General features: G+C 51.8%; 57 protein-coding genes, 1 pseudogene and 1 riboswitch (2 of these 59 running past the window's edge). Of the genes and pseudogenes, 28 read left to right on the top strand and 30 right to left on the bottom strand.

Annotated features, from left to right (window positions below):
* Together RAC90_RS17655 and RAC90_RS17650 are read right to left on the bottom strand one after the other, a co-directional pair.
* A protein-coding gene (locus tag RAC90_RS17655; RefSeq protein ID WP_133745708.1) for a manganese/iron ABC transporter ATP-binding protein crosses the window boundary here: on the bottom strand, window positions 1–718 show its 5' portion. Its footprint begins 101 nt before the window's first position; 718 of the gene's 819 nt are visible here — the first part of the coding sequence; its start codon is at window positions 716–718; the stop codon falls past the left edge of the window.
* A complete protein-coding gene (locus RAC90_RS17650; RefSeq protein WP_269750711.1) occupies window positions 715–1572 on the bottom strand; it encodes a metal ABC transporter substrate-binding protein in 858 nt (285 codons plus the stop codon). Before RAC90_RS17650 ends, RAC90_RS17655 begins: the two co-directional genes overlap by 4 nt.
* Before the next feature lie 352 nt (window positions 1573–1924).
* Here RAC90_RS17650 and RAC90_RS17645 point away from each other — a divergent pair, with 352 nt between their 5' ends.
* The 4 genes from RAC90_RS17645 (at window position 1925) to RAC90_RS17630 (ending at window position 3555) form a co-directional block, all read left to right on the top strand.
* Window positions 1925–2233 carry a hypothetical protein gene (locus tag RAC90_RS17645; protein ID WP_240156271.1) on the top strand — a complete coding sequence of 103 codons (309 nt, stop codon included), beginning with the start codon at window positions 1925–1927 and terminating at the stop codon, window positions 2231–2233.
* Between the two features lie 227 nt (window positions 2234–2460).
* Complete coding sequence (ycgZ, locus tag RAC90_RS17640; protein ID WP_033742343.1) at window positions 2461–2706, top strand: regulatory protein YcgZ; 246 nt, start codon at window positions 2461–2463, stop codon at window positions 2704–2706.
* Between the two features lie 164 nt (window positions 2707–2870).
* Window positions 2871–3158, top strand: coding sequence for a hypothetical protein (locus RAC90_RS17635; protein ID WP_033742341.1), 288 nt, complete (start codon window positions 2871–2873; stop codon window positions 3156–3158).
* 142 nt (window positions 3159–3300) lie between these two features.
* Window positions 3301–3555: a biofilm/acid-resistance regulator YmgB/AriR gene (locus RAC90_RS17630; protein WP_033742340.1), complete on the top strand. Its 255-nt coding sequence runs from the start codon at window positions 3301–3303 to the stop codon at window positions 3553–3555.
* 77 nt (window positions 3556–3632) lie between these two features.
* Here RAC90_RS17630 and RAC90_RS17625 read toward each other — a convergent pair whose 3' ends face one another.
* Together RAC90_RS17625 and RAC90_RS17620 are read right to left on the bottom strand one after the other, a co-directional pair.
* Entirely contained in the window at window positions 3633–3827 is a 195-nt protein-coding gene (locus RAC90_RS17625) for a hypothetical protein (protein WP_072193608.1), read from the bottom strand.
* A gap of 327 nt (window positions 3828–4154) precedes the next feature.
* Window positions 4155–4880 (bottom strand): YoaK family protein, encoded by a 726-nt coding sequence (locus RAC90_RS17620; RefSeq protein WP_054687858.1) that lies wholly within the window; start codon window positions 4878–4880, stop codon window positions 4155–4157.
* A gap of 320 nt (window positions 4881–5200) precedes the next feature.
* On the opposite strand from RAC90_RS17620, the gene RAC90_RS17615 reads away from it, so the two are divergent.
* Complete coding sequence (locus RAC90_RS17615; RefSeq protein WP_375124583.1) at window positions 5201–5536, top strand: hypothetical protein; 336 nt, start codon at window positions 5201–5203, stop codon at window positions 5534–5536.
* Window positions 5537–5558: 22 nt separating this feature from the next.
* Window positions 5559–5930, top strand: a complete 372-nt coding sequence (locus RAC90_RS17610; RefSeq protein WP_054634059.1) for a RidA family protein — start codon at window positions 5559–5561, stop codon at window positions 5928–5930.
* Window positions 5931–8405: 2475 nt separating this feature from the next.
* On the opposite strand, the gene RAC90_RS17605 is transcribed toward RAC90_RS17610, so the two are convergent.
* The 3 genes from RAC90_RS17605 to RAC90_RS17595 all read right to left on the bottom strand — a co-directional run bounded on the left by RAC90_RS17605 (window position 8406) and on the right by RAC90_RS17595 (window position 13356).
* A complete protein-coding gene (locus RAC90_RS17605) occupies window positions 8406–9377 on the bottom strand; it encodes a ParB family protein (RefSeq protein ID WP_058702499.1) in 972 nt (323 codons plus the stop codon).
* Between the two features lie 7 nt (window positions 9378–9384).
* Window positions 9385–10584 (bottom strand): AAA family ATPase, encoded by a 1200-nt coding sequence (locus RAC90_RS17600; RefSeq protein ID WP_039339560.1) that lies wholly within the window; start codon window positions 10582–10584, stop codon window positions 9385–9387.
* A 1842-nt stretch (window positions 10585–12426) separates the two neighbouring features.
* Window positions 12427–13356, bottom strand: a complete 930-nt coding sequence (locus RAC90_RS17595; RefSeq protein WP_375124582.1) for a RepB family plasmid replication initiator protein — start codon at window positions 13354–13356, stop codon at window positions 12427–12429.
* Between the two features lie 459 nt (window positions 13357–13815).
* On the opposite strand from RAC90_RS17595, the gene RAC90_RS17590 reads away from it, so the two are divergent.
* Window positions 13816–15186, top strand: a complete 1371-nt coding sequence (locus tag RAC90_RS17590) for an aldehyde dehydrogenase family protein (protein ID WP_058708870.1) — start codon at window positions 13816–13818, stop codon at window positions 15184–15186.
* A gap of 125 nt (window positions 15187–15311) precedes the next feature.
* Here the strand turns inward: RAC90_RS17590 and zigA are convergent, their stop codons facing one another.
* On the bottom strand, window positions 15312–16544 hold the full coding sequence (zigA, locus tag RAC90_RS17585) for a zinc metallochaperone GTPase ZigA (protein WP_058702497.1): 1233 nt from the start codon (window positions 16542–16544) through the stop codon (window positions 15312–15314).
* 220 nt (window positions 16545–16764) lie between these two features.
* Here zigA and RAC90_RS17580 point away from each other — a divergent pair, with 220 nt between their 5' ends.
* Genes RAC90_RS17580 through RAC90_RS17565 form a run of 4 tightly spaced genes read left to right on the top strand, consistent with a single transcriptional unit; the run spans window position 16765 to window position 21411 of the window.
* The gene (locus RAC90_RS17580) at window positions 16765–18291 is read left to right on the top strand and encodes an ABC transporter substrate-binding protein (protein ID WP_058708869.1); all 1527 of its coding nucleotides are present in this window, start codon (window positions 16765–16767) and stop codon (window positions 18289–18291) included.
* Complete coding sequence (locus RAC90_RS17575) at window positions 18291–19226, top strand: ABC transporter permease (RefSeq protein ID WP_058708868.1); 936 nt, start codon at window positions 18291–18293, stop codon at window positions 19224–19226. The genes RAC90_RS17580 and RAC90_RS17575 overlap by 1 nt, the downstream gene beginning before the upstream one ends.
* On the top strand, window positions 19223–20014 hold the full coding sequence (locus RAC90_RS17570; protein ID WP_058702494.1) for an ABC transporter permease: 792 nt from the start codon (window positions 19223–19225) through the stop codon (window positions 20012–20014). Before RAC90_RS17575 ends, RAC90_RS17570 begins: the two co-directional genes overlap by 4 nt.
* The gene (locus RAC90_RS17565; protein ID WP_058708867.1) at window positions 19999–21411 is read left to right on the top strand and encodes an ABC transporter ATP-binding protein; all 1413 of its coding nucleotides are present in this window, start codon (window positions 19999–20001) and stop codon (window positions 21409–21411) included. The genes RAC90_RS17570 and RAC90_RS17565 overlap by 16 nt, the downstream gene beginning before the upstream one ends.
* 12 nt (window positions 21412–21423) lie before the next feature.
* Here RAC90_RS17565 and RAC90_RS17560 read toward each other — a convergent pair whose 3' ends face one another.
* Window positions 21424–21972, bottom strand: coding sequence for a helix-turn-helix domain-containing protein (locus RAC90_RS17560; RefSeq protein ID WP_006122031.1), 549 nt, complete (start codon window positions 21970–21972; stop codon window positions 21424–21426).
* Between the two features lie 96 nt (window positions 21973–22068).
* Between RAC90_RS17560 and RAC90_RS17555 the strand changes: the two genes are divergently transcribed.
* The 6 genes from RAC90_RS17555 to RAC90_RS17530 all read left to right on the top strand — a co-directional run bounded on the left by RAC90_RS17555 (window position 22069) and on the right by RAC90_RS17530 (window position 26252).
* On the top strand, window positions 22069–22740 hold the full coding sequence (locus RAC90_RS17555) for an AzlC family ABC transporter permease (protein WP_193750325.1): 672 nt from the start codon (window positions 22069–22071) through the stop codon (window positions 22738–22740).
* Window positions 22737–23057 carry an AzlD domain-containing protein gene (locus RAC90_RS17550; protein WP_058702491.1) on the top strand — a complete coding sequence of 107 codons (321 nt, stop codon included), beginning with the start codon at window positions 22737–22739 and terminating at the stop codon, window positions 23055–23057. The genes RAC90_RS17555 and RAC90_RS17550 overlap by 4 nt, the downstream gene beginning before the upstream one ends.
* Window positions 23058–23134: 77 nt before the next feature.
* A riboswitch (TPP riboswitch) is annotated at window positions 23135–23254 on the top strand.
* A 138-nt stretch (window positions 23255–23392) separates the two neighbouring features.
* A complete protein-coding gene (locus RAC90_RS17545; RefSeq protein ID WP_375124581.1) occupies window positions 23393–24337 on the top strand; it encodes an FAD-dependent oxidoreductase in 945 nt (314 codons plus the stop codon).
* Window positions 24322–24519 (top strand): sulfur carrier protein ThiS, encoded by a 198-nt coding sequence (thiS, locus tag RAC90_RS17540; protein ID WP_006122036.1) that lies wholly within the window; start codon window positions 24322–24324, stop codon window positions 24517–24519. Before RAC90_RS17545 ends, thiS begins: the two co-directional genes overlap by 16 nt.
* Before the next feature lie 2 nt (window positions 24520–24521).
* Window positions 24522–25280, top strand: a complete 759-nt coding sequence (locus tag RAC90_RS17535; RefSeq protein ID WP_058702488.1) for a thiazole synthase — start codon at window positions 24522–24524, stop codon at window positions 25278–25280.
* Window positions 25281–25289: 9 nt separating this feature from the next.
* Complete coding sequence (locus RAC90_RS17530; RefSeq protein ID WP_375124580.1) at window positions 25290–26252, top strand: ThiF family adenylyltransferase; 963 nt, start codon at window positions 25290–25292, stop codon at window positions 26250–26252.
* A gap of 46 nt (window positions 26253–26298) precedes the next feature.
* Here the strand turns inward: RAC90_RS17530 and RAC90_RS17525 are convergent, their stop codons facing one another.
* From RAC90_RS17525 to RAC90_RS17515, 3 genes are read right to left on the bottom strand one after another with little or no spacing between them, the layout of a single operon-like run.
* Window positions 26299–26739, bottom strand: a complete 441-nt coding sequence (locus RAC90_RS17525) for a GNAT family N-acetyltransferase (protein ID WP_375124579.1) — start codon at window positions 26737–26739, stop codon at window positions 26299–26301.
* Between the two features lie 59 nt (window positions 26740–26798).
* Window positions 26799–27401, bottom strand: a complete 603-nt coding sequence (locus RAC90_RS17520) for a LysE family translocator (RefSeq protein WP_058702485.1) — start codon at window positions 27399–27401, stop codon at window positions 26799–26801.
* Window positions 27402–27453: 52 nt separating this feature from the next.
* Window positions 27454–27828, bottom strand: coding sequence for a VOC family protein (locus RAC90_RS17515; protein WP_006122041.1), 375 nt, complete (start codon window positions 27826–27828; stop codon window positions 27454–27456).
* A gap of 65 nt (window positions 27829–27893) precedes the next feature.
* Between RAC90_RS17515 and RAC90_RS17510 the strand changes: the two are divergent.
* Window positions 27894–28288 (top strand): annotated as a pseudogene (locus RAC90_RS17510) (YybH family protein).
* Window positions 28289–28305: 17 nt separating this feature from the next.
* Here RAC90_RS17510 and RAC90_RS17505 read toward each other — a convergent pair.
* A complete protein-coding gene (locus tag RAC90_RS17505; RefSeq protein WP_006122042.1) occupies window positions 28306–28719 on the bottom strand; it encodes an ASCH domain-containing protein in 414 nt (137 codons plus the stop codon).
* Between the two features lie 59 nt (window positions 28720–28778).
* A complete protein-coding gene (locus RAC90_RS17500; protein ID WP_033742311.1) occupies window positions 28779–29330 on the bottom strand; it encodes a thioredoxin domain-containing protein in 552 nt (183 codons plus the stop codon).
* Between the two features lie 343 nt (window positions 29331–29673).
* Between RAC90_RS17500 and RAC90_RS17495 the strand changes: the two genes are divergently transcribed.
* The 3 genes from RAC90_RS17495 to RAC90_RS17485 all read left to right on the top strand — a co-directional run bounded on the left by RAC90_RS17495 (window position 29674) and on the right by RAC90_RS17485 (window position 31927).
* Entirely contained in the window at window positions 29674–30258 is a 585-nt protein-coding gene (locus RAC90_RS17495) for a flavin reductase family protein (RefSeq protein ID WP_058702484.1), read from the top strand.
* Window positions 30259–30270: 12 nt separating this feature from the next.
* A complete protein-coding gene (locus RAC90_RS17490) occupies window positions 30271–31287 on the top strand; it encodes an NAD(P)-dependent alcohol dehydrogenase (RefSeq protein ID WP_006122045.1) in 1017 nt (338 codons plus the stop codon).
* 112 nt (window positions 31288–31399) lie between these two features.
* Window positions 31400–31927 carry a sterol desaturase family protein gene (locus RAC90_RS17485; RefSeq protein ID WP_033742309.1) on the top strand — a complete coding sequence of 176 codons (528 nt, stop codon included), beginning with the start codon at window positions 31400–31402 and terminating at the stop codon, window positions 31925–31927.
* Here the strand turns inward: RAC90_RS17485 and crtB are convergent.
* From crtB to RAC90_RS17455, 6 genes are all read right to left on the bottom strand, one after another.
* On the bottom strand, window positions 31866–32795 hold the full coding sequence (gene crtB, locus RAC90_RS17480) for a 15-cis-phytoene synthase CrtB (protein ID WP_039339600.1): 930 nt from the start codon (window positions 32793–32795) through the stop codon (window positions 31866–31868). The two genes, RAC90_RS17485 and crtB, sit on opposite strands and share 62 nt — an antisense overlap.
* The gene (locus tag RAC90_RS17475) at window positions 32792–34270 is read right to left on the bottom strand and encodes a phytoene desaturase (protein ID WP_006122048.1); all 1479 of its coding nucleotides are present in this window, start codon (window positions 34268–34270) and stop codon (window positions 32792–32794) included. The genes crtB and RAC90_RS17475 overlap by 4 nt, the downstream gene beginning before the upstream one ends.
* Before the next feature lie 11 nt (window positions 34271–34281).
* A complete protein-coding gene (gene crtY / locus RAC90_RS17470) occupies window positions 34282–35430 on the bottom strand; it encodes a lycopene beta-cyclase CrtY (protein WP_058702483.1) in 1149 nt (382 codons plus the stop codon).
* Entirely contained in the window at window positions 35414–36709 is a 1296-nt protein-coding gene (locus RAC90_RS17465; protein WP_058702482.1) for a glycosyltransferase, read from the bottom strand. Before RAC90_RS17465 ends, crtY begins: the two co-directional genes overlap by 17 nt.
* Before the next feature lie 9 nt (window positions 36710–36718).
* Window positions 36719–37630 (bottom strand): polyprenyl synthetase family protein, encoded by a 912-nt coding sequence (locus tag RAC90_RS17460; RefSeq protein ID WP_033742307.1) that lies wholly within the window; start codon window positions 37628–37630, stop codon window positions 36719–36721.
* 245 nt (window positions 37631–37875) lie between these two features.
* Window positions 37876–38406: a YtfJ family protein gene (locus tag RAC90_RS17455; RefSeq protein ID WP_058702481.1), complete on the bottom strand. Its 531-nt coding sequence runs from the start codon at window positions 38404–38406 to the stop codon at window positions 37876–37878.
* Window positions 38407–38574: 168 nt separating this feature from the next.
* On the opposite strand from RAC90_RS17455, the gene RAC90_RS17450 reads away from it, so the two are divergent.
* Window positions 38575–38817, top strand: coding sequence for a hypothetical protein (locus tag RAC90_RS17450; protein ID WP_058702583.1), 243 nt, complete (start codon window positions 38575–38577; stop codon window positions 38815–38817).
* Between the two features lie 35 nt (window positions 38818–38852).
* On the opposite strand, the gene RAC90_RS17445 is transcribed toward RAC90_RS17450, so the two are convergent.
* On the bottom strand, window positions 38853–40580 hold the full coding sequence (locus tag RAC90_RS17445) for a DUF2534 family protein (protein WP_058702480.1): 1728 nt from the start codon (window positions 40578–40580) through the stop codon (window positions 38853–38855).
* A gap of 67 nt (window positions 40581–40647) precedes the next feature.
* Complete coding sequence (locus tag RAC90_RS17440) at window positions 40648–41073, bottom strand: DUF2946 domain-containing protein (RefSeq protein WP_375124595.1); 426 nt, start codon at window positions 41071–41073, stop codon at window positions 40648–40650.
* A 206-nt stretch (window positions 41074–41279) separates the two neighbouring features.
* On the opposite strand from RAC90_RS17440, the gene RAC90_RS17435 reads away from it, so the two are divergent.
* A complete protein-coding gene (locus RAC90_RS17435) occupies window positions 41280–42221 on the top strand; it encodes a D-2-hydroxyacid dehydrogenase (RefSeq protein WP_058702479.1) in 942 nt (313 codons plus the stop codon).
* 1 nt (window position 42222) lies between these two features.
* Here RAC90_RS17435 and glsB read toward each other — a convergent pair whose 3' ends face one another.
* Window positions 42223–43143 (bottom strand): glutaminase B, encoded by a 921-nt coding sequence (gene glsB, locus RAC90_RS17430; RefSeq protein WP_006122057.1) that lies wholly within the window; start codon window positions 43141–43143, stop codon window positions 42223–42225.
* A 22-nt stretch (window positions 43144–43165) separates the two neighbouring features.
* Here glsB and RAC90_RS17425 point away from each other — a divergent pair, with 22 nt between their 5' ends.
* Entirely contained in the window at window positions 43166–43315 is a 150-nt protein-coding gene (locus RAC90_RS17425; RefSeq protein ID WP_155489655.1) for a hypothetical protein, read from the top strand.
* 83 nt (window positions 43316–43398) lie between these two features.
* A complete protein-coding gene (gene clcA / locus RAC90_RS17420; RefSeq protein WP_033742298.1) occupies window positions 43399–44793 on the top strand; it encodes a H(+)/Cl(-) exchange transporter ClcA in 1395 nt (464 codons plus the stop codon).
* Between the two features lie 172 nt (window positions 44794–44965).
* Here clcA and RAC90_RS17415 read toward each other — a convergent pair whose 3' ends face one another.
* Window positions 44966–45139 carry a GhoT/OrtT family toxin gene (locus RAC90_RS17415; RefSeq protein WP_006122059.1) on the bottom strand — a complete coding sequence of 58 codons (174 nt, stop codon included), beginning with the start codon at window positions 45137–45139 and terminating at the stop codon, window positions 44966–44968.
* Window positions 45140–45481: 342 nt separating this feature from the next.
* Here RAC90_RS17415 and RAC90_RS17410 point away from each other — a divergent pair, with 342 nt between their 5' ends.
* Complete coding sequence (locus RAC90_RS17410) at window positions 45482–46018, top strand: YbhB/YbcL family Raf kinase inhibitor-like protein (protein WP_054687876.1); 537 nt, start codon at window positions 45482–45484, stop codon at window positions 46016–46018.
* Between the two features lie 58 nt (window positions 46019–46076).
* On the opposite strand, the gene proP is transcribed toward RAC90_RS17410, so the two are convergent.
* The 4 genes from proP to RAC90_RS17390 all read right to left on the bottom strand — a co-directional run bounded on the left by proP (window position 46077) and on the right by RAC90_RS17390 (window position 51278).
* Entirely contained in the window at window positions 46077–47552 is a 1476-nt protein-coding gene (proP, locus tag RAC90_RS17405) for a glycine betaine/L-proline transporter ProP (RefSeq protein ID WP_054687877.1), read from the bottom strand.
* Between the two features lie 332 nt (window positions 47553–47884).
* Window positions 47885–49087: an MFS transporter gene (locus RAC90_RS17400; RefSeq protein ID WP_039339306.1), complete on the bottom strand. Its 1203-nt coding sequence runs from the start codon at window positions 49085–49087 to the stop codon at window positions 47885–47887.
* A gap of 218 nt (window positions 49088–49305) precedes the next feature.
* Window positions 49306–50130, bottom strand: a complete 825-nt coding sequence (locus tag RAC90_RS17395) for a CDP-diacylglycerol diphosphatase (RefSeq protein WP_058702475.1) — start codon at window positions 50128–50130, stop codon at window positions 49306–49308.
* 245 nt (window positions 50131–50375) lie between these two features.
* Window positions 50376–51278 (bottom strand): LysR family transcriptional regulator, encoded by a 903-nt coding sequence (locus tag RAC90_RS17390; protein WP_006122064.1) that lies wholly within the window; start codon window positions 51276–51278, stop codon window positions 50376–50378.
* A 99-nt stretch (window positions 51279–51377) separates the two neighbouring features.
* Here RAC90_RS17390 and RAC90_RS17385 point away from each other — a divergent pair, with 99 nt between their 5' ends.
* Both RAC90_RS17385 and RAC90_RS17380 read left to right on the top strand, forming a co-directional pair.
* Window positions 51378–52445 (top strand): SDR family oxidoreductase, encoded by a 1068-nt coding sequence (locus RAC90_RS17385; RefSeq protein ID WP_058702474.1) that lies wholly within the window; start codon window positions 51378–51380, stop codon window positions 52443–52445.
* Window positions 52446–52534: 89 nt separating this feature from the next.
* On the top strand, window positions 52535–53188 hold the full coding sequence (locus RAC90_RS17380; protein WP_006122066.1) for an SDR family oxidoreductase: 654 nt from the start codon (window positions 52535–52537) through the stop codon (window positions 53186–53188).
* Window positions 53189–53232: 44 nt separating this feature from the next.
* On the opposite strand, the gene fumA is transcribed toward RAC90_RS17380, so the two are convergent.
* Window positions 53233–54879 carry a class I fumarate hydratase FumA gene (gene fumA, locus RAC90_RS17375; protein ID WP_058702473.1) on the bottom strand — a complete coding sequence of 549 codons (1647 nt, stop codon included), beginning with the start codon at window positions 54877–54879 and terminating at the stop codon, window positions 53233–53235.
* A gap of 157 nt (window positions 54880–55036) precedes the next feature.
* On the bottom strand, window positions 55037–56355 hold the 3' portion of the coding sequence (locus RAC90_RS17370) for a DASS family sodium-coupled anion symporter (RefSeq protein ID WP_039339314.1). 193 nt of this gene lie beyond the right edge of the window; only the last 1319 of its 1512 coding nucleotides appear in the window; the start codon falls outside the window, past its right edge; the stop codon is at window positions 55037–55039.

The following is a 56355-nucleotide window of genomic DNA, read 5'->3' as shown; positions in this document are numbered from 1 at the left end:
GTACACCGCTAAATGCCCGTTCGAGATTTGCCTGTGTAAAGGTGGTGCGCGTCGGCCCGCTGGCCAGAACGGTACCTTTGACCATCACGGTGTAGTCGCAAAACGCCACCACCGAACTGAGGTTGTGCGTTGAGACCAGCAGGGTTTTCCCTTCATCGCGCAGTTCACGCAACAGACTAATGATTTTGGCTTCGGTTTTTACATCGACGCCTGTAAAAGGTTCGTCCAGTAAAATTACCTCTCCCTGCTGAGCAATGGCCCGGGCGAGAAAGACACGTTTTTTCTGACCGCCTGAGAGCTCGCCGATTTGCCGCTCCCGGTATTCGAGCATATCTACCCGTCCGAGCGCAGCCATGACTTTGTCACGATCCTGTTGTCTGGGCCTGCGCATCAGACCCATGTGACCATAACGCCCCATCATGACAACATCCTCAACCCGGACAGGAAAAGACCAGTCGACCTCTTCTGCCTGCGGCACATAAGCCACCAGACTACGGCGTAAGGCCTGTCGCGTTGTCATACCGAGGATACTGACCGTACCTGCACGGACAGGAACGAACCCCATCAGCGCTTTAAAAAGCGTTGATTTCCCCGAGCCATTGACGCCAAGCAATGCGGCAATGGAACCGGCTGGCACGCAAAAACTGGCCTTGTCGAGGGCAATATGGCCATTGCGGTAGATTACCGAGAGGTCAGAAACATCAATTGTCGGCGTCATTGTTTTTTCATCCCATCATTAATGCCTTTCACTAATGTCTGAGTGGTGACCTTAAGTAAGTCCAGATACGTTGGTACGGGTCCACTGGCGGTACTGAGAGAATCGACATACAGAACGCCGCCATAGTGCGCCTGTGTTTCACGTGCTACCTGACGAGCCGGTTTATCCGATACGGTGCTTTCACTGAAAATAACGGGAATGGCATGTTTCTTCATCTGGTCAATAACCTGGCGTACCTGTTGAGGCGTCCCCTGCTGATCGGCATTGACAGGCCAGAGATAACGTTCCTTAAGCCCCAAATCGCGCGCAAGGTAGGAAAATGCCCCCTCGCTGGTCACGAGCCAGCGTTTGTTCTCAGGGATGTCGGCGATTTGTTTTCGGAAAGGCTCAAGCGATGCGATGATTTTCTGCTTATAGGCAGCGGCGTTCTGTGCATAGATCTGGGCATTGGTCGGATCATATTTACTCAGCGCGTCACGAATATTGTCGACATAGATAAGTGCATTATCGGGCGACATCCACGCATGAGGATTGGGTTTGCCATTGTAAGGCCCCTCCCCTATCCCCATGGGCTCGATTCCGGCAGAAACGACAACGTCAGGTACGCCTTTCAGGTGCTGATAAAAGCGCTGGAACCATAGCTCAAGATTCAGGCCGTTAGCCATCACCAGTTGCGCCCCCTGAGCCCGCTTTATGTCTCCGGGCGTCGGCTGATAATCATGAATTTCGGCTCCGGGCTTAGTGATGGATGTTACTTCAGCCGCCTCCCCCGCCACATTTTTTGCCATATCGGCAATGACGGTAAATGTCGTTACAACTTTAAATTTTTCAGCGGCATGGCTATTTGTTGTCATTGCAACACCGAGCATGACACTCAGCGCGGTTATCCAATACCTTTTAAACCTGTTCATCGTACTGTCCTCAGCTTAATGCGCAAATATAGCTCGTGCTAACTTGTATAGCACAAGCTATAAATCAGGGACAGAAACACTTTGTGAAGTTTTTTAATGAAATGAATGGAAGTTTCATTTTTTCTGACAGGAGGTATGTAATTCATTATTTTAAAGAGTAAAAAATAGATCCACCCCTCTCCAGCTAATGCAGATTTTCTGTCTAAACAGGTGCAGTGAGTTCGTGTAAGCGTACAAACAGCGCTGTACGGTAAGGCGGATTGTATTCTTTGCTAAAATTACAAATGTGGAACACATGCCAAAGGAGGTTATTTTGCTACTTTCACAACAGTATCTGACTAACACTATCATTGGCGAGGCCGCTCTGAACCTGATAGCAATTAATCAGGACGTAAGTGTTGAGTCCCTGGTGGATGAGCTCAGGGTAATGAAAGAATCTGAAGTTGATGAAAAACGACTTCTACAACTGGCCGATGCAACAAAGTGGCTAATGGGATTCAGAAAAATCGGTGCACGGTCGTCTGCCGGCACAGGCTGGTCTGCACGCAAGCACCCTTTTTCAGCGTCTTCTGACAATGACTATGATGATATTTTCTTTAAATAGTAATAAGCTTGTTTTTCATCCCTGTTGGTGGGAAACAAGCTTAACCGCACGCCATAATTGTTAAAAAAGTTTAAACGCCAACCTCTATAACCCTCTGTTTTACCTCAATTAGCACTTTTTGCACAAAAATATTCCTTCAAGATCATCAAAATTCTGTACAAGTTTTTAAAACATGTATAACTTTCGCTTAGCGGCGAAGTATATTTTAACCACTTGAGGATATGAGCATGCGTCAGAACGGACATGCACCGGATAATACCAGCGACATTGCCCGTTATTTTAACCAGGCCAGCCAGCCCTCTCAGCAGGAAACATTGGGCGAAATTGTTGTGGAACTCCTGCGCGCTGGTCAAACGCTCTCTCGTAAAGCTATCTGCAGTAAACTTCTCCATCGTCTTGATGGGTGCGCTTCATCAGAACAACAGCAGCATTATCAGGCCCTGATTGGTTTGCTGTTTAGCCGTGAAGGCTGATAAATTTTGCATTAATCGTTAATTCGTTTTTAAAGTAAATTCTGATCGGACAGTACTGCGTTTAGTCACAGGGAGTGTACTGTCCACAGCTGACGCGGGAAGGTTAGCTGTCCCCGTCATCGTGACCGGACTATGGCCACACATTCGTAATCAGAGAAGCCAGTATGTACAGAAGTGAAGAAGAAAAAATAACGGATGTGATGATAGGTGAGGCCGTGCTGACCTTACTCAAGTCCGAAAGTCCGATTTCCAGCAATGCATTAATTGCCCAGCTTGAGGTGATGGCGGGCGAAACGGAAGATGCAACACGACTGCGTGCGATTAAAGTTGCCATCGTTGAAGTGCAAAAAGGAATGGCTTCTGCAAACAGTCGTCGAAGAGTGGATCTTTCAGAACGTGATAAGCACCGTTTAAACAATGATGGTCCGCCTGAAGGTTCTAAAAAGCACTGAGCTTAATGTTTGTGGCTGGTCATCAGGCAATGATGCGGTGTGATTGCAGACAGGTAAGTTACCTGATTAACCCTGATAAATAATAATACTGTCGGCTGACTTCCTGCTATTCAACTGACAATTTTCTTAGAGAATTGAGACTATGCAACAGAGCACATCAGATTTAGCCATCATCGAATTTTTCCGCAGTGAGGGCGATCACCTCGCCAAAGAAACTGAATTGCTTGGTCGGGTGATCAGAAACATTGTCAGCGATAAGAAGCGGGTGACGAATAAAGCTATTATTCTGTACTTAATTGCTGAACTGGAGTGCACTGACGATGCATCTCAGATTGAACTGTTACGCAACACACTGGAGATTGTCGTAGGCCGTACTCCGGACGACGCAGGCATTTAATGTTCATGCCAGGAAATGAAATCATTAGCATTTCCTGGCTCCCCCTACCCTGCAACACCTTGATATAGCCATAAACATTAATGCATTTTACGCGCAAAAAAATGGATGGCGCGCTTGCAAAGAAGTTTAACTCTCTTATCACCGCTGTCCTGACTCATACGAAATAGTGCATCTGTAATTTGATGAAACTGCACGGGCTCGCCCATCTTTAAAAGCTCACTGACTACTTCTCCAATCAACGCACGAATATCGTTGTCTTCATGGTTATTCACATAACCTCCAACTGGTGTATATATATACAGACTAACATTTTTATAATGTTAAAAACAAAGAAGATTACCGAAATATAATGTAAGCGAAGCGGTAGTATTGCGTTATGATCTTGATTTCATTCCGGGTTATATCTTTTTGAATTAATATACCTGGCAAAATTTCCTTCCCCGAATAAGTTGACAAAATACGACATTAAGTAAATTTATATTTCATGACACGGCAGAATAAGAAGAAAATTTAATGATGCCTACGTTAGTGCTGAGGGGGTAGCTTTCGGGTGATATCAAAGACAGGGCAGCTTAATCGCTGCCCAATGAAATAAGATGTTAAAACTTCCTTGCATTATTTAAGGCGATGAGGATTGCACATGTTGCCAGGATGATCAGAAAAATACCTAATGCAATCATCGCATTGAATGCATAAGCTTTAAAAAGAATTAACCCGACAATACAGCCCGACAAAAATGAAAAAACGGTAGTCAGATGCGTGTGTAACTGCTTTTGAGCAAAACGTCTGTCGCAGGGTTCGGCACGAGAAACAAACGATGACACGTACGTTCCGAGTGCAATACCGGCATCTGTAAGCGTCCCTGTGATATGGGTTGATCTGACACGGCCGTTCGAGAGTTGGGTTGACGTCGCATTATGCACTCCCATCAGGAATGCCAGTATCAATAAGACCTCATCATTATAGCTGGGAGAATAGAAAAGTTTTTCGAAAACCGAAGCAAGCGTGAGCGCTATCCCTTCAGCCAGAATGATCAGACAAAAAACCGTTCTGATTTTTCGCCTTTCTCCAGCTATGATAAATAATCTTGCCGCTGTACATCCAATAACAAACGCCGCGATTAACCCGGCAAGGAATGTCAAACTGTCAAAATCTGACGTAAAAACTTCAGTAGAAATTTGAGAGGTGTTTCCGCTCATATGTGATGGGAAAAAACCAAATGCGCCAAGTGCCATCGCATTCAGTATCCCGGCGGTTGTGGCTAATGCCAGAGCAAGATAACGGTCTTCTGTATGTGAACGCAACTTCTTCTTTTTTATCAGCACCCGATTCCCCTACTGTTTTTACACCATTGATGATTTTACTTTTATACATTTTTATCATAGTAGAGTTTAAAAAACGCAGCGCTAAATACAGACAAGTCTGCATGGGTAAACTGTTAATTGTACTGATATTTATGTGCTTTATGGGAATCGTGATTACATGTAAAAAATTCAAAAGACTTTTCAGATTTTTTTACGCATCAGCAAAAATTTTCTTTGCATCCCTTTTTCTGATGTATTTAACACTGCTGCCAATTTATGGCAGGATACGCCCCCTGAATTAATCCTTCACAAGCCATATGTAAGATTTTCAAGGTCAAGTCATGAAAAGAAGTCACCGTAAATTTATTATTCCTGTGGTTATTATATTTGTTTGTCTGGCCTGGTGGCTCATCCCACATTATGATGCTGAACACGAGGCTTATTATGTTTCAGTGCTTTGCGCGGTGCCCCAGCAAAATGAACAACAGTTATACAAAGCAATGCGCACTGTCATTGAAGGCAGTAATTCTGACTATGCATTGCAAAAAATTCATTTTATTCCCGGACTGGCCAAACGCGTTATCGCTAAGTGGAAAAATCTGACGCCAGAGCAGCAGCGACAGGCCGCCAGCCACGACAGTCGTCAGTGCCGAGAGTTGATCATGACCAATAAATGATTACGCAAAAGGACACTTAATCATGTTGCAACGTAAAAATTACGCTGCGCTGGGTCAGATAACAGCGCCATATGTTCACGCCGTCAGCCATAATGGAACACTGTATGTTTCAGGCCTCACGGCACACGGCACCTCAGCAGGCCAGCATGACATAGCTGCTCAGGCGGAGGCGATATTTGATCAGCTTGAAGTTATTACCCACGCTGAGCAAACGTCGTTACAAAATTTGATCAAGGTGACCATTTTTATTACCTCGTTTGTTGATATCGATTCGCTTCGAAAGGTGCTGTTCAAACGCTATGGGAGTGATCTTCCGGCCAGCTCACTGGTTCAGGTCAGCGCCCTCTTTGCACCTGAATTGTTGATTGAAATTGAGGCGGTCATTGCACTTTAAGAACAGTTCGCCTTGCCCGTTTCATACGTGTAATGTCACCAACTGGTAAGAACATGCTTTTCGCACAGCATGTTCTTAATGTATTTCCATCTCCCATCCTTTTCTGACATCCCATCACTTCAGATAAGTGCGTTACACGTTTGCTCTGCACGTTGGCGTGATATTCCTCTTATGGCGCCGGCTTTTATAGTTCTCCCCTTGGATATCTGGTTTTCAGGCATGCTCAATGCGAAAGATGCTGGCTGGCTATTAATATTGCAGCGATCGCGCTTGTATTCATACCGATGAAAGCTTTTTGACATGCCATACAGATATGCCACATTGTCGTTGCTCCGAGTGGTTGACGTTTCGCAGCTCACTTTCAGCCTGTCGCATAACTGTCATAACCAGGATTGCGGTTTATCTGCATAAGGCTTACTCATTCAGAAAAACTGGCTGAGCCTGCCAAAAGGAACCTGATTAGTTAATTTGAATTACGCGTGGGCCTGCGTATAAGGGATTCATTCAGAAACCCATGACATGTGAATTTCAGCCTGAAATCGCCAAAGAGAAGCACTGATTACAGTGAATGTTTGAGTATTCACTGTAATCAGTTCGCGTGAACAGATGACTGCGTTATTGGCACGCTTATTTTAAGAACAGATAAAAAGGACGGATAACAGCGATGCGGCGGCGATGTTAAGATCGAGGCAAGTGTCAGCTTTAAATCGCTTGATATTAAGGTCATTGAGCTGGCCTGACAGACAATGCGCGCTGAACATGATTCACGGACAGCAATACGGGTACCGCAGGCTTGCGATATGCAGCAAGCCGCTAAAATGTCACGATCATCATAGCTGGACGCGCATTTTATAGTGCCGTGATTTATTAATTTTAACTTTTACCCGATTTCGCTTTGCGGCCTTCCGGATTATATTAATTCTGTATTTCTTCAATAACGATGCGAGTCAGTTTCAGCGTGATGAGTGGTAAAATACTGACTCAGGCGCGTAACCGCATCCACGGCTTAGCTTTTAGCGTCCGCCCGGAAAGGTTGATGACCAAATTTCAGCCTGAAATCGCCAAACTCATTTTACTCACTGATTACAGTGAACATGTAGCAGGCGTCCACTGTAATCAGTAATCAACTGCATTTTTTTACACACAGCCCCTTCAGGCTAAGCGAGAGATCTCATGTCAGTGCCATACTCATCCCAGGCTGCGCATCGCGCCATCAGTAAACGACATATTCCTGACTAACAGCGGTATCAATGCGTGGCAAGTGATTCACTGTAATCTGTAGTGTGAAGCATCGGCAAGCGTAAAAGCCTGAGCAACATGCTCACGGCACCAGAATACTGATTACAGTGAATTCAATATTAAAATCTGAGCTCTCATCGCGTTGTCCTTTTGAACATGATTAGTTGGAGCAGATGTAATGAGCCTTTCTTCGTTTTCAAAAAGTGAGATTCAAGCCAATGAATGTGTCACCTGTATTCAGGTGCCTGAAACGTTTTGCGGCCGATTCAGCAGCAATGATACTGACGCAACCCGCAGACTTAAGCGGTTTTTATTGATACACCACGAATTTGCATCATAAGTCACAGCGCCTTACAGAAAACGGGGTGATATCATTTGTCTCACCTTTCCTCACTCGCTGGCGCCAGTCCTACAGTGTGCGGTCGACTACAGGCTTCACTTTTAAAGGAAGAAGGGATGAGGGCGTTAATCAGTGTGTGAGAGAGATGCGGGCAAAGTCTTGATGGTGCCATGCATTGACAACTTTGGCTTACTCATTACCAAACACTTTCCCGTTAGTACATCATCATTCAGAGTGATTTATCCATCACAGCCTTAGTTATCCACTTTTTCTGTGGATAACTAAGGGATATTTTCTGTATATCGTCATTATTGATAATTTTATTGTTTATCAGATTTTCTCGCGGCAAATAAGTTTAGTCAGGATATGGTGTCAGCTCATATCAATGAGGTTTACATTGCTGGCAGATTTAGAAAAATTTCAGGGTGAAATCGCCAAAACAAAAGCTATATAATACAAGTAGATGTAAGAGAAAATCGCAAATTTATCGCCGTCATGGTGTAACATTAAAGCATTCCATCATTCCTTCAAACTTTCCTTTTAGTACGAACAGTCGAGAGAAAGCCTGTAGAGCTGATAAATGCGGAAGCGGTTGAACAAATATCACCCATAAGATGGGTTTGAGACCTGATTTGTAAGCGTCAGGCTTTCATTACAGTCTTACAGATCGTGCATAATTTCGACCAGCACAACCAAGACCCGAAACAGAATTTCGGGCGAAATTTTACGGCACCGAGATAAAAAATATATTATTTTTCAGTATATTAATATCGACACGGAAGACTCTAAGATGGCGATTTCAGCCTGAAATTGCGAGTGTAAATAGCAGCATAAACAAAGCAGGAAGGGAGGAATGAAACCAGGCAAAGACTATTTGCCTGGTCAGGGTTAGACGCTCATCGTGTCATGAATTTTTTCAGGGTTTCTGATATCACTTTATCCAGCTCATCCTGCAGCTCTTTAGACTGGCGATTAAATTCATAACTGAACATCCTTCCTCGCGTTTTTTTACGCGCAAAACGATCTTTATCTGCGAAAGACCACAGCGCAATGGCAGTGGTTTTGTCTTTTTCGGGCTCTTTAATCAACGTCTGGCTGCCCTGACGGATTAAGCGAAGAATATTATTCTTTAGCTCATCTTCAGCTAAATTTTCACGCGCTCTGACCACATCGATTTCAGCAGAAATCGCATTAATCAATGCATCAACTGATTGCCCTGTTTCACTGAGCTTGTCTGAAGCCTGGAGCAGAGCTTTATAATCAGGATAAGTCAGTTCAGATTGATTGGGGAAAAGTGAAATCAGATCGGCAGGCACACTCGCCGCCTGTAATGCACGGGTCACTTTAGCCTGAGACAGACCCTGATTTTCAGCAATTTCCTTTTGTGAAAGTCCGCCTTCTTTAAGCGCAAGCAAACGCATGCCGACTTCACGTAAATTATGTTCGCGCGCCGTCTGTATATCCTGTGCAAGCTTGCGTGCCTCATCGGGCGTGATTGCAGCATCGGTAACCAACACATCAAGACCGGTTTTACAGTGCAACGCTGCGGCCCGTCGCCTTGAACCATCCAGTATCTCGATACGTTCGTCATGCATGATACCAATGGCAGGAAAAAACTGCTGGAGTTTGATGGTACGAATAATGTCGCGTAATGAATCGGGTGTGAGACCAGACTGGTCGCGACCATTGGTTTCCATATTTACGAAGGTTTTAGCAGCCACTTCGCTGGCAGGTATATGATTAAACCTGAACACGGCGCGTTTCCCCGTCGAAAGCACAAAGGTTTGTGAGGGGAGTTCAGAGGATTTTTCGGTAGTTAACGGCGTCTGGCTGAAGGTTCGACCAATCGTTATTCTTTTTGCACTCATAAAAACCTCAGTTCAGGCGAATAAATTCGATGCGGTCAAAAACCGCTTTTGCAAAATCTTCAGCGGCAGAACGCGCATTTTTTAACGCTTCGCTGCTGCCCACATAGGTGGATGGATTGGCAGATATAACGGTGTCAAATGACTCTCCACAGCGTTCAAAACCATCCAGTCGCGGAAGCGTTGCATCTAACATATCGCCGCCAAAAATTTCTTTAGCAAGACTGTGACACAGCTTATGGTCAGCTTTATTCGAGAGTTTCGACATAAAGCCGATATTTCCCTGAAGGCGACACTCTGCCCCCGATTCTTCAATGATGCCAATCAACTCAGGTAAACGCGTCAGATATTTGAGAGTGGAATGAAAATCCACCTGTGCAGGCGGCACCGGCGTCATCAGAAGATCAGAAGCAGCAATCGCGTTCTTCAAAAAGGCATCCAGATGGGGACCACTGTCGATGAAGATAAAGTCGTAATCTTTTTTGAGTTTTGAGACAACATTGTCATAAAGCACTGAATGAACATTCTGTCCAGGAAGATGCGTGGCACAGAGCTCATCCCAGCTAGATGCAATAAACGCATCATCGATGGAGGCGGGCAGCACATCCACGCCTGGTATGATGGACGATACGATAAACTCATTCACCAGCTCGTCACGACTTACGTTCTGTAGCATGGCCTGCGCGGCCGTAGCCTCAACTAAACCGACTGAGCGTTCATGATTTAAAAACATGGTTGCTGAGGATTGTGGGTCAAGATCGATAACCAGAATGCGCAGGTCTTCATAGAGCAGGTGAGGGTGAGCGCGAAGCGCATGCGCGAGAGAAACTGTCGAAACGGTTTTAGATACGCCGCCTTTTAAATTTCCGACAAACAAAGTAAAGGCTTCAGGATGGCGATCACGGTATTTCGGTACACCGCGATGGTGATAAATATCAATGATATTCTGTATGGACATGGCGTATTTGACCGAACTTCCCGCAGCGCGCTTATCAAACTGGTAGCCACTTTCTTCCATCTCATTGACAGCATAATCCACACTGGCGCGGGTTAATTTTGGCAGTTTAGCCAGCGCAGCCTTCGCATAAATCTGGTAATAACTGTTTTCCTGTAACTCAAGCTTTTGCGCCTGAATTTGTTCAGTAAGGCTCAATAGCATCCGTTCAGAACGCTGAGCAACTTTCATGACCTGACTGTCATCGTTAGCCATACTTACTCCAGATATGTAGGATTTACGACTTTATACCTAAATCCTGCACATCGGGCAAGAATTTATCTTATAAACGCTATCCTGTGTTTAATGCTGAACTTATGATTTATGTGACGCTATACACATAATTTACTGTAATAAGCATCTGCGATGCGTTCAGGAGTGGACTATACAGGAGGATGAACTTAATCCGTCTTGCCCATACAACTGGACAAAGATACCGTGAGGCTATCTTCGCTCGGTTTCTAAAATAAAAGTAGAACGTCAGTACGTACAACGAGAAGCGAACATTCACTGTAATCAGTAAAGCCCGCCGATCACATGAGCGCAAAACTGCGTAGCAGAGGGTCAGCAGCTACCGCGCTTGTGGCGTCACTGCTGGCAGATGTATTTAACTGGCATCTGACCAGCAGGTGCCTTTTAACCTGCATTCGTTCACTGTAATCAGTAAAAGATTCACTGTATTCAGTAGAGGATGAGCACCGATCGTGTGGCCAGAATCAGGATGACAGACAGCTAAAACAGCACAGCAGGTGATTCAGCATCAATATCTGTTACTCAGACTCAGCGGGGGCGTTCTGGACCCATCCTGTGTTCACTGAAGCAAGCTGTGTCTCAATGCTAACTCTCTAAAAATCTGACAGAGCGAACATATACATCCGCAATGTTCACTATAATCAGTATCCCTTCCAGTTGCCTGCAGATGAAAAGCCTGACCACAGAGATGCCGCTATTTGCCACACGACTTGCTTCTGTCGCAACAGATGTGGAAAGGCATCGACTAAAACATTCACTGTAATCAGTAAGCGATGCCGGGCCAGCTTCAAGGCCGGGCCTGGCGATAAAGACGTAGCGATACAGACCGTGACGAGCCTTTAGCGAAAAATAAACAGGGAAGGGGAATGACGTAAACATTCACTGTAATCAGTAGCAGAAAACCCATACCAGCGTGGCAGTCTTTGTTGTCGGGTAGAGAAGTCCGGAAGAGGCTTCATCAGCCCGGTCCCCTGAATATTCACTGTAATCAGTAACACTTGCAGCCTTCAGAAGGAGAAAATGCTCATGGCATCAGGCTGGAAAGGCTATAAGAATGATACGCTTTCCAATAACATTCACTGTAATCAGTAAACGCCCTGATCTGAATCAGCCGCTGCCTGACATTGTGGTCCATCCATGACACGTCGATAGCGTTCACTGTAATCAGTAAACGTAGCTGCCACCGTCAGTAATCTGGATCTAACTTCGGAACGTTCACTGTAATCAGCAGGAACCTCGTGACGAACAGAGGACAGATTCACTGGAATCAGTAAATGCATTTTGTCGGCTTAACCCGTCATAACATTCACTGTAATCAGCGTTCCACTAACCCTGTCACTTTTTTAGTGTGATTGTTCATTAATGCCAACGTGTTCAACCCTGCGTTGTCTAACCCAAAAAAAATACAAATAAAATCAATTAATTAATAACAATATTCACTATAATCAGTTATATCATTCTCCACAAACGTTCACTGTAATCAGTGAAAGGCAGGGCGCGAATAAACGCAGCCAGTATTCACTGTAATCAGCAAGGCGAGGCAAAAAAGGATAAGCAGAAAATTAATAAAATAATAGTAAGCGCACGCTTACTTATAAGTCATTGAAATATTATTAAAATAAAATCAGATGGCAGACGTTCCAACAGCATAACTTCAGCGGCGTTACTGACTATAGTGAATGCCGCTGATTACAGTGAATGATTGTAGGTAAGGAGTGAAAGAAGTATATGAACTGGCGTGCAGTGTCACTTTTTAGTTAAAAGTGACACTGCAACGCAAAACTTACTGATTACAGTAAATGCGCGCTATTCTTCAAATTCAATGTCTTCAAGGGTATCAATACCTTCAAGATTGCCGATACCATCCAGTTTAGGCGTCCTGCTGTGGATAATGAAAAACACAGAGCGTCCGCGTTTGATTTCAGAATAGTCGAGATAGCCAATCTCTTTAAGCTGCTCCATTGCGCGTCGCACAACGTGGTTCTGCGTCGTAATTTTAGATCCTAAATTCAGGCGCATACGCAGGCGTGCCAGTGATATAGGCGCAGGGTTGGTGGGAAGGCTCTCAAGGAACGTATAGAGCGCCTGAGCCGATTCTTTACGTTTCAGACGGGAGATGGCGCGTAGCTGAAGTAAAACCTTGTGATCGAAGTTATAGAGCTCAAAAAGCTTGGGATCAGCTTGTATGCGAACAATATCTTTTTCACGATCATAGTAGGCAGACTGAACAAGGTGCGTGTGATAGGCCTTACCGTTTCCTTCAAAGGACAGCGTATTGGTCGCAATTCGCCGTAGGGATGCATCAAGCCGCTTACGTAAGGCAGCAGAAGAGTTTGCTGAAGGTATTCCACACATTTTAACGAAATCGATAAAGGGCAGCGTGACCGTATCGCCCTGAGTAGGATAACGCGAAAAAGACTGGATGATGCCTGCCCATGTCTTGAAATCATTATCCATATCCAGCCTGGCACCGGTGATGGTAATCTTTTCATACCCTTCCGCTTTCACCAGCGAGAGGTTTTTAAGTTCTTTCGTCGCATCCGTGGACGCCATCGCGCCTGAAATCCCGCGCGCGGTGGATTTAAGCGTTGGTACAAACAGTCCCAGTCGCATCAAGGCAACAGGCTGAACAGTGTTATTCTTATTGGGATGAAGCTGAATAACTTCACCGCTGTTTTTAGTCACAGACAGAAAAGGCTCTAGTAACGCTTTGTTTTCACTATCTTTGTCTGCCATGGGATAAGATCTTCATTCTGTGGATGAAAAGGATCGTTTTCTGATTACAGTGAACATTAGCACTGATTATAGTGAACTTTCTACAGTGTGTAGTGAATAAAGTACTGATTACAGTGAATAGTTTGCTGATTACAGTGAACACCAACCCCCTCTCAGCCCTTGTGTGGCGCGGCCTGCAGCGATCGGGGATCTCTTTGGATCTATTATGGATCTCTCTATGATCGTTATATAGGAACTATTCACTGTATAAGTGGATAACTCAGCGATAACAGATCATAGTGATGTTTCTCTGAATAGCGTTTTTTTTAAAAAAGATAAGGTAACTGCCACCCGTCCCGGACAAACGCACTCACTTGTACCTTCATTTTTCAGAAACAAGTTCATCACTATTATTCATTTTTCATCAGCATTACGACGGCGTATGGTGACAGAATTTCGTCATTAATAAGGATCACGATCATGACTGACTTTGCCATTTCCCGTAATCCCACAACGGGTGAAATTCTTGCAAAATATCCAATGCAAACCGCTTCTGAACTGGAGCAGACGTTAGACTCAAGTGCCAAGGCCAGTAAAGCGTGGCGGCAAAGCAGCATGGACATGCGTGTCAACGTACTTCGTCAACTGAGCGAACAACTTCGCCAGCGTGAGCCAGAACTGACGCGAATGATAACCCTGGAAATGGGTAAACCTGTTGCACAGGCAAGAGCAGAGATCCTGAAATGTGCCAGTTTGTGTGACTGGTACGCTGAATTTGGCCCTGCCATGCTGCAAGACCAACCCTCACAGATTCCCGATGCGTGGCAGTCATTCCGGCCAATCGGGACTATTCTGGCGGTAATGCCCTGGAATTTCCCCTTCTGGCAGGTTCTGCGCGGTGCTGTAGGGATGCTGCTGGCGGGTAACACTTATCTGCTGAAACACGCCCCTAATGTCATGGGAAGCGCAATGCTGATGGCAGAGCTGTTCGATGCTACAGATCTGCCTGAAGGCGGTTTTAACCTGATAAACGTTGATAACGAAGGCGTTTCAACCGCAATCCGGGATGATCGCATCGCAGCGGTTGCAGTAACAGGCAGCGTCCGGGCGGGTGCCGCTATAGCTGCCCAGGCGGGTGCGGCGCTGAAAAAAACCGTGCTGGAGTTAGGTGGTTCAGATCCTTTCATCGTGCTGGCCGATGCTGATCTTGATGAAGCCGTTAAATCCGCAGTCACAGGCCGTTTCCAGAACACCGGGCAGGTTTGTATGGCAGCGAAACGCTTTATCGTTGAAGCGCCGATTGCGGAAGCGTTTGAAATGCGTTTTGTTGAAGCCGTTAAGGCGCTTAAAATCGGCGATCCGCTGGATGAACAAACGTACATTGGCCCAATGGCCCGTTACGATCTCCGCGATGAACTGGATGACCAGGTCAAAGCGAGTCTGCGTGAAGGTGCACGTCTGGTGTTAGGTGGCGAAAAAATAGCAGGGCAGGGCAATTATTATGCACCGACGATCCTGTCTGATGTAACAAGTGACATGACAGCCTTCAGGCAAGAGCTTTTTGGGCCTGTCGCCGCTATCGCAGTCGCCCGTGATGCGGATCATGCGCTGGAAATCGCTAATAACAGCGAATTCGGACTTAGTGCAACGGTATGGACGAACAACACCGATCGTGCTGAGCAGATGACGGCAAACCTCGAAGTGGGTGCTGTATTTATCAATGGCAATGGTGCATCCGATCCACGCGTGACTATCGGTGGCGTGAAGAAGAGTGGCTATGGTCGTGAGTTATCGCACTTTGGCGTCCATGAGTTCTGTAATATTCAGACAGTCTGGAAAAACCGGCGCTAACCACTATTTTATTATCCCCTGAGTCTACCGGCGCAGCAGTGCGCCGGCTTACTGTCTTTTCCCATCGGATAACAACATTGATTTCTGCCTGACACAAAACAGGATCCTTTGCAGAAAAAGATCCGTTACGATTCTGCGTCATCGAACCAGCCGGGCAGGGGATCGGAAAGCGTCACCCAGTATCCCGGCCCCGCCGCCATTTCCTGAGGGGTTAACAATGCGTGATCAAGCGCAGCACGCACTGCCGTTTCATCCATATCGATGCCGATAAAAACCAGTTCCTGTCGTGCATCGCCCGTCCCGTCTATCCAGTTGTCGGCAATAAACGCGAGGGATTCACTGTCCTGTGGCCATTTATCACGCGGGATACTGGCCCACCAGCTGCCTGCATAGCCATGCCGGGCTATCGCACCCGCCTGAGACCACGACGCTGCATATTCAGGACGGCTGGCCAGCCAGAAATAACCTTTCGAACGGATCACCCCCTCAAGCTGATGATTAACCGCATGCCAGAATCGTTCAGGATGAAACGGACGCCTTGCGCGATAGACAAAGCTACGAATACCGTACTCTTCTGTTTCTGGCTGATGCTCGCCGCGAAGTTCTTTTAGCCAGCCTGGTGCCTGAGCGGCCTGGTCAAAGTCAAACAGGCCGGTATCCAGTACCTGATCGAGCGGAACATTACCAAAATGGCTGGTGATAATGCGCGCCCGTGGATTCAACCTGTGCAGCATCGCTTTGAGCGTGCGTTGATCCTCATGGCTGATAAGATCGGTTTTGTTCACGATCAAAACATCGCAAAATTCAATCTGATCGATCAGCAAATCCACAACCGAGCGCTCATCCTCTTCGCCCAGTGATTCGCCACGCGCCTGTAAGGAGTCCAGGGAACGGTAGTCACGAAGAAAGTTATAACCATCCACAACAGTGATCATGGTATCCAGCCTTGCCACCGTCGACAGGCTTTCACCTTCTTCATCGGCAAAGGTAAACGTCTCGGCAACGGGCAGCGGTTCAGAAATGCCGGTTGATTCAATGACCAGATGGTCGAAACGGCCTTTCGACGCCAGCCGTTTCACCTCCAGCAAAAGATCCTCACGTAGCGTGCAGCAGATGCAGCCGTTACTCATTTCCACCAGCTTTTCATCCGTACGAGACAATGCCGCACCGCCATTACGTACTAAAGCCGCATCGATGTTGACTTCCGACATGTCATTGACAATCACGGCGATGCGCCTGCCTTCACGGTTATTGAGGATATGGTTGAGAAGGGTGGTTTTGCCTGCCCCGAGAAAGCCGGACAGCACGCAAACGGGCAAACGTTTGTCTGTGGGCGATGAAAGAGAGTGGCCTGACATGAAGTGATCCTTAAATGGCGAATACATTATGTTATAACATAACAAATTAGCGGCCATTTTCAATATGCTTTGTTGGATTCAGGGTTTCCATTTCTTTGCTGTTAAGACTGAAAGCGAGCAGGCTGATGCGACTAGCTGAGCGTTAAACGGGTTCATATTTTAATTGTTATGTTATAACATAATTAATTCTGGGAAACATTATGTGGTAAACAGACATATCATGACACAATTCAAATACTGGTTTTTCGGTACGCTTACTGGCCTGCTTTTTGCGTCATTAAGTGCTTACGCCGATCGCAATCCGACCGTTCGCATCGCCGCGCCTTTCGAGATTAAAGGTCCCGATCCCGCCCTTTCAGGCGACATTCTGCTTCGTATGGATGTGGTGGAAACGCTGGTGGAAACGGATGAGAAAGGTAAGGCGGTACCCGCGTTAGCCGAAAGCTGGGACATTTCGCCCGATGGGCTGCAATGGCATTTTACGCTGCGGAGCAACGCCCATTTTCATGATGGATCACCTGTTACTGCTGAGAGCGTCGTAAAATCGCTGAATACCGCCCGCAGCAAGCCGGGTTTACTCGACAAAGCACCCATTACGTCGGTCAGCGGAGAAGATCGGCGGGTGACGGTCACGCTGAGCGAGCCTTTCACGCCGCTGCTGGCGGTGCTGGCTGAAAGCCGTTCGCAAATCCTCGCGCTGAATTCCTGGGACGATACCAATACCATTTCACGCGTCATCGGCAGTGGCCCTTTCCAGCTCGTCAGTTTCCAGCCCCCTCAGTCACTGAGTGTAAAACGGTTTGAAGGATACTGGGGAGAGAAACCCAGCATTGAACGTGCCCGTTATTTGTCCGCAGGTCGGGCTGAAACGCGCGCATTACTTGCAGAAAGTGGTGATGCGGATTACGTCTTTAATCTGGACGCCGCCAGCCGTCAGCGCTTGTCACACAAAAGTTCACTACAGGTGCTTACCGTTTCCGTACCCCGTACGGTGATGCTGAAGCTGAACGTCGCTCATCCGTTCCTGAAGGAGCAAACCACGCGCGAAGCGCTCAGCCTGGCGATCAATCGGAATGCGCTGGCTGCGGCCATATTACGCTATCCCGGTGCGGCAACACAGATGTTCCCGCCCTCTATGGCCGGATGGCACAACGCATCTTTACAGCCTCTGGATTATGCTCCTCAGCGTGCCGCCGCCTTACTGGCACAGTCCGGATGGATATCCGGCCGGGACGGCATGTTAACCCGCGCTGGCCAGCGCTTTACCCTCACGCTGCTGACATATCCCGATCGCCCCGAGCTGCCCTTAATCGCCATGGTCATTCAGCAACAACTGCGAGAGGTCGGGATCGAGGTCATCATCAATTCAACCAATTCCAGTGAGATACCCGCGCGTCATCATGATGGCAGCCTGCAAATGGCGCTCTATGCCCGTAATTTCGCCCTGACGCCGGATCCTGGCGGCACGCTACTTCAGGATTACGGTTCGCAGGGAGGTGACTGGGGCGCAATGAACTGGCACGACAACGCTTTTGATAAGGCGCTCAGCACGCTTTCACGTAGCAACGATCCCGATCAACGACAGCAGGCAAGAGCGGTCATCACCGCCGCATTACAGCGTGATTTACCGGTTATTCCGGTTGCCTGGTACCAGCAGTCAGCAGCAGTAAACGCGAAGCTTGCCGCCGTAAAACTGGATCCCTTTGAACGCCATTTTGGCCTGCGTGAGATGAAATGGGCGGAATAATGTTTAAACAACTCGTCTGGCGCCTGGGTCAGGCTGCCTTTGTGATTTTTGCCGTCGGTATTTTAACGTTCGTTTTAGTACAGGCGTTACCGGGCGATATGGCCTGGCGCATTGCGTCGGGACGATATGGTTATGACCGGGTCGACCTGGCGGCGGTTATCCGCGTGCAGCAACAGCTGACGGACTTTTCCGCTCAGGGAAATGCACTATGGCACTGGATGTGGGATCTGCTGCGCTTCGATTTCGGGCGATCTCTCGTCTCAGGGGAACCGGTCAGCAGTGAGCTGGGCTGGCAGTTAACACAAACCCTTGCTCTGGCCGGGGTAGCACTGCTGATGATGTTGATTCTCGTTATTCCCGCGGGGGTCTGGGCAGGATGTCGGCCGGGCAGTGTTGTTGATCGGCTCATTAACGTGCTGGCACCCACGTTTAAATCGATTCCACATTTTGCCCTGGGTTTACTTCTGATTATGTTGTTTTCGCTGCGCCTGAACTGGCTACCCAGTGCGGGGCATGGGGAAGGGCAACATTTCATCCTCCCGGCGCTGACGCTGGCATTAACGCTGAGCGCGGTAGGGGCGCGTGTTGTCCGCGAGGCAACCTGTCAGGCTGTGAAAGCAGGCTGGTATCGCTGGGGAGCGCAAAAGGGCCTTTCCGCGCCGCACCTGTTCTGGCGACATGGTTTGCGCAATCTCAGTGTCCCTGTCGTCACCTGGATCGGCATGCAATTCGTCTGGTTAGTGGAAGGTGTGGTGGTGATCGAAACTCTTTTTGCCTGGCCAGGTGTCGGACACGCGCTGGTACATGCGATTTTTGCCCGGGATGTTCCGGTGATTCAGGCCAGTGCGGTGGTACTGGGATTGACCTTTGTCACCTTAAATATGCTTGTCGATGCTGTGTGTTATGTCCTGGATCCCCGAGGTAAACGCGTATGACGTACCGCCAAAAAACGGGGTTGGTGATAATTTTAACCTTGCTGGCCTTTGCGTGGCTGATGCCGTTGTTGAATCAGAACGATCCCCTGCAGCAGGATTTGTTGCAGATGTTAACGCCGCCCTCGGGTAACGCGTGGCTGGGTTATGACCATTTAGGGCGCTCGATGCTGGCGCGCCTGAGTGCGGCGCTGCGATTGTCGCTGGGGCTGGCGGCCCTGTGTGTGATTACAGCAATGCTCATGGGGCTGCTGGCGGGAATAGCCAGCGCCTGGTACGGCGGATGGGTCGATCGACTTTTCGGTATGCTGGCCGACATGTGTCTGGCGCTGCCGGGCCTGCTGTTAGTCCTGCTGCTCGCCGCAATCGCACCTGACGCACCACTCATGTTATGGCTGGGACTTTCACTGGTACTGTGGGTGGAGTTTTTCCGTGTGACGCGCGCCACGCTGCGGCCTGTGGTCATGTCGCCAGCCGTTCAGTCATCTTCACTGCTTGGCTTCTCCATTGTTTATCTGTTTCGCCGACATCTTTGGCCGGCCCTGTCTCCGTTATTACTGACATTGACCGTCTATGCATTCAGCAATGCCATTATGGCCGTATCGGCGCTGGGATTTATCAGTGTTGGCGTTCGTCCACCCACACCTGAGCTGGGCCTGATGATGACGGAGCTGTTCCCCTATGCCTGGGAAGCGCCCTGGCTATTACTACAGCCTGTGGTTGTGCTGTTTATCCTGCTGGTGGGGCTGAATTTGTTGGTCAACAAGGAGCGCAAATGGCAAGCATCGTAATCAAACAGGTCGCCGTCTTCGCGGATACCTGCATTGTTGAGCCTATAAGTCTGATCATCCATTCCGGCAGGCCCGTCACCTTCATTGGTGAGACAGGATCGGGAAAAAGTTTGTTTGCGCAGGCGATTTTCGGCGCCTTACCCGACGGACTGCGCGCTGAAGGAACGGTAGTCATTGACGGGCAGCAATATAATCTGCAAACCGATCTGACAGCACTCCGTGCGCTGTGGGGACACCGTATTACCGCTTTACCTCAGGAGCCCTTGCTGGCGCTTGATCCGACGATGCGTGTGAAAGGCCAGACAGAAGAGGGTTATCGGTACATACGGGGGTTCACGCGTCAGGGCGCGCAGCAGGCGGCAGGTTTGGCGCTGGACTCGCTGGGGCTGGCCCACGCGGCAGAGCGTTTCCCCTGGCAGCTTTCCGGTGGAATGGCCCAACGGGTGTGCTTTGCCGCTGCGCGGGCGGGTGGTGCCACTCTGCTTATCGCGGATGAACCGACGAAAGGACTGGATGTGGCGCGACGGGACGAAATTGGTGACATGCTCAACCTGGCTGTAGCCCGCGGCGAAGCCTTGCTGACCATCACCCATGATATCGCGCTGGCCAGACAGTTAGGCGGTGACATTGTCGTGATGCATAAGGGAAAGGTGATTGAGCAGGGGGATGCCACGCAAGTCCTGAATGCGCCGCAGAAGGCTTATACGAAACAGTTGCTGGCCGCTGAACCCCATGCCTGGCCACCGGCCACGTTGTTGCCCTGTGATGACACCCTCGTATTACGGGCCGAAGGGCTTACTCTGAAACGCGCCGGGAAAACGTTGTTCCGCAATGTAAATTTATGCTTTCGCGCCGGTGAAATCGTTGGGCTTTATGGTGAGAGCGGCAGTGGCAAAAGCAGCCTGGGAGATACGCTGTCGGGCTTGATTAAGCCCGATAAGGGAACGATAACCCGACCGGGTAGGTTTCATCCGTTGCGTTATCAAAAACTATACCAGGATCCTTCTGCGGTTTTTCCACCGGATATCACTATGGCCCAGATCATCGACGATCTGCTGCAGCGCCACACAATCCCGGTGAGGCGACGTGATGAGCGGATGCGGCAATTGGGGCTCGGACAGGCGTTGTTACACCGTCCGGCTTCAGGATTGTCAGGCGGTGAGCTTCAGCGGTTTTCGCTGCTTCGGGCGATGTTGCTGAATCCCGTGTTCCTGTTTGCCGATGAACCCACGTCGCGTCTCGATCCTGTGGTTCAGCAACAGACGCTGGCCTTACTGACTGACCTGGCCATGCAGCAACGCTGCGCCATTCTGCTGGTCAGTCATGATCTCACGCTACTTGAAAGGAGTGCACATCGGGTCATTTCCCTTGATGCGATTAGCCTGCCTGATGACTGAGGCAGAGCACCCTCAGATGTGCTCCATGACCAGCACGGCCAGCGTATCCGGCTCCAGCGCTCGAAAAATATGTTCAGTGTCGCCGGGATAGCTGATGTAGTCGCCCGGTGCCAGTTCGACGGGCGAGTCTGTGGGCCCGACCAGCGCGCGTCCCTGAGTCAAGATGAGATGCTCAATGGTATTCGGCGAATGCGGTTGCGAGCGGCGCTCGCTGCCGGGCTGGATGTGCAGCAGATAGATATCCCGTCGCGCGCCGGGCGGACAGGTTGCCAGCAGGACGGCTTTATAATCCGCCTGCTCGGCGGCAACGGCAGGGCCTTCACCGCGACGAATAACCTGCAGGCGGTTCGCTTCCGGCTCCATCAGGCGGGCAAACGGAATATTCAGGGCAACGCAAAGTGACCACAACGTCTCAATGCCAGGATTACCGTTCCCCGCCTCAAGTTGAGAAAGGGTCGACTTTGCTATGCCAGCCCGACGCGCGACTTCTGCGAGAGTCAGTCCTGCCCGCTGGCGCTCTCTGACTAAACTGCTGGCGATAATATCAATGGGTGTACTCATCCTGCATCCTGTTCGTTATGGCGAACGTATCGTTCATCTTGTAATACTGCTGCGGTCCGTTCATTATAATGGGTATATCGTTCGTTATGGGAGCTAATCGTGGTGCTGGATAAAAAAGAGACTCTGGACAAGGGCGTGATAAAAGCCATTTTCCTTGTCTGTCTTGCCGATGGCATTGTAGGCCTGTCATATGGTTCGCTCGCTCTTGCAGAGGGTTTTCCGTTTTGGGTGCCGCTGGCGTTATCGACGCTGGTGCTGGCGGGGGCGTCTGAATTCCTGTTTATCGGTATCGTGGCGGGCGGTGGCAGTCCTCTCACGGCGGCAGCGGCGGGGCTGTTGGTCAATGCGCGTCATCTTCCTTTTGGTATCACTGTCAAGGATTTGGTCGGTCAGGGCAGACGGGGTCTGCTAGGATGCCACATCATGAATGATGAAAGTGTCGTGTTTGGCATTTCCCAGCCTACGCTGGCGCAACGTCGCCAGGCATTCTGGATATGCGGCATCAGTATTGGCGTAATCTGGCCTGTGACCGTAATGGCTGGCGCGGCGATAGGGCAGTTTATTCCGAATGTGTCTACTATCGGCCTGGATGCGGTCTTTCCCGCGATCCTGATTGCGCTAATCTTTCCTGCCTTACGCAAAGCGCGCACCCGCATTCCTGCTATGACTGGTGCGTTTTTGTCGCTGGTGGTCACGCCTTTCGTACCTGCCGGTATGCCCGTATTGTTTTCCTTGCTGGGCCTCTTTACATGGAGATCGCGCAAATGAATCACGCCATGATTATTGCAGGTATTGCGTTGCTGGCTGCTGGCACCTACGCCATCCGTTTCGCGGGTGTTAAACTCGGCAATCGTCTGCCCGTCAGTGAACGAACCCAAAACATGTTATCCGATGCTGCCACTGTACTGCTGCTTGCGGTTGCGGCAACCACCACGCTGTTTGAAGGCCAGCATTTTGCAGGGATGGCCAGAGTGATGGGCGTCGGGTTTGCCCTGTTCCTTGCCTGGCGTAGAGCTCCGCTGATTTTCATTATTCTGGGCGCGGCCTGCATGACGGCGTTGTTGCGCTACATGGGTGTACCCTGAATGCGCTATTTATCTTGCCGGACCCGGCGATAAATTGCGTGTCAGCCTTGACGAACAGCGTCGCTTAAAATACAACTAGAACCCGTCAGGGGAGTCTCGCCAGAGAGACTGAGAGGCTAATAGCGCCATGCGCGGCTTAGCGACCCTTAGAACCTGACCCAGTTGATACTGGCGTAGGAAGACGGGCATCTGCGCATCGCGTAGATGCTTGCCGCAGAGCCTGTTTCTGTCAGGCTTGTGCTTTTTCCCTTCTTGTATCGCGGGTCTCTGAGAGCTAACAGAGAGGCCAATGTGACTATCCTTATTCCGTTTTTACCCCATCAGGATGGCGGACAATGAGCCGCTGGTCAGTGCTGGGCTGCGGTGTATCCGGACTCTGTATCGCGACGTTACTGGCCGAACACGGCGAGAAGGTTGAAGTCATTACACAACCGAATTGTCAGGCGGCGTCCTACTGGGCTGGCGGCATGCTGGCACCCTGGTGTGAGGCAGAAAGTGCGCCTCAGCAGGTCGTTGAATGGGGACAGCACGCTGCAGCGTGGTGGGCGGCCCGCATAAGTGGCGTTGAACAGCAGGGCACACTCGTGCTCGCGCCACCGCGTGACAGCGCTGAACTTACCCGGTTTGCCAGCATGACCACAGCGCATCAGTGGGTTGCGCCAGGTGACATCGAACCCGCGCTGGAAAACCGCTTCGCCCGGGGATTATTTTTCCCGGCTGAAGCGCATCTCGATCCGCGTCAGGCAATGCAACAGTTACGTGCACGTCTGGTCAGCGCGGGCGTCATTATTCACGCTGGCAAGCCCAGCGGACGCATTATTGATTGCCGCGGTATTCATGCGCGTGAGGCACAGCCAGCCTTGCGTGCGGTGCGGGGCGAAATGCTAATCCTGCAAACGGATGAGATCACGTTTTCCCGGCCTTTACGCCTGCTGCATCCCCGTTTTCCTTGCTATCTGGTTCCCCGGGCGCAGGGGCACTTTATGCTCGGGGCCACCATGGTTGAGAGTCAGGATACCAGCCCCATCAGCGCGCGCGCCATGATGGAGCTGCTGAGCGCTGCTTACAGCATTCATCCTGCGCTTGCCGAAGCGCGCATTATCGAAAGCGGGACGGGGTTACGTCCTGCTTATCACGACAACCTGCCCGACGTGCGTTATGAAAACGGTGTCTTTTCCATTAACGGCATGTATCGCCATGGCTTTTTGCTGGCACCGGTTATGGCCGAAAAGCTCATGCATCAACTTGCAACAGAGAGACTACTATGCGAATCGAACTAAATGGTCGTGCTATCGAGACGAAAGCCGGGACGCTTGCGGAGTTGTTAGAAGAGCAGGGCATTGACGCTGGCTGTGTGGCCAGTGCCCTCGATGGAACCTTTGTTCCCAGAGAGCGCTATGCTTCACAGTTGCTTGAGGCCAACTGCCGTCTGGAAGTGCTGTCGCCGATGCAGGGAGGTTGATCATGTTTTACGACTACACGGGCGACTCCCGTTTTTTACTGGGCACGGCCGGTTATCCCTCACCGGATATTCTTCAGCAGGCTGTTGTGGCCTCCGGTGCGGATATCATCACGGTCAGTCTGCGTCGGGAAGGAAATCAGGGTGGGGCCTTTCGAGATTTACTGAAAACGCTGAATAAGCGCGTGTTACCCAATACGGCGGGTTGCCACACCGTCAGGGAAGCCGTCACGACGGCGCATATGGCGCGCGAACTGTTTGCCACGCCATGGATCAAACTGGAAGTGATCGGGCATGCGGATACCCTGCAACCGGATCCTTTCGCCCTGGTCGAGGCCGCCCGTATTTTATGTGCCGAAGGTTTTCATGTTTTTCCTTACACCACAGAAGATCTGATTGTGGGCGAAAAACTGCTGGAAGCGGGCTGTCAGGTGCTGATGCCCTGGGGCGCGCCCATTGGCTCGGGGCAGGGGCTACGCAATATTGACGGTTTACGCACCATGCGTGCCTGGTTTAAAGACGTTCCGCTGATTATTGACGCGGGGATCGGTGCTCCCAGCCAGGCGGCGCAGGCGATGGAGCTGGGCTTTGATGCCGTGTTGCTGAATACCGCCGTCGCGAAATCCCACGATCCGGTACGCATGGCGGGAGCGTTTGCCAGTGCCATTCAGTCAGGACATCAGGCGCGGTTGGCCGGCATGATGGAACGTCGGGATATGGCGGTCGCCTCCACACCCGTTTTTGGTCTGGCGCAGTTCAGTTAAGGAGCGAAAATGTCGCGATATCAACGACAGACTATGTTGCCTGAAGTCGGGGATGAGGGGCAGCAGGCGCTGGCTGCAGCCCGCGTTCTGGTCGTGGGCGCAGGTGGACTCGCGTCAACCCTGTTGCCCCTGCTCGCAGGGGCCGGCGTGGGCTATATCCGGCTGTATGATCATGATGTCGTGACGCTGCATAATTTGCATCGCCAGACATTGTTTACCGTTGCCGACATTGGCGAGCCCAAGGTCTTCTGCGCGCAGCGTGCGCTGGCGCAACGCAATCCTGACATAGTCATTGAGCCGCATGCTGATGCTCTGCGTGCCAGCATTATCGATACGGCAATGACAGGAATTGATTTGGTCATTGACGCCGCAGACAATTTTGCTGTGACCTATCTGCTCTCCGACAACTGCTATGCCCGACGAATTCCCCTGGTGAGTGCCTCTGTGCTGGGAAGACAGGGCTATGTTGGCGGATTTAGCGGCGGAGCGCCCAGCTATCGCGCGCTGTTTCCCCGTTTACCCAAAGCATCAGGCAACTGCAACACCGCGGGGATTTTAGGCCCGGCGGTTGCCACCTTAGGCGCCATGCAGGCTCAGATGGCGCTCAGCATACTGCTAACGCTGTCGCCGTCACCGTTAGGGTGCATGATCAACTGTGATTTTGTGTCATGGCAACTGCGTCAGTTCCGCTTTGACGCGGCACCGGAACCGGAAAAACCCGGGATTCCGTTTATTGATCCTGCCTTGTTGACGCCAGATGACTGCGTGGTGGAGTTACGTGGGATGGATGAAGCCCCCGTGAGCGTCAGCACGAATGCTGAGAGGCTACTGCCACAGGATATTGCCCGCTGGCAGCCGCCTGCGGATAAGCGCATTGTTCTGGTCTGCGCCAGCGGCATGCGTGCCGCTCAGGCCGCGCAGGCACTGGAGGCGCGTGGCTGTGAGCGGCTGGCCATCATCGCCGACCGCTAAATCTGACGGAAAAGCAGGCTTATCAGGCCCGGTCTGAACGACGGGCCTAATAGATATCGGGTCGGGTAATCGTCCAGGCGTAATCGGGCCGGTTGACGGGCTCATAACCGAACTTTTTATATAGCCATGGCGCGGTTGAGGTGAACAGTAGCATCCTGCGAAGTTTATCCACGATGGGATGGGACTGACAGCAGGTAATCAGCCAACCTCCCAGACCTGCGCCCTGATACTCTTCCAGCACGTAGACATCACATAAATAGGCAAAGGTGGCGTAATCAGTAACAAAGCGTGCAAATCCGAGCTGCTGTTGATGATGAAAAAGGCCAAAATTTAAGCTGTTCTCTATCGACAGAGCCACCGTTTCCACATCAATACCGGCTGCCCATGTTGAGCGGGTAAGATAGCGATGAATCGCCTCAATATCCATCCTTGCGCGATCTGTCGTGATCAGATAATCGTCTTTACACCATTGCTGAACGGCCACCATCTGTTTCCCCCTGCCTTCCGATATGAATGAAAGTTATGATGACCGCGTTGAACGCACGATCAGGATACCAGGTTGTGTACGGCAATCACTATCAGCAAAAGGCCCCCTGCCATGTTTACATAGCGTTTCAGAACAACGGGATTCACGCTTTGCGCTGAAAAAACCAGTAGCTGGCTGATAAGCGTGAGCCAGAGACACATCACCACAATGTGCACGGTGGCCAGGCTCAGGAAGGCAGCCAGATCGGTTCTGTCGCCTGTAAACTGGGAAACCACCGTCAGGTAGAACAGGATAGCTTTAGGGTTAATGACGTTGGCCAGCCAGGCGCCTTTTATCGTCACCGCGCTGTCCATGGCGTTCAGCGTAAAGGTTTTTGTCTTTATCCCGGTAATAAACAGCAGTCCGCCAAGCCACAGTAAATAAACGCCCCCCACGATTTTCAACCAGGTGAACACTGTGGATGACGCCACCAGCGCCGTTGACAGTCCCAGTCCAATCAGTAGCGCGTGCGTGTAAATACCCAGCGCAGTGCCGAACAGTGTTTTAAACAAGCCTCTGTAGCCTGATGTAAGTGCACTGTTCATCGCCAGAGTGAAACTCGCCCCAGGTGACAGCGCAATCGGCAACAGTGCAGGCAGAAAGCCAGCGAGATTAATATCCAACGGCTCTCCGTTTACAAGGCTTTTTCGCTGCGTGTACAGAACCGATCATACACTATGACGGATTGTAGAAAGCACACAGCTTGTTACCGGTGGGATCTCTGAGATAAGCGACACAACGACCATCGGTTTCTCTGATATGCGGTGGGGATTCAGCCGAGGTTCCGCCGTTTTCGAGACCCTGCTGATGCCAGCGGAAGACGGCGTCAGATGAGGGCATCGCAAAGCCAATGGTTCCGCCATTGGCAAAGGTGGCCGGTTGACCATTAATGGGCTTAGTGACAATAAAACGCTGGTTATTTTTCGAATAAAAAGGGCGGCCTATGGCATCAATTCCCTGCTCTTCACACGCTATTACGGCAAAAATGGCGTCATAGAATTTTTTAGCCTGTTCAATATCGTCTGTACCAACAACCATATGACTAAACATGATTAACTCCTTTTAACATCGGTAAGCATATACTTAACATACCCGCAATGCGTGCGGAAGAGCTGATGAATGAGCTACCTGTTTTACAGGTTGTCAGACGATGCGACAGGGCGATGACTTCCCGTGATTACGATGCATTGATGCAGCACTATGTAGAGGATGCCAGCCTGATGATAAAGCCGGGAATGACAGTAACGGGCAAGGCCGCCATGCGTCGTGCTTTTAAGGCCATTGTTCAGGATAAGCGGATGGTTGAGCTGGGCCGAATGGCGGTCATTGAGAGGGGAAAACGGCGCTGGTGATCATGGAAACCGTGCTGCGTTATCCCTGTCAGCAGGAAAACCATGTTGAAACGACCCGGCGCGCCACCTATGTGTTTCGCCGGGACAGTGATGGTCAATGGCGCTGCACCGTTGATTCGGCCTGCTGCCCCGGAATGAAACCGCCCGTTCGGATGTAATACGAACGGGCGGTTAGTCAGATGACTTCCACCAGCTGGAAGGTTTCAAAGATCAGCTCCATTTCGGGACTGAATCCGCCGTTGCGCTGGAAGAAGCGTTGATGTTCACGCTGCCAGTACTCAAGACTCAGGTCGCCTTCTCCTTCCATCATGGCCATTTCCGGCGTGACGCGATCAAAGCGCGTCAGAAAAAGCCCGGTCGTTCTGACGACGCACAGCGGTTTTTTCTCGCCATCTAAAATAATGTTGTAACCGCCAGGCAGCGGCCTGACGTCGTCATCGTACCAGCCCTGCAGTGAGCTGCAGGTGGCAATTTTCTTCCCGGTCAGGACCAGGGTCGCCAGTTCATTCGCCAGCTCAGGTGAATCGCCAAATGACCACGACAGTGCGCCAGGATATTTAGCCTTTATTTGTTCCACATTCATTGTCATGGGAATATTACGTCCGTTTATGGGTTATCCACTCAGTTTGTGTGCATCGCAGGGGAATATCAGGCCAGAAGGCGTTCTGCCCACTGTTCAACCGAATCGCCGCTGCCGATATCGGGCTGGACCAGACCATTAATCATGAAGGTTGGCGAAACATGAATCCCGTTCTGACGGGCATACTTACAGTGCCATTTCACCAGATTTTGTAAGTCAGGGCGATCGAAAGCCGCATAAGCATCAATGCCGCTGTAATCCCTGAGCCGTGCCAGGAGTTGGTTAGGCGTGGTGTCCATGTTAGGACCACGGCAGTGGTCAGTGAACTCAAACGCTTCGCGGTGATCGGCCACCGCCTGGAGGACGGCTTTAGCCGCCGCTTTACCTTGTACTGAGGCGGCAAGAATATAGCGCACAATAACCCCGGAATACATATGCCAGGGCTGGGACTGAAGATGGACTTTAAGCGTCATCTTATCTTCTCCGACCAGGCTCAGGAGCGCATCCAGCTTATTGAAAGCCCGAACGGAGAAAGGGCAGGTGGGCTCGATAAAAACTTCAAAAAGATGAGGCCCATGACCCCAGGTCAGTGGTTCTGCCCGTAGTGTTTCAGTGTTCATAGCGGCTCCTGTTGTAAAGCATGAAAGTTGGCTTCAATGACTGTGACAAACTTAGCCAGGTTCTGCCAGTGCAGACCTTATTTTTAACCGATAAGGATTAATCTCATTTCTCTCACATCAAACCAAACCAAACTAGAATTAGCTATCCGGCGGTTTCGCTTTAAAGGCCAGCACTATCAGATTTCATCAATGTTAAATCATGATATTAAACATTATTTTTAACGTTAAGGCACAAAGCGGCAAACTGAAGCGAAATAAAAGCCGCTAAGGTAACGCGCTTTATTCCCTGATATTGGGGTTCAGTCGCGTCATTTATGCCTGGTTCAGGTCTGAGGAACACTGCATGTCGCATTTTCGTCCGGTAGCGCTGGAACACGCAAGCCGTCTGCTTAATCACGGTCCCACGGTGTTAATTACCAGTCGCGACAGTCAGTCAAAGCGCCGCAACATCATGGCCGCAGCCTGGTCGGTACCCGTTGAGTTCACACCAGCAAGAATGGCTATCGTTGTGGATAAATCCACATTGTCACGTGAGATCATTGAAGCCAGCGGGGCATTTGGCATTTGTGTACCGGCGGCGGGTTTTGTGGATATGGCTTATGCGGTGGGCAGCACGTCCGGGCGCGATCAGGACAAGTTTGCCGACTTCGCTATTCAGGCACACGAAAGTCCGCACTATGGCGTGCCGTTGCTGGAAGAGAGCTGTGTCGCGTGGATGGAGTGCCGTCTGCTGCCTGAAACGGAAGCGCAACAGGCCTATGACACGCTGTTTGGTGAGGTGATCACTGCGGCGGCTGACAGCCGGGTATTTTATGACGGCCGCTGGCATTTCGAGGCCGTGGATCCCGCGCTCCATACATTACATCATCTTGGCGGTGGTCAGTTCGTGACCGTTGCGAATACGCTGACTGCCAAATCAACGCGTTAAAAGAGGTACTGAATGACAATTAAGAGTTACGCAGCCATGCAGGCGGGACAAGCGCTGGAGCGTTACGACTATGATCCCGGCCCGTTGGACGCTGAAGATGTTGAAGTCGAGGTTGAGTATTGTGGTGTCTGTCACTCCGACCTGTCGATGATCGATAACGAGTGGGGAATTTCGGCTTATCCCGTGGTTGCTGGTCATGAGGTCATCGGACGCGTAGCCGCACTGGGCGACAGTGCAAAAAATAAAGGGCTGAAAGTTGGTCAGCGTGTGGGCATTGGCTGGACGGCCAAAAGCTGCCAGCACTGCGATCCCTGCATCAGTGGCGATCACGTTAACTGTGCACAGGGTACGACGACGACCATCGGCAACCACGGCGGTTTCGCTGAGAAGCTGCGTGCTAACTGGCAATGGGTCATTCCGCTGCCGGAAAAACTGGATCCTGCCACGGCAGGCCCACTGCTCTGCGGCGGTATCACGGTATTTAAGCCTCTGCTGATGCACAACATCACGGCGATGAGCCGGGTTGGTGTGATCGGGATTGGTGGACTGGGTCATATCGCCATTAAAATCCTGCATGCCATGGGGGCGGAAGTAACGGCGTTCAGTTCATCTGAAAGCAAAAAGCAGGCTATCCTCGACATGGGGGCAGACCATGTGGTGAACAGTCGCGATCCCGAGGCGCTGAAAGCGCTGGCCGGTCAGTTCGATCTGATTATCAGCACTGTCGCGGTCGATCTCGACTGGCAGCCGTACTTTGCGGCACTGGCTCCTCGCGGCAAGTTCCATACGGTCGGCGCGGTGCTGAAACCTTTCGATGTCCCGGCTTTTAGTCTGATTCTGGGTGACCGTGCCGTTACTGGCTCGTCAACAGGCTCTCCGGCTCAGTTACGTTCACTGCTGAAGCTGGCTGGTCGTGCAGATATCGCCCCGACGGTAGAGTACTTCCCAATGTCCAAAATTAACGATGCGCTGGCGCACGTACGCGCGGGTAAAGCCAATTACCGCGTGGTTCTGAAGGCGGATTTCTGATGCCAGGCGCGCCTTTCTGGCGCGCCTTTTCTCTTTCCCGTAAGTAGACGGGCTAATCTCTGTTAAAATTAACTCCTCACGCTTGATGCCGGACGTCTGTACTGGAGAGATTATGTTGTGGATTTGGAATGCCCTGATCGTGTTTATCACCGTGGTCGGCATGGAAGTGGTTGCTGCACTGGCACATAAATACATCATGCACGGCTGGGGTTGGGGCTGGCATCTTTCACATCATGAACCGCGTAAAGGCGCATTTGAAGTTAACGATCTCTATGCCGTGGTATTCGCCATTGTGTCGATTGCCCTGATTTACTTCGGCAGTACAGGAATCTGGCCGCTCCAGTGGATTGGTGCAGGCATGACCGCTTATGGTTTACTGTATTTTATGGTCCACGACGGACTGGTACACCAGCGCTGGCCGTTCCGCTACATACCGCGCAAAGGCTACCTGAAACGGTTATACATGGCCCACCGTATGCATCATGCTGTAAGGGGAAAAGAGGGCTGCGTGTCCTTTGGTTTTCTGTACGCGCCACCGTTATCTAAACTTCAGGCGACGCTGAGAGAAAGGCATGCGGCTAGATCGGGCGCTGCCAGAGATGAGCAGGACGGGGTGGATACGTCTTCATCCGGGAAGTAACTGCCTGACCGGATGCCGTCAGCAAAAGCGTTAATTTTTCGGCGGTGGACGTGGACTGGCGATGATCCCAGGCCTGCTTACCGGCCTGTTCAACTTTCACGCCAATTTTACGGTACACCTGCTTCGCTGTCGCGATGGCCCAGGCCGAGCGTAAGGGTAATTGTGCCAGACCGGCCATTGATGATACGTAATAGGGTTCCGCTTCCCGTACCAGTCGCCCGGCGATACGGCTTAAGGCCTGCCGGTTTTCTGGCGCAGCATAATTCGCTTTCGTCAGTCCTTCCTGTTCCAGCCAGCTTTCAGGCAGGTAACAGCGGCCCACCTGAGCATCGTCGACAATATCACGCGCAATGTTGGTCAACTGGAAAGCCAGCCCGAGATCGCAGGCGCGATCGAGTGTGGCGTTATCACGAACGCCCATAATTTGCGCCATCATCAGGCCCACAACACCGGCGACGTGATAGCAATAACGCAGCGTATCGTCCAATGTCAGATAGCGCGTTTCGCGCACATCCATGGCAAAACCTTCCAGATGATCGAACGCGTAGGCGGGAGCGATATCATGCGCCATCGCGACCTCCTGAAACGCAGCAAAAGCGGGCTCGTGCATTTGCGAACCGGCGTAGGCCTGACGCGTTTTCATTTCAAGCTGCTGCAGGCGCTGCTCAGGCATCTGCGAAGAGGGCTGGTCGGCATGAAAGCCCAGTGTTTGATCGTCAATGACGTCGTCGCAGTGGCGGCACCATGCGTAAAGCATCAGCACGCTGCGACGGGTTTTGGCGTCGAAAAGCGTCGATGCAGTCGCAAAGCTTTTCGAGCCAACCGCCATGGTTTCGACGGCATGATTCAGTAATGACGTATTCGTCAAATCAGGTCCTCCAGCATTAAGCCTGCCGTCGCCTTCGCCGAGCCGATTACGCCGGGAATGCCCGCGCCGGGATGGGTGCCTGCGCCAACCAGATAAAGATTATCAATGTGCTTATCGCGGTTATGTGGTCGGAACCAGGCGCTCTGGGTCAGAATAGGTTCAACCGAGAAGGCCGAACCTTGCCAGGCATTGAGCTCGTCGCGGAAATCGAACGGCGTAAACATACGGTGCGTCACCAACTGGCTTCGCAAGCCAGGCATGTAATGTTGCTCAAGGTAGTCAAAAATACGATCGCGCAGTCGGGGTCCTTCTACCGCCCAGTCGAGGTTCGCCGTGCCTAAGTGTGGAACAGGCGCCAGCACATAATAGCTGCCGCAACCTTCCGGTGCCAGTGACGGATCCGTGACACAAGGTGCGTGTAAATAAAGCGAAAAATCCTCAGCCAGACCATCATGGTTAAAAATTTCGTGAATCAGTTCACGGTAGCGTGGCCCAAAACAGACGGTATGATGGGCGAGTTGATCGTGATGATGGTTGAGACCAAAATAGAGTACAAACAGTGAGTTACTCATACGCTTGGATTGCAGTTTTTTCGCCTGCTTAGCGGCTGCGGGATGCTGAGACAGCAGATCGCGATAGGTATGTACAACATCAGCGTTCGACGCCACCGCGCAGGTTTCAAACCGTCTGCCGTCTTCCAACTGCACGGCCTGAATCTTGTCCCCAACGGTTTCCATATGACTGACCCGGGCGTTAAGCACGACTTCGCCGCCCAGATCCTGAAACAGCTTGATCATGCCATTGACCAGCGCACCGGTTCCACCGCGTGGAAACCAGACGCCCCATTCCCGTTCTAACGCGTGAATCAGCGTATAAATGGACGAGGTTGCAAACGGATTCCCCCCCACTAAGAGCGAGTGAAAAGAAAACGCCTGCCGAAGATGCTCATCCTCAATGTAGCCGGCAACTTTACTGTAAACGCTGCGCCAGGCCTGCAGCTTTGCCAACTGGGGCGCGGCCCGAAGCATGTCTTTGAACGATAAAAAAGGCACAGTGCCGAGCTTCAGATAGCCCTCATTGAATACGGCACGCGAATAGTCAAGGAACGCTCGATAACCCGCAACATCGCGCGGATTAAACTGCTGTATCTGCGCTTCTAACTGGGCCTGGTCGTTATCGTAATTGAAGACCTTGCCGGACTCCCAGCACAGGCGATAAAACGGCGTGACCGGCAACAGCTCGACGTAATCCTTAAGCTGTTTACCGGCCAGAGCAAACAGTTCTTCAATCGCGCTGGGATCGGTGATAACGGTAGGGCCTGCATCAAAAGTAAAGCCCTGCTCCTGATAAACATAAGCCCGGCCACCCGGCTTGTCGCGCTGCTCAAGCAGCAAAACAGGAATACCTGCGGCCTGTAAACGAATTGCCAGTGCCAGGCCACCAAAGCCCGCACCAATTACCGTAGTTGGTTTCATGTAGTCGCTCTTCAACGATGAGTCGTCATAATTGCCTGCAATGCCGCGAAAACGGGAACGGGCGGCTTGCCGCTCAGAATGCGTAGCCGATCGATCACGGTGAGTTTTCCCGCATAAAAGCGGGAAATCAAATCCTCGGGTAAGCCATAGAAACGCTGCATCACACGCCAGCGGGACTCGGCCGGTCCGGCTAAAAACAACATGCGATTCAGCATGCGGAAAAACCCCTGTTGCTGCCAACGTTGCTGGGCAAAGTGAGCAATCGTCTGGTGAACAGAGGAAGAGGTAAACACATTCAGCGCGCTGAGACGATCGGCCAGCGCCACCGCGAGCGGTAGGGAGTAGCCGGTTGTCGGATGAAACAGCCCGGCGCGTAATCCGCTACAGGCTTGTGGTTGCTGTTGCCAAAACTGACGATTATCGCCCGTTAACGTAATGGGCAATGCACCCTGTTCTTCCCGCAGCAACGTCTGTAACGGCCAACCCTGTCGCGCAGCATAATCGCGAATGTTCTGACGCGCCCGTTCGGCCTGAAGATTAGCCTTGTCAATGTAATGTGTGTCTTCGATCAGCAGTGCGGTTGCGGAAAGCGGCAGGGTATAAACAAAGCGGTAGCCATTTTGCTGATCGACCGTCGCATCCATGATAATCGGTGACGATAAACCATGCGGCGCGCTCAGTTGCCACTCCTGACCGATAAATGCCTGGAATCCTACGCGTAGTGCAGAATCAGGCGTGTAACCCCGTCCGTCGATCACTGTACTGGCATGAATAATCCGGCCATCCGCTAACTGGACCGATTCAGCATGGACGGCTGAAACCGCGGTATGCAGCCATAAATGTTGTCCAAACTGTTGCCGGAGTATCCCGGCGAAATGCCGGGAGGTCACGCAGTAGTAGCCACTGTTCACATGGCGACGGCGCTGAGGGAAACGAACCTGGTAGTCGGGCCAGTGATGGACCACAAGCGGCGCTATCCAGCGATGCTGATTCAGCGTTAAATCCTCTTCGTGAAAGGACCAGGTATGGTTCCCTCCCGCCTCAGGACCCGCCTCAATAAGCAAGATCCGCATATCCGGATGCTGTTGCTGAAGCCGGAGCGCGATAAGGCCATTAGCCAGACCGGCACCGACCAGAATGAGATCATAGTGCGGTTGCATAATCCTGCCCACTGAGTACTGGCTGACAGGTCCGCATCGCCTGTTCAACAATATCGGCGGCGGCTGGTGTGCCGCCTGCCAGACGCAATGCGGCCTGAATTTTTGTCATACGCTGCGGGTAATCGGTGTTAGTCAGCAGCGATCGAATCTGCCGCGCCAGCGCATGGCTGGTGGTAAACCGAGACGCACGCTTGCCGATGCCATGATAAACAATTCGTGATGCCACGCCAGGTTGATCAAATGCCAGCGGCAGCGCCAGTAGCGGTGTGCGGGAAGCAATAGCGTCCAGTACCGTATTCATCCCACCATGTGTGATTGTCAACTGTGCCTGTGAAAGTGCTGCGGATTGATCGGCAAAATCCACAACCTGAATGTCCCCGCCCCGGGCCAGTTCACCTGCCTGCGTGGCTGAGAGGCCGCCACAGTGTGCCAACAGTAACTGCGCATCCACCTCTTCGCAGGCTTTGGCGATGGTCCTGAACAGGCCATAACGATGCCCCTGCAGGGTGCCCAGCGAGGCAAAAATACGGGGTTTGTCCGGGGACGGAAAATAAGAAGTTGCTGACCCCGGCGTCCCCTGGGGTTGCCGTAACGGTCCAACCGCATGAAAGCAGTCTGGCAGTGCTTTGCGGGGAAAATCCAGTTCGGGGATCAACTGGCTGATTTGTGCCAGTGGAGAAAAACAATGATGCAGTTTTTCACGCGGGGCTAAACCCATTCTGCAGGCATGATGCGCGATCACACAATCGTGACGTCGCATCAGCCAGTCATAAATTTTTTCGCTGGTGGTATAGCGTTCCCGAGCCGCATCGCTGGTGCCGTACTCGAAAGGCATCACCGCCAGAGGCAAACCCGGTTCGCGGTTGAGCGGCAGCGCGCAGGCCACCGAAACAAACGGCAGACCTGACGCTTCTGCGACTACTGCACCTGCCGGCTCCATTTGATCAACGATCACGCCCTCTATCTGCAACGCATGAAAAGCGGCGGGCAGTTCCCGGCAAAGCATATCGCTGGTACGTGCCATTTCATTGATCAGTCGTAACATCGAGGGTCCGAGTGGGTGCGCGGCCAGGTGCAGCAGGTGCGATAAGGAACCGGGAGGATGCGTTTGCAGTCCGACGGTCTGGAATCCGATATCGCTGCCCGTTACCAGCGCTTTGCAGTCATGTTGCTGAAAAAACGTAACACGATGACCGCGGGCCACTAATTCCTGAGCAAGGTTTTGCAGAGCGCGAACATGGCTGAAAAAGGGCGGTGCAATCACCGCAAAATGGCTCATGCAGCATCCTTAACTGACGGCAGCGAGTTTTTTGTCAAACCAGGCCTGAATAAAAAGTTGGGTGGTGGAATGGCCGTTTTGGCATGCCGCGGAAAGGTGTTCACTGGCCAGGCGCAAATGCTGTCGCAGGCGTTCTTCGACCGCGCCTGAGCCTAATAAATTGACCAGCGTTGATTTACCTGCATCCTGATTGATGTCTTTGCCGGTATCGGTCATGCCATCGGTAAGATCGTCAAGCAACTGAAAGGCCTGACCGAGATCGAGCGAGAAACGATGCAGGTTCTCACGCGCTTCGCAGGACGCGTTGGCTGCAATGGACGCCATTTGCGTTGACGCGCAAAACAGCGTGCTGGTTTTAAACTGATTGGTTAGCAGTATGGCATCGGCGCTACGGGGTTTATCGCCCTCCGAGAGGTCCTTAAACTGGCCCTGAACCAGACCCTGCATGCCAATCGCAGTGGACAGCTCCGACACCGCGCGAGTTTTGGCTATCGGCGTCAGACCTTCAGCCTCGGCAATCACCCCAAACGCTTTGCTGAGTAAAGCAACCGCCGCCAGAATCGCCACATGTTCACCGTACTGCGTGTGAATGGTGGGACGCCCCCGACGCATCTGCGCATCGTCCATGCAGGGCATATCATCCAGAATCAGCGAGGCAGCATGCACCATTTCAACCGCGCAGGCTAAATCCAGTAATCCCCCGTGACTGATCGCACAGCCAAGATCGCGCGCTGTTAATAACAGCAGCATCGGACGAATACGTTTGCCCGGTGCCAGCGTGCCTTCACGCATCGCGGCACCCACACAATCCCGCTCACCCTGAACCGGCAGTAACTGATCAAGGCGGCTATCGATATCAGCCAGCAACTGCTCAGCCGAAATGCCAGTAAGGTGAACGTGTTTTTTTGCGCAGACCGTCATTCGGGCTGTCCTTATTAACGAATACATTTACGACAACGCTAAAACGTGCGATGCCATTTTAAAAGATACTTTAACTGCCAGAGCATCGTTGGCAGGGCTACCCGTTTTTTACCGTTCGGGTTTTCAGTTTTTTTGGGGCTAAACCCATATAATTAATACTAGTTGAGCTTTAAGAAAAGAGGGGAAATTCATCAACCTCCGTCACTGCCCTCTGCCGGACAGCTCTTAATCACCTGGATCGTTCTTCAGCGCGTCAGCGCCCGTAATAGCGAAATAATCTGTGAAATGTCATCCGCGCTCAGGGGAGTGTCTTTGGCAAATTGCACATTGCCTTGTGCGTCAAGAACAATTGCCGCCGCCCCGCCCGGTTTAAGCTGCCAGCGATGGCGGGCAAGGCCACTGCTGTCAATGATGAACTGCTGCCACGGCGACGCTTTTTTACTGGCGCGAATGCTGTTAACCACAAAAATACTGCTGCCCGGCAGCGCATCGTCGGTATTAACGATGGTAGTTGTCTGAAAGGTCTTTTCCGGCAGACTGGCCTGCTGAATGGCGCTGATGAGGCCTGCGGACTGCTCTTTAGCCGATAACCGGCCAGCCACATGAATAAGTAAACGGGCTTTTCCTGTAAGTGACTGACTGTTCCAAGTTTGGTAGTGAATTTGACCGTTGCGTAACTGCATTTCACCTTTATCTGCGACAGAAACGGCCGGAACAGGTTTGCCCATCGTAAATGTGTGAGCATGAGACCAACAGGAAACAAGAAAAAGCACCATCAATCCATAACGTTGCACGTGGTCTTCTCATGTTGTCTTAAGCAGAACTTCCAGCTTAGCAACTTTCTCCCTCTTTCGTCTGTTTAATGCGTGTATATGACGCAGATCAATAAGAATCGCCCTGAATTGAACAAAAATGCAGCATTAACGACAGGTTGGGAGGTGAACATGCATGCAGAGTTTATGACATTACCCGAAATGGCGACCTATCTGGGTATTTCGCAAACAAGCCTGGTCAGAGCGCTTTGCAATCGTGGGGCGTTATATGGGGTACCGTTGCCTGAGGGGCTGGAGCATCTGCCTTTAACGCAGCGTCACTGGTTACGCGAGGATGTACGGCAGTTTAAACATGCGCTACAACGTGCCCATGTTGTCCATCATCACAGAACGGGCAAAAGTTATTATGCCTGACAGCACTGTCGCCCGCTTTTAGCGGGCGACATTGTTTATTTACCTTGCTCGTCGCTTTCACCCAGGAAGAAGTACCAGAGCGGAATGGACATTAAGCCTGTAAACACTGTTGTATAAAGCAAAATCATCAAGGCCTGCGTGATATACATCATCGCGGTCCAGTCGCTGAACGGAATATTGTATTGCTCAATTACACCACTCACCATGGCGCGAGCCATCACCGTTCCGACAATAATGGCGAGAATGGCGACACTGCGCAGGAAATAGCGCATCTCTTTACGCTTTACTGCAAAACGGGACTGCACAATCGCCAGCGGCGATTGTTGATCTTCCGGCGTAGCGACCACCTGGCGTACCGCACGCTGCGCTTTACGCCAGCGTTGCAGATCCAGAAGCACAAAGACCACTAAACTGACGCCCATCAGCGGCAACGCATAACCCAGAGCCAGGGCGAGAATCAGGCTTGAGCCCTGAAGATAGCGGGGTAACGCCAGCCAGGCCGCGAGCAGCGTTTGCACTGGATTGGCCTGCGGCAGTGCCGGGCGTCGAATCCACCACATGCGGTAGCCGAGCACGATCATGGCGCACAAACCAAAACCAAAGAACGCGAGAAGCAACTGATTGGGTAAGCCAAACAGCACGCCCATATGTGCATCCACGCCCCAGCGCGTAAGTTTTGCGACCAGCGGGAAACGGGCAAACTCAACGTGATCAACAATGCTGAAGTCATGCGGATTTACGGATACCGAGTCGACCTGCGTCGGCCAGCGACGATCTATCTCACTGACCGTCCAGGCCTGGTCAGGGTTTTTGGGCTGGCGCAGCTCAATTTTGGCAGCGTGTAAACCGGCCAGGCGCGCGGCGTGTTCAACGCTGTCCCAGTCCGCGTCCGGCTGATTGAATACGGCGGGCATACTGGCATGATGACCCGGCATTGAAGTCTCCATCACCATGCCGTCCATGTCGGGATGATGATCGGCGTGGGGATCGGCAGGCGCAGAGGGTGCAGCCCCGTTTAATGCCGTTCTGACCTGCGGTGTCAGCCAGCCAAGATCGCTACGCATTTTATCAATATTGCTCCCGGCCCACTGCGACCAGGTCAATCCCGTAACGGAGAAAAAGATCAACCCCAGAGATAACACCAGGCCCAGCGTAATATGCCAGTATCGTGTCAGTGCAAAACCCGTCTTGCGCGTTTTTACCTGACGCCGGGGCCGGGTACCAGACCACAACACGATCCCGCCCAGCGCCGCTACCCACAACCACGACGCCGCGAGTTCACTGTAGTTGCGGCCAACATCCCCCAGCAGCAGTCCACGATGCATCTGGTCAAGCCACATCCGCAGAGGTAACACGCCGCTGGTGCCGTATACGGTCATATCACCTTTGACGCGAAGCGTATAAGGATCGATGAAAACAGAGCGTGACTCTGATGGGCCTGACTGTGCATCCGTAAATTGCACGCGAGTGGTGTCATGAGCGCCGGGCGCAGGCCGTACCGCATAAATCCGCGCATCACCAACATATCGCCGCGCCGCAGCAATCTGAGCGGACAGCGGCTGAGCGGCACCCACAGGTTCCGCGGTTAACGCATCTTTATAAATTACGTTTTCTATCTGTGGCGTCAGGACATAAAGCGTGCCGGTTAATGCCGCAATAAAAATAAACGGCGCAATAAACAGGCCAATGTAAAAATGCAAACGGCGCAAAACATTCAGTACCGTGCCGCGCGGCGGCGATGTTATTTCTTGTGAAACACTCATAGCGATTCCATATTTCGAGAATACCGGGCTTTTCTTCTTCGTGGATGACGAAGAAGAAAAGATCACATTAAATTGAGACGCGCATTTGCAATGGTGGGGCGCGCTGCCGGTAAACCCGCTTGTGGCGCGGTAACAGGGGGCAAAACGTATCGGGAGTCGGTGGGGCCCGGCTAATTAAACACATTAACCAGATGAACGGAATAGACACCCACAGCATAAAGGGGATATGGACCAGCAGATCGCAATAACCACAGGCACTCATCATCATGCTGTGATCGCCCATGGCCATATCGCTATGGTGATCCCCCATCGGCATGTCGGCCATGATCATATCGTTATGCTGGTCCATCATCGACATGTCGGACATCGCCATCGCGTCACGATTTTCAGCCAGATTTTTGGATACCATCGGTGCAATGAACAACAGCAGTACCGCCAGTATCGCAAGACAGGCGGTAAAACGTTGTCGATTATAATGGGTGGCGTTAATCATCTGAACGGCGGTAGTCGGGTACACGATAGAGGCGGCAGTGTAACGCGTCAGAGAGTTTAGGGTTAAAAGAAATGCCTTTTTGCCCCAAAAAATTAGCACCTTTTGAACACCTTCACTTAATTAGATATTAAGAATAACTTATCTGTTACTGCTGCCATACATTTGAGCAACATTATTCATCCGCAAAACGTGATAAAGGATACGTCATGAAAATCGTAACGCTTGATGGCGGCACGCTGCCCGTCCCTCCTCCTCAACCTGACTGGTGCAGCGACTGGTGTTTTCGTGAAGAAACGCACGACAATGAGATTATTGAGGCGTTAAAGGGCGCAACCATTGCCATCACCAATAAAGTCCCGCTGCGTGCGGCGACGCTGGCGCAGCTTCCTGACCTGCGCTACATCTGCGTCACCGCCACGGGCTTTGATTGCATTGATATTCCGGCGTGTCGGGAACGTGGAATCGTCGTGAGTAATATCCCCGGCTATTCAACGCAAAGCGTTTCAGAATGCGTGATCGCCTTTATTTTTGCGTTGCGTCGCCAGATAGTGGAATACGCGACGCTCACGCGTGAAGTATGGCCTGCGTCTTCTCATTTTTGTTTTCACCGTTCACCGATTCAGGATATTGCGGGGGCAACATTAGGCATTGTGGGAAAAGGAGACATTGGTATCGCCGTGGGCAGGCTGGCACAGGCGCTCGGCATGAAGGTGTGCTTTGCCGAACGCAGGGGCAGCACCAGGGTGCGTGAGGGCTATGTAAGTTTTGACGAGATGCTGGCCGCAAGCGATGTGATTTCGCTGCATTGTCCCCTGAGCGAACAAACCCGGCATCTGATTAACAGTGAAACCCTGAATAAGATGCAACCCCATGCGCTGTTGATCAACACAGCGCGTGGCGGTCTGATTCATGAAGCTGATTTGGCGAAGGCATTGCAACAGGGCACGATAGCCGGAGCGGCACTGGATGTGCTGAGCAGTGAGCCGCCGCCAGCCGATCATCCTCTGCTTCAGGCCGATGTGCCGAATCTGCTTGTCACGCCGCATATTGCCTGGGCAAGCAAAAGTGGTATGCACAATTTGTTGCAAGGCATCATGGTCAATCTGGCTGGCTTTGAGCAAAACCGGCCTGTAAATGTTGTCAGCTGAGTCAGAATATTGAGCGGCCCAGCCTGTCAGTCAGGCACTCCAGCGCGGCAGTACCTGCCAGCGAGTTGCCTGCACTGTCCAGCCCGGGTGACCATACCGCTATACTCATTTCGCCCGGGACCACGGCAATAATACCGCCACCTACGCCCGATTTTGCGGGCATGCCGACACGCCAGGCAAATTCACCCGCCCCATCGTACATGCCACTGGTGATCATCAAGGCATTGATTTGCCGGGCCTGACGGGAGGTGATGAGCGCCGAGCCGTCAAGCGTTTTTCCCTGGTTTGCCAGGTAAATAAAACTGCGGGCCAGTTCAATACAGTTCATGGACAATGAGCAGTAGTGAAAGTAGGTCTGCATCACGTTGGTCACGTCATTGTCAAAATTGCCAAATGACTTCATTAACCAGGCGATAGCCGCGTTGCGGGCTGAGTGTTCAAACTCTGAACGCGCGACATGACGATCGTACTGAATATCAGGTTGCTGGCTCAGTTGACGGATAATCTCAAGCATACGCTGGCGCGGTGCTGTAAGACGCGTTTCAAGCAAATCACAGATCACCAGCGCGCCGGCGTTAATAAAAGGATTACGCGGTTTTCCCTGCTCAAGTTCAAGCTGAACCAGTGAATTGAACGGCTGACCTGAGGGCTCTTTACCCACGCGTTGCCAGATCTCCGCATCCTCATAGCGCGTCAGTGCAACAGTTAAGGAGAGGACTTTAGAAATCGACTGGATGGAAAAGCGCGTTTCAGCATCACCCGCCTGAAAGACTGTGCCGTCACGCAAACAGACGGCAATTCCTAAATGATCGGCAGCCACGTCGGCCAGTGCCGGAATATAATCGGCTACCTTACCGCGATGAATTAAGGGACGAACCTGTTCAAGAACCTCTTCCAGCAAGGCATTACTCAGCGTGGTCACACGTTTCACTCCAGAATAAGCGATGATGGCGCAGGATGATGAGCGCCCTTCAGGCGCAAATCAATGGTTTATGGATAAAATTGCCGTGCACATCCTGAAATCATGTTCTTCGCGTGTAGCGAGCGGCAGAACAGCAGGCGTTGCTGGCGTAGTAAAATCCAGAGATAAATAAAAGCGAGGAATAATGCTGCAAATACGCTAACCTCTCGATTTAATTTGGGTCGTCAGTTTTCAGCAGGATATTTGAGGTCAGGCATGCGCGCTTCTGTTTCAAACCGACACGGGATTTTTCGGCCTCGTCGGCTTCGTCTGTTGCAATATATTATACGTCGAGACAAAACACCGGCCGCGTTGCTGCTGATGGCCGCGCTGGTGGGTGTGCTGACTGGCCTGACCGCGGTGGCGTTTGATAAAGCCGTTGGCTGGGTGATTCATTCGCGGGTCAACTGGCTGAGCCAGCATGAAAATAATGTCTTTCTTCTTGGCTGCTATGCTTTTATTTTTTCCGCCGTGCTGGCCGCGACAGGCTATTTTCTTGTCAGGCGCTTTGCGCCGGAAGCAGGCGGTTCGGGCATTCCTGAAATCGAAGGTGCGCTGGAAGAACTGAGGCCGGTGCGCTGGTGGCGCGTGTTGCCGGTTAAATTCTTTGGCGGACTTGGCGCAATTGGTTCTGGCATGGTGCTGGGTCGTGAAGGCCCGACGGTTCAGATTGGTGGTAACATCGGGCGTATGTGCCTCGATATCTTTCGCATGCGCTCCTCTGAATCCCGCCACACTATTTTGGCTACCGGGGCCGCATCAGGTCTGGCCGCAGCCTTTAATGCACCGCTGGCGGGCATTCTGTTTATCATTGAAGAAATGCGCCTGCAGTTCCGCTTTAGCCTTATCTCCATTAAAGCCGTGTTTGTGGGCGTCAGTACGTCAAGCATCGTTTTTCTTGCGCTGAACGGTAATCAGCCCATTATCAATATTGGTCAGTTAAAAGACGCTCCGATCCAGACGCTCTGGTTATATTTACTGCTGGGGATTTTATTTGGCGGTTGTGGCGTCGCTTTTAATCGCCTGATATTTACCCTTCAGGATCTGTTTCAAAGGCTGCATCAGGGACGGACATCACGCTGGGTCCTGGGTGGGGCGTTATTGGGCGGCTTATGTGGCTTACTGGGGCTGATATTGCCCCAGGGCGTAACCGGCGGGATTACGCTCATCCCCGACTTTACCGCAGGAAACTATACGTCGATTGCCTTACTGTCCTTATTTTTATTGCGGGCGGTCGTCACGCTACTGTGTTTTGCCTCTGGCGCCCCTGGGGGCATTTTCGCCCCCATGCTGACGCTGGGCACCTTACTGGGTACCTGCGTGGGGCAACTGTGCGTTAACCTGTTCCCAGCCTATCATCTTGAAGCCGCGACGTTTGCCGTAGCAGGCATGGGCGCCTTGTTTGCCGCTTCTGTTCGGGCACCGCTCACCGGAATTATTCTGGTACTGGAGATGACCAACAATTATCAGTTGATCCTGCCGATGATTATTACCTGTCTCGGTGCGACACTCTCTGCACAGTATTTCGGCGGTACACCGCTGTATTCAACGATACTGGCACGTACGCTGGCAAAACAACAACCTCAGGAGGAGGGGGCAACGGCGCGGTAAAAGCATCCCGATTACGGCAGGCAGGGCGCGCGCCATCTGTAAAAGGATGGCGTCCGTATGTAAAGCAGACTGCGCGGAACAGGTGCGATATCACGCAGGCTTGTGCAGGGAAACGTCTGGCAGAGAGAAAAGCGATCAGGAAAAGCCAGCCGGCACGGGCAGGAGAAAGGCCTTAAAACAACGCGAACATAAGGGCGACGGGGAAACTCATCGGCCAGGTTGCACCCACCAGAAAGGCACTCAGTAATTTAATGCTGAGTTTGTCGCGGGCGATAAAAAACGTAATGAGCGCGGCAACAAAAGCAACCACGCCGTAGAAAACCAACATGTGTTGATAAAGTGTCATTTGAGCCCTTATCCCTGATTCATGATTTGTTACGATCATGCGGTTTTTTGTGACTTAGATCAAGTATCAGACCTTTTGTGTAAATAAAAAAACAATGCCTTTCTAAGAAGGTAAACCGTAGAGCAGACAAGGTGAGCTGGCGATTTCATGCTGAAATCGTCGAAAGTTCAGGCGATTATGTAACAGCATGCTCGCGCTTACCGTAAGCCTTCAGGCTAATGACAGCCCTCGCTTTCATAGCGCCTCATGCTTCTGCACAGCCAGGCTTTGCGACATATACTGTTTACGGCAACGTGCCTCACGCTTACCTCCTCTCAATACGGTTTCGCACAGGAGTACCCGGTGAATAAACTGATTTCTCTGCTATTAATTTGTTTGAGTCCTGCGGCATTGGCTTTGACGCTGCAGTCAAAAGATTTTAGTGATAATGGCGTGCTGGATAAGAAGTTCGCGGGCGCAGATAAAAGTAAGCCAGCCTGTACCGGGCAGAATGTTTCTCCTGAACTCAACTGGTCTGAAACACCGGCGGGAACAAAAAGCTTTGCCTTGCTGATGACCGATCCTGTTGGCGCAAAAGGGCTCGGGGTTACGCATATGGTGGCATACAACATTGCCGCTGAACGCAGCGCATTTGCTCAGGGCGAACTGACGCAGGGGAAAGGCTATACCGGCGGTAAGAATTCACCGGGTACGGCGCACTATTATGGTCCTTGTCCCCCTGTGGGATCTGGGCTTCATCACTACAACTTTGTGCTTATTGCCACAGACCTGCCGCCGTCTGCGCTCAAAGCCGGTTTAACGCATGATCAACTGCTGAGTAAACTTAAAGGGCATGCGCTGGCTGCTGCAAGCACCGTCGCCCGTTTCGGCAATGACTAACGTGCTATGCGATCAAAAAAACACCCTGCATGTGCAGGGTGTTTTTCGTTAGTTTGCTTTATTTCGCGTCGGCTGGTGAGGGTGGCACTGGTTCTGCGCTTTTATCCAGTTTTCTAATCAGGCTATGCGCTTCAGCTTCGGTTGCCACAGCGGGGGATGAACCGCTTAACGGCTTACGGGCGGTTTCCCTGACCGTCAGAATCGTCAGTAATCCAATCACACCCGCCACCATCATATAGTACGCTGGCATCATGGTATTCTGCGTGGTATCGACCAGCCATGCTGTCAGTAACGGGGTTGTCCCGCCAAACAACGATACAGACAGATTAAAGCCGATGGCGAGCGCACTGTAACGAATATCCGTGGTAAACAGTGCCGGTAATGTCGAGGGCATTGTGCCGCTGAAGCAGGTATGGAGCACGCCCAGAATCAACAGTCCCGCAAAGACGGCCCACATATTATGTGTCCCGATCAACATAAAGCAGGGGATGGAGAGCAAAATCAGCCCTACCGCACCGAAACCAATTACCGGGCGGCGCCCAATGCGATCGGTCCAGCGGCCCCACATCAGCGTGAGCGGCATCATCACAAACATGACAACCATGACCAGTAACAGACCGCTCAGTTCAGGTAAACCCAGCACGCCGGTCAGATAGCTGGGCATATACGACGTCAGCATATAGTTCGACACGTTAAATAACAGGACCAGGCCGATACATTTCATCATCGGGACACGATGCTTACTTAGCATCTTAAACAGGCTCAGGCGCGGTTTGCTTTGCTCCAGTTCCTCCTGCTTTTGCATATGCTGTTTGAAGGCCGGCGTTTCTTCCAGTTTCAGACGCACATACAGGCCGAACAAGCCCAACGGTGCGGCGATAAAAAAGGGCACGCGCCAGCCCCACGACATCATCGCCTCGGACGAGATTACCGAAGTCATGACCGTCACCAGACACGCGCCCAGCAGGTAACCGCCAAGCGTTCCAAACTCCAGGAAGCTGCCCATGAAACCGCGACGTTTGTCTGTGGAATATTCTGCGATGAAGGTGGCTGCACCGCCATATTCACCGCCCGTTGAGAACCCCTGCACCAGGCGGGCGACCAACAAGAGGATGGGGGCCATTATCCCGATAGAGGCATAAGAAGGGATAATGCCGATACAAAACGTGCCAATCGACATCATGATCATCGTTATCGCCAACACCTTCTGGCGTCCAATCCGATCGCCAAGTGGACCAAAGACCATCCCACCCAGTGGACGCACTAAAAAGGCGGCCGCAAAAGTACCAAAGGTGGCGATAAGCTGAATCGCGTTATTGGCATCGGGAAAGAAAACCTTACCGATGATCACCGCCAGATAGCTGTAAACCCCGAAGTCGAACCACTCCATGGCATTGCCTAATGCCGCGGCCCCTACTGCCCGCTTCAGCATGTCATTATCAATAACGGTAATATCATCAACAGTGAGTTTTTTTGGCCTTTTATTCCAGAAATGCTTTTTTGGCCTGGTTGACGATGAATGGTTAGTATCCATATTTTCCTCATACGACTTAAATGGGACGAACTATAGCTTTCGCAGCCAGTCAGCGAGGTTAACGGAAGAGAAGGAAGTGAAAGCTATAAGAGGCCAGTAACTTTAATGATAGAGCGTTCTTAACCGCAGCGTAGAAACATAGTCGATGAATGTCATTTTTTGCAAGTCTCTGGGAAAAAAGACTGTCTTATAAGTGAGATAGCAGAAAATGAGTTTTTACTTTTATTTACATTTTGCTATGTTTTCCAAAAGGCACTGAGAGTGACCCGGGAGCCCGTTAAAAGTGGTGCGCGAAGACTCTCTGCCAGCCAGGGCTGGCAGAGAAGGGCACATCAGGCAGGCTTCGCCTCGGGTGTCCGGCCCGAGAACCACCACAACATCAAGGCTACCAGGGCAATGCAGCCTAATGCGCTAAAGGCAATACTGTAAGAGTAACGGGCCACAATCAGGCCTGTCATGGCCGGGCTCATGGACGCCCCAACGCCCTGCATCAGCATTACCACACTCTGGCCAGCGTTCACGTGCCCACTGCCGCGCAACAGCGACACGATATAGCCCGGCACGGCGACGCCCAGTATCCCGGCCGCAATACCGTCCAGGATTTGTACGGGAACCACGAAAAAGGTCTCCGGAAATTCTGCTGCAATAACCGCGCGCAGTGGCATCATTAACAGTGCGGTCATGATTAAACGGCGATAGCCAATGTGATCGACACGTTTAGAGACAAAGATCGCGACAGGGATCATCACTAACTGGGAAATTACGACCGTTGCGGCAGCATACAGGCCGGGATCCACCGTATCAGGTCCGGTTGAGGAGGCCACACGCATGCTCAGCATGGGCAACAGCGCAGCGTTAGCCAGATGGAACAGCAGCAGCGTCAATCCGGCCACCAGCAACGCCGGTTTGCGCGCCAGTATCCACAGGCTGAGCGTAGGTTTATCCGACGATTTATCGTCCAGGCCGCGCGCCACATCATGGTCAATATCGTCTGCACGAATAGCCAGGGTGGCGATAGCCGCAAATACCGCCATGACCATCATCAGGATGAACACCGCACCCAGCCCCCATTTCCAGGCGGCAAAACCTGCAAGGACAGCCGCCAGCGTATTACCCGCATGGTTATAGGCTTCGTTTCGTCCCATCTGACGGTTGAACCCTTTTTGCCCGGTCAGGCCCAGCGTTATACCTGCCACCGTCGGACCGATGAAGGCGGCAGCGATGCCCGCGACGATTTGCGAAATAATCGCCGTCCATGACTGATTGCTGTACCAGAGCAGTAAGGTAGCGACCGTAATCACGACACAACCCGCCAGGATAATAAAGCGTTTGTAACGTGTGGCGTCGGCAACCACACCCGCCGGTAACGTTGAGAGCAGTCCGGCGATACCGCCTGAGGTCATCACCAGGCCTATTTCATCCGGGCTCCAGTGGCGTTCTGTCAAAAAAATGCCTAAAAAGGGCCCAAGGCCGTCTCTGACGTCGGCCAGAAAAAAACTCATCAGGCACAGCGCCTGAAGTGACCGTTGTGACATGTGCTTTTCCCTGTAGCTGATAAGAAGGTGTGGGTAACGACCACATTTCAATGCGTAACGCAATGCATCATGGCAGTAAAAATACTCAGTAACATAACGTTAAAGTTACAAAATGAAAAAATTCACGTTTTGTGTAATTTAGTCTAATGACTGGCTGACTGTGTGAGGGGCTCTGAGGCTGCCAGCGGTCAGGCTTTATGCCATAGCGTGCCATCCCCTTATTGATGCGGCACTGTCTTCATCGTTGCCACTGGGGAGGCCTGCGGAGGGAGCAGTGTTGGGTCGTGCAGAATTTCACAATTTTTATCCAGAAGCGATTCGACGGATGCCCGGTTCCCTTTATCCCAGCCTCGTCGCGTCACCAGCAGGATAAAGCCGTTTTTTCCTGAAAACGTGGCAGGAACAACGGCAATCCCGTATTCCGCCAACTGAGTCGGAGACAGATGAAAATCGCGGGCAACGGATGCAACAGGATAAATGCCCATCACACTGGGCTGCAGGACGCGTCGCGCATAATAAGTGTGCGTTAACAATTTGTCTGGCAGGGGATGCCAGTCATCCAGAATATAAGGGCGTTCAGCCTGTAACTGGCGATAGACATCTTCCCGCAGGCAGGTGAGATGAATATGCAGTTGATTCTGGCTGCGCCCCCAGGCGGAATTGACAGCCATGCCCAGCCTGTCTTCCGGCACAGTTCCGCCATACGCCGCCATTACGCGATAACGCATCAGCCACGCATAACCGAAATAGTCTGTGCGGGTCGTATACGACAATAAGGGGCTTTCGATACCAGATAACAAAAGTGTGGGCACCAGAATAAAATGATACGGATAACGTGGATTTTGAATAACGCTGAAGCCCTGCTGTTCCCCTTTTGCAAGATAGACTTGCTGGCAGGGGGCAGGATAGCCAGTGTACGCGTAGTTCACCCTGCAAACGTCGTTCGTCACCATCCACAACACATCCTGGCGCGCACAGCCTGACAGCGCAAAAGCTATCCCTGCCAGAATACACAGACGGCACAGAAGGGGCAGGAGAGCCATCAGACTGCCGCCGGTGTTAACGTGCCGCGTGGCGCCGTGCTATGTGCATAATCCGAAGTGTTCGCGTTCTGAAATGCCATACCTTATTTGTCCTTACAGGCTTATCCGTTCCACCGGCTACACAATAAATTAGCGCCACGCCACAATAAAGGCCACAGCGTGTGTGACAGAAGATCATCCCGCGCGTGTTTCTGCGCTGGCCGTGCCGAACGCCCATCGGCCGCAGAGGTGAGATCTTTGATCACTTAGCGAATCACCAGCTGTGTCAGTGCGGATAACAAGGCATCTACCTTCGGCAGCAGTTGCTTACGGCGTGGCCAGATGACGCTCAGGGCCAGACCATCAGGCTGTAATTGTGGCAGGATAATCTCCAGTTCGCCTTTAGCTACGGCACTGTTTACCAGCCAGGAGGGCATTTGCGCTATGCCAAGTCCGGCTATGACCGCCTGGAGTTGCGCATCTACATCACCCAATGCCATCCGAAACGGCATATCTCGCCACTGGACATGTCCTTCTTCACGGGGGAATAACCAGGGTTTGGGCGTGTTATCCGCGCGTTCGTAAAGAATGGCCCGATGTTGCATCAGCGCCTGTTCGTCCTGTGGCCGGCCTTCGCGATCCAGCCAGGCTGGCGATGCACAAAACACCATTCTCTCTCGTCCCAGGTAGCGACTACCCATTGAGGCTGGTAAATCGGCGGATCCGCCAATCCTGACCGCGACATCAATACCTTCGTCGAAGAGATCAATAAAACGATCTGAAAAGCTCACTCTGAGCTCAAGCTCGGGATGCTGCTGGCAAAACGGAATCAGCAACGGCATCACATTCAGGCGACCATACGTATGCGGCACAGCGAGTCGCAGGCGTCCTGACGGAATAATACGTTGTGCTGCCAGAACTGACTCAGCTTCAGCAAGCTCCTCCATGATGCGTATGCAGGTTTGGTAATAGGCGTTACCGGCATCGGTGAGCTGCAGCCTGCGTGTTGTGCGCTCCAGCAGGCGCGAGCCCAGCCGCGCTTCCAGCCGACTGACGCTTTTACTGACGGCGGAGCCGGTGACATGCAGACGTGCTGCCGCAGCAGTAAAACTGCCGCTTTCAACACTGGCAACAAAGGGAACAATATCCTTAAGACGTTGATCGTGCATGATTGATGAACTCAGGTTGAGAATGCTGTGAATAATTACCAATAATAGGAATTAAATTCTCTATTACGCTTAGCATTACGCAAAACGAGGAGAATTAACATGCAAAAACAGGCTTTGATTGTCGGAATCAGCGGGGTTATCGGACGAGCGCTGGCTGAAAGGTTAATGAAAGACGGATGGCAGGTCAGCGGATTATCCCGCGGTCGCGGCGCTGTTCCGCAAGGCTGCCACAGTCTGACGGCCGATTTGACCGATCCCGATGCGGTGCGCGCTACCCTGAAAGATACGAAACCCGATGCGGTATTCTTCAGCGTGTGGGCGCGTCAGGACACCGAAAAAGAGAATATCCGCGTCAATGGCGGGATGATCCGTAATGTCATTGAGGCACTCGGCGAGCGCTTACAGGGGGCGCATGTTGCCCTTGTCACCGGACTGAAGCACTATCTGGGGCCGTTCGAGGCTTACGGTAAAGGTGCGGTGCCGGTTACGCCTTTCCGTGAAGAACAAGGTCGTCAGCCCGTTGATAACTTTTATTACGCGCAGGAAGATGAGGTTTTTGCAGGCGCTGACAAGTACGACTACCGCTGGAGTGTCCATCGTCCCCATACCATTATTGGCTATGCGCTCGGCAATGCCATGAACATGGGGCAGACGCTGGCCGTTTACGCGACCTTGTGTAAAGAAAAAGGCTGGCCGTTTATCTTCCCGGGCTCACCTGAACAGTGGAACGGCGTTGTGGATATGACTGATGCGGACCTCCTGGCTGAACAACTTGAGTGGGCGGCAACCAGTCCAGACGCGGCCAATCAGGATTTTAACGCTGTCAATGGTGATGTGTTCCGCTGGAACTGGATGTGGCCGAAACTGGCTGAATATTTTGGTATTGAAGCCGCTGCTTATCCGGCAAAAATGATGCCGCTCGATGGCCGTATGCAGGACGCTGCCAGCGTATGGCAGGCCATTGCCGGGCGCGAAAACCTGCGCGAGAGCGACGTCACCCGACTGGCGTCATGGTGGCACACTGACGCCGATCTGGGCCGTCCAATGGAAGCCTTTACCGATATGAGTAAAAGCCGTAAAGCGGGGTTTACCGGCTACCGCAGCACGCTGGATTCATTCATCCAGCTGTTCGATAAGCTGAAGCAGGAAAAAATCATCCCGCAGTAACGGGATTCGGCCCTGTCAACGGAAGGCCATCGTCGCTGCGCTAAGGGTTATACTTGTAGTCTGACTGACGTGAAATAAGGACCAGGACGATGGCAACGTGTTTTATCATTGGCGCGGCGGGAAAAGTAGGTACCCACCTGACGAAACAGCTTTGCGCCAGACAGCATGCGGTCTCGGCGCTGCACCGTAAACCGGAGCAGGCCGAAGCCATCACCGTTGTGGGCGCGACACCGATCATGGGCGATCTTCAGAAACTCAGCGTTGAGACGCTGGCGCAGAAAATGACCGGTCATGAGGTGGTGATTTTCAGCGCAGGGGCGGGTGGTGCTGGCATTGAACTCACCAATGCTATTGATGGTCAGGGTCTGGCGCTGGCGGTTGCTGCAGCAGAGAAGGCGGGGGTTAACCGTTTTTTGCTGGTGTCGGTTTTTCCGGATGCGGCGCGGGGCGAAAAAACGTCTGAAGGCTTCGAGAACTACATGCATGTGAAGCGGCTGGCGGATGTTCGCCTGGTGGAAAGTCAGCTTGACTGGGTAATCCTGCGTCCCGGGACGTTAACGGATACGGCGGGCAGTGGCACCGTACGAGCCGGTTACGCCATCCCCTACGGAGCGGTTCCACGTGAAGACGTTGCCGCCACGCTGGTGGCGCTCGTTGAAACACCGCAACTGAATCACAAAATCATTGAACTGACCGCAGGTGATGAAAGCATCAGTCACGCTCTGCAACGTTTGCAGCGCTAAAAAAAACGGCCCCTGTCAGGGGGCCGTTTTCTGTTACTGCCAGCTTATTTTACACAGCGCGAGCAGTGTTCACGTTCGATATGCTGGAAAAAGTCATTTCCTTTGTCATCGACCAGAATGAAGGCCGGGAAATTTTCTACTTCGATTTTCCAGATTGCTTCCATTCCTAACTCAGCGTATTCCACACACTCCAGGCTCTTGATGCTCTGTTGCGCCAGAACTGCCGCGGGTCCGCCAATACTGCCCAGGTAAAACCCGCCGTGTTTATGACAGGCATCAGTAACCTGCTGGCTGCGGTTGCCTTTTGCCAGCATCACTTTGCTGCCGCCATTTGCCTGCAGAAGGTCAACATAGGAATCCATGCGGCCTGCTGTTGTCGGGCCCAGTGAACCCGATGCATAGCCTTCAGGCGTTTTTGCCGGTCCGGCATAGTATACCGGGTGATCCTTGATGTACTGCGGCAGGCCTTCGCCGTTATCAATACGTTCTTTCAATTTCGCATGCGCAATATCGCGGGCCACGATAATGGTGCCGGTCAGGGACAGACGGGTGGACACCGGATACTCAGAAAGCTGTGCAAGAATCTCATTCATTGGGCGATTCAGGTCAATATGCACCACCTCGCCCTCACCCTGTTTGCGCAGCGCTTCAGGAATATAGCGTCCAGGATTGGCTTCCAGCTTCTCAATCCAGATACCGTCGCGGTTGATTTTGGCTTTGATATTGCGGTCAGCGGAGCAGGAGACGCCCATACCGACGGGGCAGGATGCGCCGTGGCGTGGCAGACGGATAACGCGGATATCGTGGGCGAAATATTTTCCGCCAAACTGTGCGCCCAGCCCTAACTGCTGTGCGGCTTCCAGTAATTCCTGTTCCAGCTGAACATCGCGGAATGCCTGGCCATGCTCGTTGCCTTCTGTTGGCAAGCCATCGTAGTAGTGCGTTGACGCCAGCTTCACGGTTTTCAGCGTGCTTTCAGCAGAGGTACCGCCAATGACAAAGGCGATATGGTAAGGCGGACAGGCGGCGGTGCCCAGGGTGCGCATTTTATCGACAAGATAATTCTTCAGCTTACCCGGGCTGAGCAGGGCTTTGGTTTCCTGGTACAGATAGGTTTTGTTGGCTGAACCGCCCCCTTTGGCGATGCAGAGAAATTTGTATTCGTCACCATCCACGCTGTAGAGATCGATCTGGGCGGGCAGGTTAGTCCCGGTGTTGACCTCTTTATACATGTCCAGCGCCGCGTTCTGTGAGTAACGCAGATTGTCTTCGATATAGGTATTGTAAATCCCCTTTGACAGGGCGGCCTCATCACCTCCACCTGTCCACACGCGCTGACCTTTTTTCCCCATAATGATGGCTGTACCGGTGTCCTGGCAGGTTGGCAGCACACCTTTGGCCGCGATTTCTGAATTGCGCAGGAACTGGAGTGCCACATACTTGTCGTTATCGCTGGCTTCAGGATCGTCAAGAATAGAGGCCACCTGCTGCTGGTGGGCCGGGCGCAACATAAAGGAAGCATCATGAAAAGCCTGTTGCGCGAGTAAGGTTAACGCCTGAGGTTCTACTTTCAGCACCTCCTGCCCGTCAAATTCAGCAACGGAAACATAGTCAGGGGTGAGCAGGTAGTATTCGGTATCCTCGTGGGTAAGAGGGAAGGGGTTCTGATAATAAAAAGGTTTGTTCGACATGGTATCTCACTTAATGACGTGCTGGCTCCTTTTGAGACAGGCTGACAGGAGCAACATCACAGGCGAATTCGTTGTTTATTATGCTTGCCAGCCGTAAGCGCAGGCTGGCAAGTAATGGCATGTTATCGTATGACGCGCTGGATTGCACAGGGCGCGGTCAGAACATCCACACCATCCAGGGATAAGCAATCAGCATCATTGCAATCAGGAAGATAGCGCCGAAGATAGTTCCCAGTCGCCAGTAATCCTTAGTGGGTAAGTAGCCGCTGCCGTAATAAATAGGGCTTGGACCTGTACCGTAAGGTGTGATGATGCCCATCACGCCCAGAGAGGTACACAGCATCAGACAGAACACGGGCATATTGATGCCAGGAATCGAGGCGGCAATCGTCAACATGGCAGGCAGTAACGCCGTTGTGTGCGCGGTGGTACTGGCGAACAGGTAATGCAGCAGGAAAAAGGCAATTAACAACACGACCGCCGAGATCTGTGGATCATAGCCTTGCAGTAATATTCCTCCTTCTTTACCCAGCCAGGCGATAAAGCCCACTCTGGCCAGACCGTCAGCCAGGGCTACCAGCGTGGCAAACCAGGCAAAAGTATTCCAGGCCGCTTTGTTGCTGGTGATATCATTCCAGTTAAGCACACCAGTCCACAGCATCAGGATGATGACTAACAGTGCCGCCATGGCCGGTTCGATCCAGGCAGTAGCAAAAATCCACATCAACAGCGCACAGACCACAAACACCAGTAACAGGATTTCATTGCGGGTCAGTTTACCCAGTTTTTCAAGCTCTGCCATCGCCCAGCGTGGCACCTCATCATTCACTTTGACTTCAGGTGGATAGAACCAGTAAGCCAGCAGCGGCATGGTCAGAATCAGCAGCAGACCTAAAGGAATAAAGGCAAGAAACCACATTCCCCAGGAAATATCGAAGCCAATGACGCTTTTGACTAAAGCAAGAGCTAACAGATTCGGCGCCAGTGCAGACAGGAACATGGAGCTGGTAATACAGGCCGCCGTGATGGCAACCCACATTAAGTAGGATCCGATTTTGCGTGCGCTGGGATCGTTGGGTTTAGAGCCATACAGCGGTGGCAGGTTGGCGATAATCGGGTAGATGGTACCGCCACTGCGCGCGGTGTTAGACGGAGTAAAGGGTGCTAACAGCAGGTCAGCAAAAGTGATGGCATAACCTAATGTTAAGCTGCGGCGGCCCAGATATTTCACCAGAATCAGGGCCAGACGACGACCAAACTGCGTTTTATCGTAGCCAGCAGCAAACATGAATGCGCCAAAGATCAGCCACACGGTTGAATTACCAAAGCCGCTGACGGCCCATTTAAAGGACTCCGTTGCCAGTTTAAATGTCGGATTGGCCAGTTCTGTCGGACTAAACAGCAAAAACTGACTGAAGAGGGCGATGACTACGACGCCTGTCAGACCAATTACGGCACCGGGCAGCGGCTCAAAAA

Origin of the sequence: Pantoea sp. CS_6 (assembly GCF_041954745.1) — a bacterium.
In the GTDB taxonomy this organism is placed as follows: Bacteria; Pseudomonadota; Gammaproteobacteria; order Enterobacterales; family Enterobacteriaceae; genus Pantoea; species Pantoea stewartii.
This window is presented reverse-complemented; position numbering and strand designations above follow the sequence as displayed.

What these genes read in the sequence shown, in the direction of transcription:
- RAC90_RS17650 (WP_269750711.1), bottom strand. Translation starts at nt 1,572, where the DNA reads ATGACAACAAATAGCCATGCCGCTGAAAAATTTAAAGTTGTAACGACA.
- RAC90_RS17645 (WP_240156271.1), top strand. Translation starts at nt 1,925, where the DNA reads ATGCCAAAGGAGGTTATTTTGCTACTTTCACAACAGTATCTGACTAAC.
- ycgZ (WP_033742343.1), top strand. Translation starts at nt 2,461, where the DNA reads ATGCGTCAGAACGGACATGCACCGGATAATACCAGCGACATTGCCCGT.
- RAC90_RS17635 (WP_033742341.1), top strand. Translation starts at nt 2,871, where the DNA reads ATGTACAGAAGTGAAGAAGAAAAAATAACGGATGTGATGATAGGTGAG.
- RAC90_RS17630 (WP_033742340.1), top strand. Translation starts at nt 3,301, where the DNA reads ATGCAACAGAGCACATCAGATTTAGCCATCATCGAATTTTTCCGCAGT.
- RAC90_RS17615 (WP_375124583.1), top strand. Translation starts at nt 5,201, where the DNA reads ATGAAAAGAAGTCACCGTAAATTTATTATTCCTGTGGTTATTATATTT.
- RAC90_RS17610 (WP_054634059.1), top strand. Translation starts at nt 5,559, where the DNA reads ATGTTGCAACGTAAAAATTACGCTGCGCTGGGTCAGATAACAGCGCCA.
- RAC90_RS17605 (WP_058702499.1), bottom strand. Translation starts at nt 9,377, where the DNA reads ATGAGTGCAAAAAGAATAACGATTGGTCGAACCTTCAGCCAGACGCCG.
- RAC90_RS17600 (WP_039339560.1), bottom strand. Translation starts at nt 10,584, where the DNA reads ATGGCTAACGATGACAGTCAGGTCATGAAAGTTGCTCAGCGTTCTGAA.
- RAC90_RS17595 (WP_375124582.1), bottom strand. Translation starts at nt 13,356, where the DNA reads ATGGCAGACAAAGATAGTGAAAACAAAGCGTTACTAGAGCCTTTTCTG.
- RAC90_RS17590 (WP_058708870.1), top strand. Translation starts at nt 13,816, where the DNA reads ATGACTGACTTTGCCATTTCCCGTAATCCCACAACGGGTGAAATTCTT.
- zigA (WP_058702497.1), bottom strand. Translation starts at nt 16,544, where the DNA reads ATGTCAGGCCACTCTCTTTCATCGCCCACAGACAAACGTTTGCCCGTT.
- RAC90_RS17580 (WP_058708869.1), top strand. Translation starts at nt 16,765, where the DNA reads ATGACACAATTCAAATACTGGTTTTTCGGTACGCTTACTGGCCTGCTT.
- RAC90_RS17575 (WP_058708868.1), top strand. Translation starts at nt 18,291, where the DNA reads ATGTTTAAACAACTCGTCTGGCGCCTGGGTCAGGCTGCCTTTGTGATT.
- RAC90_RS17570 (WP_058702494.1), top strand. Translation starts at nt 19,223, where the DNA reads ATGACGTACCGCCAAAAAACGGGGTTGGTGATAATTTTAACCTTGCTG.
- RAC90_RS17565 (WP_058708867.1), top strand. Translation starts at nt 19,999, where the DNA reads ATGGCAAGCATCGTAATCAAACAGGTCGCCGTCTTCGCGGATACCTGC.
- RAC90_RS17560 (WP_006122031.1), bottom strand. Translation starts at nt 21,972, where the DNA reads ATGAGTACACCCATTGATATTATCGCCAGCAGTTTAGTCAGAGAGCGC.
- RAC90_RS17550 (WP_058702491.1), top strand. Translation starts at nt 22,737, where the DNA reads ATGAATCACGCCATGATTATTGCAGGTATTGCGTTGCTGGCTGCTGGC.
- RAC90_RS17545 (WP_375124581.1), top strand. Translation starts at nt 23,393, where the DNA reads ATGAGCCGCTGGTCAGTGCTGGGCTGCGGTGTATCCGGACTCTGTATC.
- thiS (WP_006122036.1), top strand. Translation starts at nt 24,322, where the DNA reads ATGCGAATCGAACTAAATGGTCGTGCTATCGAGACGAAAGCCGGGACG.
- RAC90_RS17535 (WP_058702488.1), top strand. Translation starts at nt 24,522, where the DNA reads ATGTTTTACGACTACACGGGCGACTCCCGTTTTTTACTGGGCACGGCC.
- RAC90_RS17530 (WP_375124580.1), top strand. Translation starts at nt 25,290, where the DNA reads ATGTCGCGATATCAACGACAGACTATGTTGCCTGAAGTCGGGGATGAG.
- RAC90_RS17525 (WP_375124579.1), bottom strand. Translation starts at nt 26,739, where the DNA reads ATGGTGGCCGTTCAGCAATGGTGTAAAGACGATTATCTGATCACGACA.
- RAC90_RS17515 (WP_006122041.1), bottom strand. Translation starts at nt 27,828, where the DNA reads ATGTTTAGTCATATGGTTGTTGGTACAGACGATATTGAACAGGCTAAA.
- RAC90_RS17505 (WP_006122042.1), bottom strand. Translation starts at nt 28,719, where the DNA reads ATGACAATGAATGTGGAACAAATAAAGGCTAAATATCCTGGCGCACTG.
- RAC90_RS17500 (WP_033742311.1), bottom strand. Translation starts at nt 29,330, where the DNA reads ATGAACACTGAAACACTACGGGCAGAACCACTGACCTGGGGTCATGGG.
- RAC90_RS17495 (WP_058702484.1), top strand. Translation starts at nt 29,674, where the DNA reads ATGTCGCATTTTCGTCCGGTAGCGCTGGAACACGCAAGCCGTCTGCTT.
- RAC90_RS17490 (WP_006122045.1), top strand. Translation starts at nt 30,271, where the DNA reads ATGACAATTAAGAGTTACGCAGCCATGCAGGCGGGACAAGCGCTGGAG.
- RAC90_RS17485 (WP_033742309.1), top strand. Translation starts at nt 31,400, where the DNA reads ATGTTGTGGATTTGGAATGCCCTGATCGTGTTTATCACCGTGGTCGGC.
- RAC90_RS17475 (WP_006122048.1), bottom strand. Translation starts at nt 34,270, where the DNA reads ATGAAACCAACTACGGTAATTGGTGCGGGCTTTGGTGGCCTGGCACTG.
- crtY (WP_058702483.1), bottom strand. Translation starts at nt 35,430, where the DNA reads ATGCAACCGCACTATGATCTCATTCTGGTCGGTGCCGGTCTGGCTAAT.
- RAC90_RS17465 (WP_058702482.1), bottom strand. Translation starts at nt 36,709, where the DNA reads ATGAGCCATTTTGCGGTGATTGCACCGCCCTTTTTCAGCCATGTTCGC.
- RAC90_RS17460 (WP_033742307.1), bottom strand. Translation starts at nt 37,630, where the DNA reads ATGACGGTCTGCGCAAAAAAACACGTTCACCTTACTGGCATTTCGGCT.
- RAC90_RS17455 (WP_058702481.1), bottom strand. Translation starts at nt 38,406, where the DNA reads ATGGTGCTTTTTCTTGTTTCCTGTTGGTCTCATGCTCACACATTTACG.
- RAC90_RS17450 (WP_058702583.1), top strand. Translation starts at nt 38,575, where the DNA reads ATGCATGCAGAGTTTATGACATTACCCGAAATGGCGACCTATCTGGGT.
- RAC90_RS17445 (WP_058702480.1), bottom strand. Translation starts at nt 40,580, where the DNA reads ATGAGTGTTTCACAAGAAATAACATCGCCGCCGCGCGGCACGGTACTG.
- RAC90_RS17440 (WP_375124595.1), bottom strand. Translation starts at nt 41,073, where the DNA reads ATGATTAACGCCACCCATTATAATCGACAACGTTTTACCGCCTGTCTT.
- RAC90_RS17435 (WP_058702479.1), top strand. Translation starts at nt 41,280, where the DNA reads ATGAAAATCGTAACGCTTGATGGCGGCACGCTGCCCGTCCCTCCTCCT.
- RAC90_RS17425 (WP_155489655.1), top strand. Translation starts at nt 43,166, where the DNA reads ATGATGGCGCAGGATGATGAGCGCCCTTCAGGCGCAAATCAATGGTTT.
- clcA (WP_033742298.1), top strand. Translation starts at nt 43,399, where the DNA reads ATGCGCGCTTCTGTTTCAAACCGACACGGGATTTTTCGGCCTCGTCGG.
- RAC90_RS17415 (WP_006122059.1), bottom strand. Translation starts at nt 45,139, where the DNA reads ATGACACTTTATCAACACATGTTGGTTTTCTACGGCGTGGTTGCTTTT.
- proP (WP_054687877.1), bottom strand. Translation starts at nt 47,552, where the DNA reads ATGGATACTAACCATTCATCGTCAACCAGGCCAAAAAAGCATTTCTGG.
- RAC90_RS17400 (WP_039339306.1), bottom strand. Translation starts at nt 49,087, where the DNA reads ATGTCACAACGGTCACTTCAGGCGCTGTGCCTGATGAGTTTTTTTCTG.
- RAC90_RS17395 (WP_058702475.1), bottom strand. Translation starts at nt 50,130, where the DNA reads ATGGCTCTCCTGCCCCTTCTGTGCCGTCTGTGTATTCTGGCAGGGATA.
- RAC90_RS17390 (WP_006122064.1), bottom strand. Translation starts at nt 51,278, where the DNA reads ATGCACGATCAACGTCTTAAGGATATTGTTCCCTTTGTTGCCAGTGTT.
- RAC90_RS17385 (WP_058702474.1), top strand. Translation starts at nt 51,378, where the DNA reads ATGCAAAAACAGGCTTTGATTGTCGGAATCAGCGGGGTTATCGGACGA.
- RAC90_RS17380 (WP_006122066.1), top strand. Translation starts at nt 52,535, where the DNA reads ATGGCAACGTGTTTTATCATTGGCGCGGCGGGAAAAGTAGGTACCCAC.
- fumA (WP_058702473.1), bottom strand. Translation starts at nt 54,879, where the DNA reads ATGTCGAACAAACCTTTTTATTATCAGAACCCCTTCCCTCTTACCCAC.